The 57,671-nt window shown below is 58.1% G+C and carries 48 protein-coding genes (2 of these 48 cut by a window edge); 25 read left to right on the top strand and 23 right to left on the bottom strand.

Annotated elements, in window-relative coordinates; translation table 11 throughout:
• The 4 genes from GO988_RS04365 to GO988_RS04350 all read right to left on the bottom strand — a co-directional run.
• Positions 1-57 carry the 5' portion of a RagB/SusD family nutrient uptake outer membrane protein gene (locus tag GO988_RS04365; RefSeq protein ID WP_157562281.1) on the bottom strand. Its footprint begins 1,392 nt before the window's first position, so only the first 57 of its 1,449 coding nucleotides appear in the window; its start codon is at positions 55-57; its stop codon lies off the left edge, out of view.
• Between the two features lie 99 nt (positions 58-156).
• The gene (locus GO988_RS04360; RefSeq protein ID WP_157562280.1) at positions 157-3,306 is read right to left on the bottom strand and encodes a SusC/RagA family TonB-linked outer membrane protein; all 3,150 of its coding nucleotides are present in this window, start codon (positions 3,304-3,306) and stop codon (positions 157-159) included.
• An 840-nt stretch (positions 3,307-4,146) separates the two neighbouring features.
• Positions 4,147-4,752: a carboxypeptidase-like regulatory domain-containing protein gene (locus GO988_RS04355; protein WP_157562279.1), complete on the bottom strand. Its 606-nt coding sequence runs from the start codon at positions 4,750-4,752 to the stop codon at positions 4,147-4,149.
• A gap of 154 nt (positions 4,753-4,906) precedes the next feature.
• Entirely contained in the window at positions 4,907-5,332 is a 426-nt protein-coding gene (locus GO988_RS04350; protein ID WP_157562278.1) for a hypothetical protein, read from the bottom strand.
• Positions 5,333-5,507: 175 nt separating this feature from the next.
• On the opposite strand from GO988_RS04350, the gene GO988_RS04345 reads away from it, so the two are divergent.
• From GO988_RS04345 to GO988_RS04315, 7 genes are all read left to right on the top strand, one after another.
• On the top strand, positions 5,508-5,738 hold the full coding sequence (locus GO988_RS04345; RefSeq protein ID WP_157562277.1) for a hypothetical protein: 231 nt from the start codon (positions 5,508-5,510) through the stop codon (positions 5,736-5,738).
• A 151-nt stretch (positions 5,739-5,889) separates the two neighbouring features.
• Entirely contained in the window at positions 5,890-7,086 is a 1,197-nt protein-coding gene (locus tag GO988_RS04340; protein WP_157562276.1) for an efflux RND transporter periplasmic adaptor subunit, read from the top strand.
• 137 nt (positions 7,087-7,223) lie between these two features.
• Positions 7,224-10,454 (top strand): efflux RND transporter permease subunit, encoded by a 3,231-nt coding sequence (locus GO988_RS04335; protein WP_157562275.1) that lies wholly within the window; start codon positions 7,224-7,226, stop codon positions 10,452-10,454.
• Positions 10,455-10,521: 67 nt separating this feature from the next.
• Entirely contained in the window at positions 10,522-12,090 is a 1,569-nt protein-coding gene (locus tag GO988_RS04330; protein ID WP_157562274.1) for an efflux transporter outer membrane subunit, read from the top strand.
• A gap of 240 nt (positions 12,091-12,330) precedes the next feature.
• Positions 12,331-13,290, top strand: coding sequence for a quinone oxidoreductase family protein (locus GO988_RS04325; protein WP_232341360.1), 960 nt, complete (start codon positions 12,331-12,333; stop codon positions 13,288-13,290).
• Positions 13,291-13,332: 42 nt separating this feature from the next.
• Positions 13,333-13,716: a DoxX family protein gene (locus tag GO988_RS04320; RefSeq protein ID WP_157562273.1), complete on the top strand. Its 384-nt coding sequence runs from the start codon at positions 13,333-13,335 to the stop codon at positions 13,714-13,716.
• A gap of 52 nt (positions 13,717-13,768) precedes the next feature.
• Positions 13,769-14,326 carry a Crp/Fnr family transcriptional regulator gene (locus GO988_RS04315; RefSeq protein WP_157562272.1) on the top strand — a complete coding sequence of 186 codons (558 nt, stop codon included), beginning with the start codon at positions 13,769-13,771 and terminating at the stop codon, positions 14,324-14,326.
• Positions 14,327-14,399: 73 nt separating this feature from the next.
• Here the strand turns inward: GO988_RS04315 and GO988_RS04310 are convergent, their stop codons facing one another.
• The 3 genes from GO988_RS04310 to GO988_RS04300 form a co-directional block, all read right to left on the bottom strand.
• Positions 14,400-14,708 (bottom strand): SemiSWEET family sugar transporter, encoded by a 309-nt coding sequence (locus GO988_RS04310; RefSeq protein ID WP_157562271.1) that lies wholly within the window; start codon positions 14,706-14,708, stop codon positions 14,400-14,402.
• 55 nt (positions 14,709-14,763) lie between these two features.
• Positions 14,764-15,219, bottom strand: a complete 456-nt coding sequence (locus tag GO988_RS04305) for a peroxiredoxin (protein WP_157562270.1) — start codon at positions 15,217-15,219, stop codon at positions 14,764-14,766.
• A gap of 88 nt (positions 15,220-15,307) precedes the next feature.
• Positions 15,308-16,255 carry an alpha/beta hydrolase gene (locus GO988_RS04300; RefSeq protein ID WP_232341359.1) on the bottom strand — a complete coding sequence of 316 codons (948 nt, stop codon included), beginning with the start codon at positions 16,253-16,255 and terminating at the stop codon, positions 15,308-15,310.
• 153 nt (positions 16,256-16,408) lie between these two features.
• On the opposite strand from GO988_RS04300, the gene GO988_RS04295 reads away from it, so the two are divergent.
• A complete protein-coding gene (locus tag GO988_RS04295) occupies positions 16,409-18,277 on the top strand; it encodes a M2 family metallopeptidase (protein ID WP_232341358.1) in 1,869 nt (622 codons plus the stop codon).
• A 469-nt stretch (positions 18,278-18,746) separates the two neighbouring features.
• Positions 18,747-20,432, top strand: coding sequence for an SBBP repeat-containing protein (locus tag GO988_RS04290; RefSeq protein ID WP_198172496.1), 1,686 nt, complete (start codon positions 18,747-18,749; stop codon positions 20,430-20,432).
• 40 nt (positions 20,433-20,472) lie between these two features.
• On the opposite strand, the gene GO988_RS04285 is transcribed toward GO988_RS04290, so the two are convergent.
• The 3 genes from GO988_RS04285 to GO988_RS04275 form a co-directional block, all read right to left on the bottom strand.
• Positions 20,473-21,090 carry a porin family protein gene (locus tag GO988_RS04285; RefSeq protein WP_198172495.1) on the bottom strand — a complete coding sequence of 206 codons (618 nt, stop codon included), beginning with the start codon at positions 21,088-21,090 and terminating at the stop codon, positions 20,473-20,475.
• 302 nt (positions 21,091-21,392) lie between these two features.
• Positions 21,393-22,124: a GAF domain-containing protein gene (locus GO988_RS04280; RefSeq protein ID WP_157562266.1), complete on the bottom strand. Its 732-nt coding sequence runs from the start codon at positions 22,122-22,124 to the stop codon at positions 21,393-21,395.
• Complete coding sequence (locus GO988_RS04275; protein WP_157562265.1) at positions 22,124-22,846, bottom strand: pirin family protein; 723 nt, start codon at positions 22,844-22,846, stop codon at positions 22,124-22,126. Before GO988_RS04275 ends, GO988_RS04280 begins: the two co-directional genes overlap by 1 nt.
• A 293-nt stretch (positions 22,847-23,139) precedes the next feature.
• On the opposite strand from GO988_RS04275, the gene GO988_RS04270 reads away from it, so the two are divergent.
• Together GO988_RS04270 and aspA are read left to right on the top strand one after the other, a co-directional pair.
• Entirely contained in the window at positions 23,140-24,639 is a 1,500-nt protein-coding gene (locus GO988_RS04270; RefSeq protein ID WP_157562264.1) for an alpha-amylase, read from the top strand.
• 154 nt (positions 24,640-24,793) lie between these two features.
• Positions 24,794-26,203 carry an aspartate ammonia-lyase gene (gene aspA / locus GO988_RS04265; RefSeq protein WP_157562263.1) on the top strand — a complete coding sequence of 470 codons (1,410 nt, stop codon included), beginning with the start codon at positions 24,794-24,796 and terminating at the stop codon, positions 26,201-26,203.
• 86 nt (positions 26,204-26,289) lie between these two features.
• Here the strand turns inward: aspA and GO988_RS04260 are convergent, their stop codons facing one another.
• The gene (locus GO988_RS04260; RefSeq protein WP_157562262.1) at positions 26,290-26,865 is read right to left on the bottom strand and encodes a DUF3109 family protein; all 576 of its coding nucleotides are present in this window, start codon (positions 26,863-26,865) and stop codon (positions 26,290-26,292) included.
• Between the two features lie 150 nt (positions 26,866-27,015).
• Between GO988_RS04260 and GO988_RS04255 the strand changes: the two genes are divergently transcribed.
• From GO988_RS04255 to GO988_RS04240, 4 genes are all read left to right on the top strand, one after another.
• On the top strand, positions 27,016-29,262 hold the full coding sequence (locus tag GO988_RS04255) for an ATP-dependent helicase (RefSeq protein WP_157562261.1): 2,247 nt from the start codon (positions 27,016-27,018) through the stop codon (positions 29,260-29,262).
• A 120-nt stretch (positions 29,263-29,382) separates the two neighbouring features.
• Positions 29,383-30,144, top strand: coding sequence for a DUF4290 domain-containing protein (locus GO988_RS04250; RefSeq protein WP_157562260.1), 762 nt, complete (start codon positions 29,383-29,385; stop codon positions 30,142-30,144).
• 121 nt (positions 30,145-30,265) lie between these two features.
• Positions 30,266-31,573 (top strand): UDP-N-acetylglucosamine 1-carboxyvinyltransferase, encoded by a 1,308-nt coding sequence (gene murA / locus GO988_RS04245; protein WP_157562259.1) that lies wholly within the window; start codon positions 30,266-30,268, stop codon positions 31,571-31,573.
• 182 nt (positions 31,574-31,755) lie between these two features.
• The gene (locus GO988_RS04240) at positions 31,756-32,622 is read left to right on the top strand and encodes a DUF4349 domain-containing protein (RefSeq protein WP_157562258.1); all 867 of its coding nucleotides are present in this window, start codon (positions 31,756-31,758) and stop codon (positions 32,620-32,622) included.
• A 78-nt stretch (positions 32,623-32,700) separates the two neighbouring features.
• Here GO988_RS04240 and GO988_RS04235 read toward each other — a convergent pair whose 3' ends face one another.
• From GO988_RS04235 to GO988_RS04205, 7 genes are all read right to left on the bottom strand, one after another.
• Entirely contained in the window at positions 32,701-33,039 is a 339-nt protein-coding gene (locus tag GO988_RS04235; protein WP_157562257.1) for a phage holin family protein, read from the bottom strand.
• 24 nt (positions 33,040-33,063) lie between these two features.
• The gene (locus GO988_RS04230; protein ID WP_317164782.1) at positions 33,064-34,158 is read right to left on the bottom strand and encodes an agmatinase family protein; all 1,095 of its coding nucleotides are present in this window, start codon (positions 34,156-34,158) and stop codon (positions 33,064-33,066) included.
• Between the two features lie 122 nt (positions 34,159-34,280).
• Positions 34,281-34,919, bottom strand: coding sequence for a chemotaxis protein CheC (locus tag GO988_RS04225; RefSeq protein WP_232341357.1), 639 nt, complete (start codon positions 34,917-34,919; stop codon positions 34,281-34,283).
• 74 nt (positions 34,920-34,993) lie between these two features.
• Positions 34,994-36,649 carry a chemotaxis protein CheA gene (locus tag GO988_RS04220; RefSeq protein WP_157562256.1) on the bottom strand — a complete coding sequence of 552 codons (1,656 nt, stop codon included), beginning with the start codon at positions 36,647-36,649 and terminating at the stop codon, positions 34,994-34,996.
• Between the two features lie 164 nt (positions 36,650-36,813).
• The gene (locus GO988_RS04215; protein ID WP_157562255.1) at positions 36,814-37,194 is read right to left on the bottom strand and encodes a response regulator; all 381 of its coding nucleotides are present in this window, start codon (positions 37,192-37,194) and stop codon (positions 36,814-36,816) included.
• A 57-nt stretch (positions 37,195-37,251) separates the two neighbouring features.
• Positions 37,252-37,845 (bottom strand): chemotaxis protein CheW, encoded by a 594-nt coding sequence (locus GO988_RS04210; RefSeq protein WP_157562254.1) that lies wholly within the window; start codon positions 37,843-37,845, stop codon positions 37,252-37,254.
• Between the two features lie 78 nt (positions 37,846-37,923).
• Complete coding sequence (locus GO988_RS04205) at positions 37,924-41,721, bottom strand: HAMP domain-containing protein (protein ID WP_157562253.1); 3,798 nt, start codon at positions 41,719-41,721, stop codon at positions 37,924-37,926.
• 215 nt (positions 41,722-41,936) lie between these two features.
• Here GO988_RS04205 and topA point away from each other — a divergent pair, with 215 nt between their 5' ends.
• The 5 genes from topA to GO988_RS04180 all read left to right on the top strand — a co-directional run bounded on the left by topA (position 41,937) and on the right by GO988_RS04180 (position 47,973).
• A complete protein-coding gene (topA, locus tag GO988_RS04200) occupies positions 41,937-44,441 on the top strand; it encodes a type I DNA topoisomerase (RefSeq protein WP_157562252.1) in 2,505 nt (834 codons plus the stop codon).
• 54 nt (positions 44,442-44,495) lie between these two features.
• Positions 44,496-45,407 (top strand): DUF4846 domain-containing protein, encoded by a 912-nt coding sequence (locus GO988_RS04195; RefSeq protein ID WP_157562251.1) that lies wholly within the window; start codon positions 44,496-44,498, stop codon positions 45,405-45,407.
• A 59-nt stretch (positions 45,408-45,466) separates the two neighbouring features.
• Positions 45,467-46,480 carry a VWA domain-containing protein gene (locus GO988_RS04190; protein WP_157562250.1) on the top strand — a complete coding sequence of 338 codons (1,014 nt, stop codon included), beginning with the start codon at positions 45,467-45,469 and terminating at the stop codon, positions 46,478-46,480.
• Between the two features lie 97 nt (positions 46,481-46,577).
• A complete protein-coding gene (locus GO988_RS04185) occupies positions 46,578-47,246 on the top strand; it encodes a YggS family pyridoxal phosphate-dependent enzyme (RefSeq protein ID WP_317164781.1) in 669 nt (222 codons plus the stop codon).
• A gap of 61 nt (positions 47,247-47,307) precedes the next feature.
• On the top strand, positions 47,308-47,973 hold the full coding sequence (locus GO988_RS04180) for an alpha/beta hydrolase (RefSeq protein WP_157562248.1): 666 nt from the start codon (positions 47,308-47,310) through the stop codon (positions 47,971-47,973).
• 13 nt (positions 47,974-47,986) lie between these two features.
• Here the strand turns inward: GO988_RS04180 and GO988_RS04175 are convergent, their stop codons facing one another.
• The 4 genes from GO988_RS04175 to GO988_RS04160 all read right to left on the bottom strand — a co-directional run bounded on the left by GO988_RS04175 (position 47,987) and on the right by GO988_RS04160 (position 52,758).
• Positions 47,987-48,730: an SDR family NAD(P)-dependent oxidoreductase gene (locus GO988_RS04175; RefSeq protein ID WP_157562247.1), complete on the bottom strand. Its 744-nt coding sequence runs from the start codon at positions 48,728-48,730 to the stop codon at positions 47,987-47,989.
• An 84-nt stretch (positions 48,731-48,814) separates the two neighbouring features.
• On the bottom strand, positions 48,815-49,639 hold the full coding sequence (gene porT / locus GO988_RS04170) for a type IX secretion/gliding motility protein PorT/SprT (RefSeq protein ID WP_157562246.1): 825 nt from the start codon (positions 49,637-49,639) through the stop codon (positions 48,815-48,817).
• Positions 49,588-50,316, bottom strand: a complete 729-nt coding sequence (gene ubiE, locus GO988_RS04165) for a bifunctional demethylmenaquinone methyltransferase/2-methoxy-6-polyprenyl-1,4-benzoquinol methylase UbiE (RefSeq protein WP_157562245.1) — start codon at positions 50,314-50,316, stop codon at positions 49,588-49,590. The genes porT and ubiE overlap by 52 nt, the downstream gene beginning before the upstream one ends.
• A gap of 204 nt (positions 50,317-50,520) precedes the next feature.
• Positions 50,521-52,758 (bottom strand): OmpA family protein, encoded by a 2,238-nt coding sequence (locus GO988_RS04160; RefSeq protein ID WP_157562244.1) that lies wholly within the window; start codon positions 52,756-52,758, stop codon positions 50,521-50,523.
• Positions 52,759-53,154: 396 nt separating this feature from the next.
• Here GO988_RS04160 and yihA point away from each other — a divergent pair, with 396 nt between their 5' ends.
• From yihA to GO988_RS04145, 3 genes are all read left to right on the top strand, one after another.
• Positions 53,155-53,772 (top strand): ribosome biogenesis GTP-binding protein YihA/YsxC, encoded by a 618-nt coding sequence (gene yihA, locus GO988_RS04155; protein ID WP_157562243.1) that lies wholly within the window; start codon positions 53,155-53,157, stop codon positions 53,770-53,772.
• A 63-nt stretch (positions 53,773-53,835) separates the two neighbouring features.
• The gene (locus tag GO988_RS04150; protein ID WP_157562242.1) at positions 53,836-54,306 is read left to right on the top strand and encodes an energy transducer TonB; all 471 of its coding nucleotides are present in this window, start codon (positions 53,836-53,838) and stop codon (positions 54,304-54,306) included.
• A gap of 124 nt (positions 54,307-54,430) precedes the next feature.
• Positions 54,431-54,937 (top strand): DUF5606 family protein, encoded by a 507-nt coding sequence (locus tag GO988_RS04145; RefSeq protein WP_157562241.1) that lies wholly within the window; start codon positions 54,431-54,433, stop codon positions 54,935-54,937.
• A 96-nt stretch (positions 54,938-55,033) separates the two neighbouring features.
• Here GO988_RS04145 and fbp read toward each other — a convergent pair whose 3' ends face one another.
• Entirely contained in the window at positions 55,034-56,062 is a 1,029-nt protein-coding gene (fbp, locus tag GO988_RS04140) for a class 1 fructose-bisphosphatase (protein ID WP_157562240.1), read from the bottom strand.
• 86 nt (positions 56,063-56,148) lie between these two features.
• Between fbp and GO988_RS04135 the strand changes: the two genes are divergently transcribed.
• Positions 56,149-57,450 carry an aspartate kinase gene (locus tag GO988_RS04135; RefSeq protein ID WP_157562239.1) on the top strand — a complete coding sequence of 434 codons (1,302 nt, stop codon included), beginning with the start codon at positions 56,149-56,151 and terminating at the stop codon, positions 57,448-57,450.
• Positions 57,451-57,585: 135 nt separating this feature from the next.
• Positions 57,586-57,671, top strand: partial view of a peroxiredoxin gene (locus tag GO988_RS04130; RefSeq protein ID WP_157562238.1) — the start only. 493 nt of this gene lie beyond the right edge of the window; the window shows 86 of its 579 coding nt (coding positions 1-86); the start codon lies at positions 57,586-57,588; its stop codon lies off the right edge, out of view.

The following is a 57,671-nucleotide window of genomic DNA, read 5'->3' as shown; positions in this document are numbered from 1 at the left end:
GGCTAAGCCCAAGCTAGCCGCAAAGAGCAAACGGTTGGAAAATAAACGTGTGCGCATGTATAGTGTAGCGGTTAATGAAGACCTATTTACTATGGTGCAGTGGTACTGCCTCACGAAGACGCCGGGCTCCTCCCCTTGCGGAAGCCGCCCGCCGCCTTAAAAGCCCACGTTCACGCCCAGCGTGAAGGTGCGGCCTTGCGGAATGGAATTTTTATCGACCCCCGGCGTCGTATTGGTGTTGCCGTTCGAGGAAATGTCGGGGTCGGTACCGGTGTATTTCGTGATGAGGAAGGCATTGAACACCTGCGAGTACACGCGCACCGAGCTGATACCCGACTTGCCAAACATGCCCAGCGGCAGGCGGTAGCCAATGCCCGCCGACTGCAAGCGCAGAAAATCAGCCTTTTCGACGTTGGCCGAAATCGGGAACGACGAGCCGTTGGAGAGCAGGTCGCCATATACCACGCGCGGAATGTCCGTCACCTGGCCGGGAGTAGTCCAACGGTCAAGCACCTCGGTCGTGTTGTTCCAGAAGCGCTGGTCGCGCCAGGTAGCCTTGCTGCCGTTCATCACGTAGTTGCCGCCCGAGTACACGAAGTTCACCGTCAGGTCGAAATTGCCGTACTTCAGGGTGTTGTTGAAGCCGCCGTACCAGGTGGGTAAGGCATTGCCCAGCAGCTGGTAGTCCGACACGCTAATGGCCGCGGCCGTGCGGCCGTCGAGGTACGTCCAGCGGCTCTGGCCCGACGGCACGGCGTGGTTGTACTGCACCTGTTCGCCCTTGGCGTTGATGAAAATGCGCTGGCCATTGGCCGGATTCACGCCGTTGGTGCGGGCGCCGTAGAGGCTGCCCACCGAGTAGCCTACCCGGGTAATATTGGTGGTTTCGGAGCTGGTGCTAGTGGTGCCGACTATCTCGCTGCCCGCGCCGTACAGCTCCGTTACCATGTTTTTGTTGGTCGTGTAGTTCAGGTTGGATGTCCAGCTGAACTTGCCGCTGTTAACCAAGTTGGCCGTGATGCCCGCCTCAAACCCGCGGTTGTACATCGCGCCCACATTTTGCAGAATCGCGTTGTTGGGAATCCCCTTAGAAGGCGTCTGCGGCACGTTCAGAATCAGCTGGTCTACGTTGTTGCGGTAATAGGTCAGGTCGAGCTGCACGCGGTCGTTAAACAAGCCGATGTCGGCGCCCACGTTGGTTTGCTTGCTGGTTTCCCAGCCCAGGTCGGGGTTGCCACCCTGGGCAAACACCCAGGTAGCCACGCCGGCATACAAGGCTGAATTATACAGCGATAGCGAACCGTAGGGGTTGGGCAAGTTGCCGTTGCCCACCTTGCCCCAGCTGGCGCGCAGCTTTAAGTTGGTGACGACGTCGGCCAGCGCCGAGTTCTTGTAAAAGCTTTCCTGCGACAGCGCCCAGCCGCCCGATACGCCGCCAAACGTGCCGTACTTTTTGCCCGTGCCCAGTGCCGAATTGCCATCGCGCCGCACGTTCACGGTCAGGAAGTAGCGCTTGTCAAAATCATACGTAAAACGCGCAAACCCCGAGGCAAACGCCCGCTCGCTGAGCGCGCTGGTAACGGGCACAATGTTGGAATAGCTGCCCTCAAACGTGTCGAAAAATGAGTCCGACACCTGCGAGCGGGTAGCGCCCCACAGCGAGTTGTTGAACTTCTGCACGTCGTAGCCCACCAGCAGGCTCAGCGCGTGTTTAGTGCCGAGCGTGCGCTGGTACGTCAGCGTGTTCGTCACGTTCCAGTTATCGGCCAGCACGCTGCTATTAGTGGCATTGCCGCTGCCAAAGCCCGGCCCGTGCACGGCGCTCTGGAAGTTGGCGTTCTCAATCTTAAGGCGGTCGATGCCGTAGTTCAACCGGTATTCCAAGCCCTTAAAGGGCGTGACGCCCACCGAAAAAGTGGTGATAATCCGGTCGTTCTCCGAGGTGTACTTGTTCAAATCCAGCAGGGGCACCGGGTTGTAGAAGTTGCTGGCCACTGTGTTGTTGCCCATGCCCAGCGTGTTGGCAGTGCTTAGGTTGTAGCTGCCATCGGGGTTGATGGCGTACACGTTGGGAGCCGACAGCCAGGCGAGCCGCGCCGAACCTACCAGGCCAAACGCGTTGCCCTCCAGCGAGCCCGTATTGGGCGAGGCGTTCAGGCTGTTGTTGTAGTTGGCATTAGCTGACAAACTCAGCCAGGGCGTGAGCTGGTGGCTGAGGTTGAAGCGCACGCCTTTGCGGGTGAACTCGTTGGTTTTCAGAATGCCCTTCTGGTCGGAGTAGTTGGCCGAGAGGTAGTATTTCGTCGTTTCGGAGCCGCCCGACACGCTCAGGCTGTGGTTTTGCGACACGCCGGTTTGGTACACCTGGTCGTACCAATTGGTATCCACCAGCGAGCCATCGGCGTTGTAAGTCGGAAAAAAAGAAGCCGATGGCACGGTCGAGTTATTCTCGTTGCCCGACGAAATTTTGGCGTTCAGCACGGCCTCGTTCTTAATGAGCATAAACTGCTCGGCATTCAGCATTTTGGGCAGGCGCACGGCGTTGGTGATGCCCGTCCAGCCCTCGTAGGTCACGCGTGCCTTGCCATTTTTGCCATTTTTAGTGGTAATCAGGATAACACCGGCCGCCGCCCGCGAGCCGTAGATGGCCGTCGAAGCCGCGTCTTTCAGCACATCTATCGACTCAATATCGGCCGGATTGATGTCGCCCAGCGGGTTGTTGGCCACCGTGGTATTAGCCGACAAATTGCCCGTATTAATCGGAATGCCATCGACCACAATGAGGGGGTAGGAGCTGAGGGAGATGGAGTTAACTCCCCGAATACGGATAACTGGCGCGTTGTTAAGCACGCCGTTGGGCTGGCCAATGCTTACGCCGGTGGCCTTGCCGGCCAGGCCCTGGTCGAAGCTTTGCACCGGCAAATCCTTCACCACATCGCCCGATACCCGGGCCGCCGAACCGGTGAATTCGGCCTTAGTTTGGGTGCCGTAGCCTACTACCACCACATCGTCGAGCTGCTTGGCGTCGGTAGCCAGGGTCACGCTCAGGGTAGAGCGGCCACCTACCGCCACTTCCTGGGTAGCATAGCCCACAAACGAGAACACCAAGCGGCTATCGGGGGGGCAGGCAAGGCTGAAGGAACCATCGCCGCCGGTGGCTGTGCCCAGGGTGGTGCCTTTTACTAGCACCGTTACGCCGGGTATACCCATTTTACTATCATCCAACACTTTACCTTTAACTGTCGTTTGGGCCATGGCTTGCGCTAAAGCCAGCCATGCCACTAGAAGCAATAGTAGTTTTTTCATGTATGTGAACGGGGTTGATGGACGAGTAATGGCAGTTGGGGCAGGGCCGTACGGTGCCTGGCAGCCCCGAAAAGGGTAGCCTGAGCAAAGACTCAAGTCGAATTATTTCGTTATTTTTTAGGATTAAAACAACGACAAGTGCGCATAGCGGTGCCCCGGCCCTGCTAAAAGCAGGTGGCAAACATGTAGCTACGGGCCATACTGATGCTTCTAGAAGCATCGCCTAGCTAACAGCTAAGCGCGACCAACAGCAGTGCTAAAAACGGGCTGGCGGAGCGGAGCCTGGCTTGCGAAGCAGCCAGCCCAGGTCGCCCAGGGGTGAAGAGAGGGATGCGGCCGACAGCTGGGTGGGAACCAGGTCGGTAAGCAGCGGAGGAAGCAGCCGGGGTGGGACTCCGTCATTGGCTAGGCTGGTGAAAACCAGAGGGTAGCCAGATGGGCTGATTCAGTACGATGGGTTAGAACGGTAAACGTTACAAAGCCAATCCTTACTCAACTTAAAAAAACAAGTGAAAACTGCAAATAATACTGAGCAGCTTTCTATATCGTTTCCCAATCTTACGACTGCATCGGGAAGATTGCAAACTTTTCTCAAAAAAAGTTTAACAATTATTCATGTTGGGCTCACTTTCGCTTCATTGTCTAAGTAGTAGACGCTTAGTTTATGGCAGCATTTTACGGTCGTGCCTAGCAGCCCTACCCCCGCCGCGGCGGGTAGGTGCGCACTGCGGCCACCTACCACCGCTCATTAACATCAAACCCTTGGCGCTGATTACCTACTGTAATCAGCGCCAAGGGTTTGATGTTAATGAGCGGTGGTAGGTGCAGCTAGCTACGGGCCTAGCGGCGCTTTTTGCGCATCTTGTCTTTGCCGGGGGTAGGCAGCAGCGTCACGGTCAGGGGCTGGCCATCGTGGCACTTCACTACTTCGTCTTCGTAGCCGCCATACCCAAAAATGAACGTGTTTTCGCCCGAGGGCACTTCTAACGAGTAGCTGCCATTGGCGTCAGTGCTGGTGCCTTTAGTGCTGCCTTGCAACATAATGGTGGCACCCACCAGCGGTTGGCCGGCTTCGTCAAGTACTCGGCCAGCCTGAGTGCGGGTGGCAGGCGGCGCGAGCGCTACGGGCTGCGTGGCCGCCTGCGCCCGAACCAGCGGGGTAGCAGCGGGCGGGGCAACTACTTTTTTGGCCGGTGCAGGGGCCACACGCGGCGGCACCTTACTTGCTTTGGGCTTGCCGGTTTGCTTTAGGGATATTTTACGGGCTGGGATGGCCGCCGTAGTCAGCCCAGTGCCCGTGCTTGCTACCGGCGCGGCCGCGTGGCTACTGCTGGCTAGCCCGGCCGCTAGCAGTAGCCACGCGGCTAGTAGCACCCGCTGGCTACTTGTAGAGTAGCTGGCTACTGCCAGCGCGGCAGGCATACGCGAAGTAGAAAGAGGGTTCATAAAAGCAGAAAAGTCCGCGGCCGGGCAGTAGGCGCTGGGCGGGCGGGCGCAAATTACGCCGCTAACTGCATTCAGCCAAAAGCCCCTTGGGCGGCTTAGCTCGCGGGCTAAGCCGCCCAAGGGGCTTCTAGGGAATTAAGCGCAGGGAGGACTACTAATTACGCACTTCGGCGGGGCCATCGGCAGCGTCGGAGCCCAACTCTTGCTCGTGCATCCGGATGCCGGGGCCAAGCTCGTAGCTACCCTCCACGGCAAAGCCAGGGCCTTGGCCAGGGTCGCTATCGGAGTGGTTATTACCACCTTGGGGTTCGCCTTCGCCGCCGCCAATGTGCAGATTTTGCAGTTGGTCTTTCTGCTCGCTGTTTTGCGTGTAGCCGTTGGCGCCCATGTTGCGGTGCGCGCTGGCATCGTCGCTGTTTTTATTGTTGCTCTGGTCGCGCTGGTAGTCGCGCTGCTTTTCGAGCTCTTCATTGCCAGCGCCCACTTTGTTGGTGGGGTTCTGGTTGGCTGGCTCCTGCTTTTGGCCGGTGGCGTTGGCCTGGTCGGCGTCTTGGTCAAATAACTCGTCGCTGAGAATCATAATACAGAGGTGGGATGTTATACGGGACTACGGGGCCGGCCCACTAGTAGCAGCCGGCCTACACCAGCCTTTGCGCGGGCCAGCTACTCGTTGTACGCGCGTGCCGCCCCGAAGTTGAGCCGCGACGGGTGGTTCAGCTTTTTCTTTGTCTTTTATTTTCCCTTGCCCTACCCCCATGGATTTCGCCAAGCTCTACCGCCCTACCCGCTTCAATTCGTGGCAGTTCATTGCCTTCACGGGCTTGATAATGAGCGGCGGCGCCGAGTTGATTTTGCGCTTTTTGGTGGCGCGGCCGCTACCAGTGGGCTACGGCTGGCTGTATGTGTGCTGGGCCGCGCTGTTTGTGGTGGGGTCGCTCGTTAACCTATTTGGCAAGCCAGCCTCGGCCGGCCATCACCACCATTAAAGCGGCGAGAGGCGCGGCAATTGGCAGCAGGGATTGGGTATGATTTAACCATGAACCTGCCATCGGACGTATAGCGGCTTCTGCCGGGAAAGTTAGCTCCTCTGCATACCCAGTGCGAGCTAACCTGCCCCCGCCAAGCAGCTTTACTATTATGAGCAATTATTTGCCAAGCTTCGCCGCCGCGCTCCTGGCGCTAGTGAGCGTCGCCGCCTGCAATTCCAACAAGAAAGAGGGCGCCGCTGGCAAAGGCGGCGGGAAGGATAAGGACGACCCCAAGGTAGTGAAGGACTACCCCGTGCTGGTGGTGCGCCCCGACACCGTGACGCTCTACCAAGACTACCCGGCTACCATCCAAGGCCAGCAAAATGTCGAAATCCGGCCCAAGGTTGATGGCTACGTCGAGTCCATTTACGTGGATGAGGGCGCCAGCGTGAAGAAGGGCCAGCGGCTCTTTCACATCAGTGCGCCGCAGTACGAGCAAGATGTGCGCACGGCGCGCGCCGGCATCAAAACGGCCGAAGCCGACGTGAACACCGCCCGCATGGGCGTGGCCAAGGTAGAGCCGCTAGTGGCGCGCAACATCATCAGTAAGTACGAGTTGGAGGGCGCACGCTACACGCTGCAATCAAAGCTGGCTGCCTTGGCGCAGGCGCGCGCCACGCTCGCCAATGCCCTCACCAACCTGGGCTACACCGACCTTACAAGCCCGGTGAATGGCATTGTGGGTTCAATTCCGAATAAAATAGGTAGCCTAGTAAGCAGTACTTCCACCGACCCGCTTACCACGGTGTCGAGCACCGGCAATGTGTACGCTTATTTTTCGCTCAGCGAAAAGGCGTTGCTGGACTTCACGCGTCGCCGCCCCGGCAATACCCTGCAAGACAAGCTGGCCAAGGTGCCCGACGTGCGCCTCGTGCTAGCCGATGGCACGCTCTACTCCTCCCCCGGCCGCGTCGAAACCGCCATTGGCCAGGTGAATACCGAAACTGGCGCCAGCAGCTTCCGCGCCATTTTCCCCAATCCGCAGGGGCTGCTGCGCAGTGGGGGTAGTGGCTCGGTGCGCACGCTGCGCCCCATGGAAAACGCTTTGCTTATCCCGCAAAGTGCTACGTATGAGCTACAAGGCAAGCGCTTTGCCTACGTGGTGGGCCGCGACAGTGCCAACCAGCCGGCCGCCCACGCCGTCGATATTACCGTCACGCCTACCCCCGATGGTGGCTCGTTTGTGGTGCAAAAAGGCCTGAAAGCAGGCCAGCAAGTGGTGGTTGAAGGCATCAGCGGGCTGAAGGAGGGAACGAAAATCCGCCCGAAAGTGGTGAAGCAAGCCAAGACCGAGATGGCGGGGTAGCGCCTTCTGCCGGTACGAGCGCCGCGCGGCAATCGCATCAGCCCGTGATTGCTCGCGCTACACGCCCTGTTTACCTAGCTCGTTCTGGTGCGATTGCCGCGCGGCGCTCGTACTGACAAAATCCTCTTTATACCCTTATGCTAAAAGTATTCATCGAGCGCCCCGTGCTCTCCACCGTCATCTCCGTTATCCTGGTGCTGCTGGGGGTGCTGGGGCTGGTGTCGCTGCCCATTGCGCAGTACCCCGATATTTCGCCGCCCACGGTGCAGGTATCGGCCAGCTACGCGGGCGCCAACGCCGACGTAGTGCTCAAAAGCGTGCTGGTGCCGCTAGAAGAGCAGATAAACGGCGTGGAAGGCATGACCTACATGACCTCCACGGCTACCAACGACGGCGCGGGCACTATCCAGGTGTATTTTAACGTGGGCACCGACCCCGACCAAGCCGCCGTAGACGTGCAAAACCGGGTAGCCAGCGCCACTAGCCTGCTGCCGCAGGAGGTAACATTGGCCGGCGTAACGGTGCGTAAGCAGCAGAGCAGCAACCTGTTGATATTTGCACTCTACAGCGACAACCCCGCCTACGACCAAACATTTCTGCAGAATTACGCCCAGATTAACATCGTGCCCCAGATTAAGCGGGTAACGGGGGTAGGCAACTCCAACGCGTTTGGCTCGCGCGACTACGCCATGCGCATTTGGCTTAAGCCCGATGTGATGGCCATTTATGGCCTCACGCCCAGCGACATATCGGCTGCGCTGGCCGACCAAAACGTGGAGGCTGCGCCCGGCAAATTCGGCGAAAACTCCGACCAAAGCTTTCAATACGTCATCAAGTACACCGGCAAGCTGCTCTCTGAGCAGCAGTTCGGCGACATCGTGCTCAAGGGCACGGCCCAGGGCCAGCTTTTGCGCCTCAAAGACGTGGCCCGCATCGAACTGGGCGCGCAGGCTTACAACAGCAACAGCGCCACCTTCGGCAAGCCGTCGGTGGGCATTTCGGTCAACCAAACGCCGGGCTCCAACGCCCGCGACGTTATCGAGAAATCTATTGCGGTGCTAGCCGAGGCCGAGAAGTCTTTTCCGGCCGGCATTCACTACACCAACCTGGTGAACATCAACGACTTTCTGGACGCATCGATTGATAAAGTAATCCATACCCTGATAGAATGCTTTGCGCTGGTATTCTTGGTAATCTTTATTTTCCTCCAAGATTTTCGCTCCACCATCATCCACGGCGTGTCGGTGCCGGTGTCGATTATCGGCACGTTTTTCTTCCTTAAAGTTTTTGGCTTTAGCATCAACCTACTGACGCTCTTTGCATTGGTGCTGGCCATTGGGATTGTGGTCGATGATGCTATTGTGGTGGTCGAGGCCGTGCACGCCAAGCTCGAAGGCGGCTATACTTCGCCGCGCAAGGCCGCTATCGACGCCATGAGCGAGATAACCGGCGCTATTCTCAGCATCACGCTCGTGATGTCGGCGGTGTTCCTACCCGTCACCTTCCTCACGGGCTCGACGGGCGTGTTCTACCGGCAGTTCGGCATCACGCTGGCCATCGCCATCCTGATTTCCGCCGTGAACGCCCTCACGCTGTGCCCGGCCCTGGCCGCGCTGTTCCTGAAGCCACCGCACCACGAGGAAGACAAGAAAGCCGAGAAAAAGACCTTTATGCAGCGCTTCAGCGTGGGCTTTAATGCGGCTTACGATGCGCTGGTGGGCAAATACACGCGGGCGGTGCAGTTCTTAATGGCGCGCAAGTGGCTGGCTTTGATAGGGGTAGCGGGCTTCGGCGTGGGGCTGTACGTGCTCATGACGAGCACCCCGAGCAGCTTCGTGCCGAACGAGGACATGGGCACCATTTTCGTGAACGTGACCCTACCCCCCGCCTCCACCCTAGAGCGCACCACGGCCGTGAATACGGAAGTTGATAGCCTGGTGCGCACCATTCCGGCGGTGCGGGGCACGTTGCGCATCACGGGCCAGAACTTCCTGGCCGGCAGCGGCAGCGCCTACGGCATGGTGATTGTGCGCCTCAAGCCCTGGGACCAACGCAAGGATATGAACAACGAGCAGGTTATCACGAAGATAAACCAGCTCACGGCGCACATCCGGGCCGGCGATATTCGGTGCTTGTCGCAGCCTACCATCACGGGTTTTGGGCAAACGGGCGGCTTCACGTTTCAGCTGCAAGACCGCGGCGGGCACACGACGGCCGAGTTCTACAAGGTGGCGCAGGACTTCCTGGCCGCGCTCAGCCAGCGGCCCGAGATTCAGTACGCCACTACGGCCTTCAACCCCGGCTTTCCGCAGTACCAGCTGACGGTGAACGTGCCCAAGGTGAAAGAAGCTGGCCTGACTACGGCCAACATCTTGAATGCGATGCAGGTGTATTACGGCGGCTCGTACGCTTCCAACTTCAACGAGTTTGGCAAGCAGTACCGCGTAATGATTCAAGCCGATACCGCTTACCGGGCCAACCCCGAGGGCCTGAGCAAAATATTTGTGCGCACCACTACCGGCGCCATGGCGCCCATCACCGAGTTTGTGACCCTCAAGCGCATTTATGGGCCCGAAACGCTCTCGCGCTTCAACCTCTTCACCTCTATCTCGGTCAACGGCTCGCCCAACGCTACTACTAGCTCGGGCCAGGCGCTGGTGGCCGTGCAGGAGGTAGCGGCCCAGAAGCTACCAGCCGGCTACGGCTTCGAGTTTTCGGGCATCAGCCGCGAAGAGCAGAACAGCGGGCGGCAGTCGCTCTACGTGTTTGCCCTGTCGCTGATATTCGTGTACCTGCTGCTGAGTGCGCAGTACGAGAGCTACTTGTTGCCCTTTGCGGTGTTGTTTTCGATTCCGATTGGCCTGTGCGGCACGTACTTGTTTGCCAAGATTTTCGGCATCGACAACAACATCTACCTCCAGATTTCGGTGATTATGCTCATCGGCTTGCTGGCCAAAAACGCAATTCTGATTATCGAGTTTTCGCTGGCCCGGCGCCGCGACCACGGCCTCAGCATCGTAGACGCGGCCCTCGAAGGCGCCAAGGCCCGCCTGCGGCCGATTCTGATGACCTCGTTCGCTTTCATTTTTGGGCTGATGCCACTGCTGTTTGCCAGCGGCGCGGGCGGCAACGGCAACCGCAGCATCGGGGCGGGCGCTATTGGCGGCATGGTGTTTGGCACGCTCATCGGGGTGTTCTTTATTCCGGTGCTCTTCATGATTTTTGAAGGGTTGCAGGAACGCATAAGCGGCCCCCCTAAAACGCAGGAACAACTCGAAAAAGAAGAGGTGGAAGGGGGCCCACCCGCCCCGCCCGAGGGCGAGAAAAAGCCCGAAGACAAGCGCGAGCCCGAGCCCGCCGTGGCGTAGCAGCTCGGCCGGGGCCCTACCCCACCCCGCCGCTGCAAGGCCGCGTATACGCATCAAATTCAGCCTAATGACTACCCCCCGTTTTTTCCGGTTCCTTACGCCCTTGCTCCTGCTGGCAGCTGGCAGCTGCCAGTTGTTGCACCCGTATGGCCGGCCCGAAAGCACTACTACCGGCCTATACCGCGACGCAGCCACCACCGATACCACTACCCTGGCTGCGCGCCCCTGGCAGCAGTTGTTTACCGACCCGGCTCTGCAAAAGCTCATCACCGAAGGCTTGGCCAACAACCGCAACCTCCAGGTAGCCGATGCGCGCATTGCCCAGGCCCAGGCGCTGCTGGCCCAGAGCCGGGCGGCCTTTTTACCCAGCCTGACGGGGCGCGCTACCACTACCCTCTCGCGGGTGGGTGGGGCCTACGTGAGCACCGGCACGGGGGGTAGCACCACCACCACCGGCACCACCACGGGCGGCACGACTACCGGCGGGGGCACCACTACCGGGGGCGGCACCACCACGGGCGGGGGCACGACTACCGGGGGTGGCACGACTACGGGCGGCACGACTACCGGCACCGGCACGACCACAACCGACCAATCGTCCATCGTGACGGGGGGCGCCGCGCACCAGTACCTGTTGGGCCTGAGCAGCAGTTGGGAGGCCGATGTGTGGGGCAAGCTGCGCAGTACTAAGCGCTCGTACGTAGCAGGGCTCCTGCAAAGCGAAGCCTACCGGCGCGTGGTGCAAACCCAGCTCATCGCCGACATTGCGGATAATTATTACTCACTGCTGGCCCTGGATGCGCAGCTGGAAATAACCCGCCAGACGGTTCAGAACCGCATCAAGGACGTAGAAACGATGAAGCTGCTGCTCGAAGGCGACGTAGTAACGGGGGCGGCCGTAGTGCAAAGCGAGGCCAACCGCTACGCCGCTGAAGTCACCATCCCGGACTTGCAGCGCAGCATTCGCGAAACCGAAAACCTGATTGCCACGCTGCTGGGCCGGGCGCCCGGCCCCGTGGAGCGCGGCACGCTGGGGGGCCAGGAGCCGGCGCCGCCGCTGCTAACCGGGGTGCCCGGCCAACTGCTGCGCAACCGACCCGATGTGCAGCAGGCTGAGTTCACTTTCGAGGCAGCTTTCGAGCAAACCAACGCGGCGCGCACCTACTTCTACCCCTCCTTTACCATCACGGCTAACGGCGGCCTGACCAGCACTACCCTCGAAAACCTATTTTCGCCCACGGCCATCTTTGCTAGCCTCGTGGGCGGTTTGGCCCAGCCAGTTTTCAACCAAGGCCTCAACCGGCTGCGCCTGGCTCGCGCGCAGGCTTTGCAGCAAGAATACCTGTATACTTACCAGCAAACAATGTTTACGGCTGGCCAGGAGGTTTCTAACGCGCTGTTTTCCTACCAAAGCGCTACCGACAAGGCCCGCATTCGGGCGCAGCAGTTGGCGGCCCTCAACAAAGCCGTTGACTATACCCAAGAACTATTGCGTGCCGGCTTCGCCAACTACACCGAAGTGCTCACGGCTCAGCAAAGCTTGCTGCAAGCCCAGCTAAATGGGGTGAATGACCAGTTGCAGCAGCGCCAGGCCATCACGGACCTGTACCATGCGCTGGGCGGCGGCTGGCAGTAGGGCATTCCTTTTGGCAAAGCCTTGCCACGCTGCTTAGTCGATTAGTGCAGGGCACTTATAGGCATACTTACCAGACTCCGTATTGTTTGGTATACGCGAGGTCGTCCTCGGTGCCCGAAACGGCGTGGTTGGGCTTGGCGGAGGCTATTTAATAACAAATGTTGTCGTTTGATGCGGGGAGCACGGCTCAATTTTGCCCCATCAACCATCACCCCAACTTTTGGTATAAAAGCCGCCATTATGTATCCGCAAGGCGACGGGCCGCACTATGCGGAGGTTGTCGAACCCGTCGCGCAAGACGATGACCAACTGGTGCTTCGCGTTAGCGCCGCGGCGCTGAAACACTTTGATGGAGGCCGCGCAAAAGGCACCCACTATTCTAGCCAGCCTAACCACGCCCAGCCAGCCCAAGTCATCGGCGGCGATGCGGTGGGCACGCTCCCCGATGGAACGCGGGTCTTTGCCCTGGGCGTTGGGGGCACCTTGGCCGAGCGGGCGCTCATCGACCGCCGCCGGCTGGTAGCCCTACCCCCCCACCTCGACGATGCCACTGCCGCCGCGCTGCCCAATGCCGTTATTGGGGCAGGCATGGCCCTGCGGTTCCGGGCCGGCATTCAGCCCGGCGAAACGGTACTCATCAACGGGGCCACCGGCTTCACCGGTCGGGTAGCGGTGCAGCTGGCCAAGCACTACGGCGCGGGGCATGTTATTGCCACGGGCCGCAACCCGGCATCGCTGCAAGCCTTGCTGGCCTTGGGCGCCGACAAAGTACTCTCGGTGCAGCAAGCTGAGGAGGCTTTCGTGGCGCAGCTTCAGGCCCTCCACACCAGCTCCCCCATCGATGTGCTTATCGACTACCTATGGGGGCATTCGGCCGAGTTGCTGTTGCGGGCGTTGCAGGGCACCGGCTCCTTCACCCACCGAGTGCGCTTCGTGTCGGTAGGCACTATGCTGGGCGATAGCGTAGCACTCTCCGGGGCCACGCTGCGGAGCACCGATTTGCACCTCTCCGGGTCGGGGCTGGGCAGCTGGTCGCGCCAAGAAGTGAGCCACCTATTCGCGGAGATGCTACCAGAAGCCTTTCAGCTAGCCGCGGCTGGCCGGCTGCTGGTGGAAACGGTAACGGTACCCCTCGCCGACATCGCGCGCGTGTGGGAAATAGCAGTGCCAGCTGGCGCACGACTGGTAGTGCTCCCCTGATGCGGCCGCTTCTTTCACCAGTCTTTCTTGCTGCCGCACGCCATGAAAAAAACTACCGCGGCTTACTGGGTCGCTACCGGCCTAGTGGCCTTGCTGATGAGTAAGTCGGCCGTCGCCTACCTCACCCAAGACGCCGTGCGCCTAGAATGCCATCGCCTAGGCTTTCCCGATTATTTTCGGGTCGAGTTAGCGGTGGCCAAACTCCTGGGGGTATTGGCACTGCTGGCGCCAGTGGGCGTTCGGCTTAAGGAGTGGGCCTACGCTGGCTTCACCATTCTGCTAGTGTCGGCCCTTATTGCCCACCCAGCCTCGGGCGAGCCTCTTAAGGCCTCGGCTGGGCCGGCGGAGCTGCTGGTGGTGCTGGCCGTTTCCTATTGGCTCTACCGGCAGCGGCAGCCCTTGGCTTCTTTCTCCCAGCCAGGGTAGCTGGGGCAAACAACCGCTACCTGGTGTGGTTAGCAAGTCATTTCTTCTTGCCATGCTAGAATGGTTACGTACGCAGTTTTCGCTCAGTGCCGCGCACTGGCAGCGCTATGCTACCTGCTTTACGCGCCTGGAGGTGCCGGCCCGCACCTTGCTGCTACGCGAGCAGGAAATAGCTAAGCGGGCTTTTTTCATCGAAAAAGGCTGCCTGCGCGTGTGGTTTACCAGCCAGGGTAAAGACGTCACCTTCCAATTTTTCTTTGAGCAGCAAACTGTTTCGTCGCTGGAAAGCTTTCGCCAGCATACCCCCAGCCTATTTTCCATCGAAACGATAGAGCCATGCGTGGTGTGGTGGGTAGGGCGAGACGATGCCTACCGCCTGCTGGTAGAGCTAGCCGAGTTGCCCACCCAGCGGGAAAAGTTGGCGGGGATGCTCTTCGACCGCACCCGGCACTACATGGAACACTGCTTGTCTTTTATTCGGGACACGCCCAAGCAGCGGTACCAGCAGTTGCTGGCCCAGGCGCCACAAGTAGTGCAGCGCGTGCCGCAGCACTACATTGCGTCCTACCTCGGCATTAGCACCGTGCACCTAAGCCGTATCAAGAAATGAGTAGTTGGCCAGTTGCTAAAAACGCGGCAGCCGGCCACGTACTACCTCACTAGTTAGCGGTGAACGCGGGCCGCTAAGCCTTCGGCGCGGGCAGCGGCTTTTGGGGCTCGCCCAGCAAGCGGAAGTGGTGTTTGAAAAACACCAGTAGCAGCGTAAAAAGCAGGTTAACCGCATTGCCCAGCAAGATGGGCGTATTGTGCTCGCACACCCCGTACACAAGCCAGAGTATCATGCTACTAGCGCCCACCGCCAGCGTAGGTCCGCTCAGCCCATTGGCCGAGCGGGTTTGCCAGGTGTGCAGCACCTGCGGAAAAAACGTGAGCGCCGAAAGCGCGGCGGCCAGCAAGCCAAGGTTGCTGATAAGACTGGGGGAGAGAACCATAGCTACCTAACGCTACCTGATTAAACCTGGGGGTGGCACAGCCCCTACCCCCTTGCTACGCCGCCAGTTCGCGCAGCACCTCCTTGGTTTTGCGCACGTGGTCGGTGGCGCCGCTGAGGGAATTGAAGATGTAGGCAATTTTGCCGGCCGCATCAATCACAAACGTGACGCGGCCGGGCAGCAGACCCAGCAGGGCACGGGGCACCTCGTATTGCTTGCGCAGTTGCCCGCTGGTGTCGGCTAGCAGTGGAAACGGCAGCCGGTGCTTTTGGCTAAATTTCTGGTGCGACGCCTCGCTGTCGGAGCTTACCCCCACCACTACCGCGCCCAGGTCTAGGAAGTCGGCGTACTGGTCGCGGAAGGCGCAGGCCTCGGCCGTGCAGCCAGGTGTATCGTCTTTGGGGTAGAAATAAAGCACTACCGGCTTGCCAAGCTGGCCAGCCAAATGGAAGGTTTCGCCCTTGTCAGTGGGCAACGTAAAGTCAGGGGCTAGGTCGCCGAGCTGGAGCATAAGTAGAGTGGGCAGTGAGTAATAAATAGAGAACAATTAGTGAGGCTAGTGTTCTCCACTTGCCCTTATTGTTCTCCATTAACTCGTACTATTTGGTAAGCCAGCCATTGGCGTCCAGCCAGTTTTGCAGGCGCTCTATCCACTGGTCTTTGGTGGTTTTGTTGTTCATGCCGAAGCCGTGGCCGCCCTGGGGGTAGAGGTGCATCTCGGCGGGCACGTTGTGGCGGCGCAGCGCCTGGTAAAAAACGATGCTGTTTTGCACCGGCACCGTTTTGTCGTCTTCGGCGTGCACGAGGAAGGTAGGCGGCGTTTGGGCCGACACCTGAAGCTCATTGGAGTACAGCCGCACTTGGTCGGCGCTGGGCGTGCGGCCAAGCAGGTTCTCGCGCGAGCCAGCATGTTTCAGGCTGTCGCTGAAGCTAATAACTGGGTAGAGCAGCACCAAAAAGGCTGGCCGCACCGACGCCGAGCCGGGGTTGGTGCCCACCGGCTGGGCAAAGTGCGTGCCCGCCGTGGCGGCCAGGTGCCCACCCGCCGAAAAACCCATCAGGCCGATGCGCTCGGGGTTGAGGCCGTACTTACCGGCCTGCTCGCGCACAAGGCGCAGCGCCTGCTGGGCATCGAGCAGCGGCGCAATGCTTTTATCGGGTTGGCTCTGGTCGTTGGGCAGGCGGTATTTCAGCACGAAAGCCGCTACCCCCATCTCATTCAGGCGCCGGGCTACGTCGTAGCCTTCGTGGTCGATGGCCAGCCGGGCATAGCCACCGCCGGGGCAAATAATGACCGACGTACCGTTGGCCTTCTCCTTGGAGGGCATAAATACGGTGAGCGTGGGCTGAATAACATTGGAAATGCGCACCCCGGCGCCTTCTGTCACGCTGGTTTCCTGTACCCGGCTCGGCTTCGAGTCGGGGATGGAGCCGCTGTAGAGGGGTAGCACGGGGCGGGGCGTAGCATCGGTAGCCGCGGCCGGCGCGGTAGTTTGCGCCAGCAGCGACCCCGAAGCGCCGAGGCCTAAGGCGAGTAACAAAGCCATTTTTTTCATAAGCCGAGAAAGTGGTACCCGTAAGCGGTACCGGGGTAACTTTACGCGGCACGGCCGCCGCTGTTGCCAGGCCCTACCCCATCGGCAGCTAACTAGCTGTTAAACAACGTTATTTAGCTTCTCATCTCCTAATTCCCTTTGCTCTTGAAAGCAACCCACCTCCTACCCCTGGCGCTGCTGGCCGCCTGCGCGCCCACGGCCAACCAGCGCGCCACCTCAGCCAATACACCCCCGACCGTAACCCCGCCCGTGGCTACCAGCGCCGCCCCTACCCCCCCGGCGCCGGCCGACTACCGCGCCCAGGCCGAGGCCTTTTTGGCAGGCTATACGACGGAGTACGTGCGCCTCTACACGCAGTCGAGCGAGGCCGAGTGGCAGAGCAATACGCACATCGTGCCCGGCGATACTACCAACGCCGGCCGCACCAGCCGGGCCAACGAGCGCCAGGCAGCCTTCACCGGCAGCGCCGCGAATATCAAGCAGTTAAAGGAGCTGCTGGCCCACAAAGACCAGCTTACCCCCCTGCAAACCAAACAGCTCGAAACGGCGCTTTACAACGCGGCCAACTCGCCCCAGACCGTGGCCGACGTGGTGAAGCGCCGCATCAAGGCCGAAGCCGCCCAGACGGAAAAGCTCTACGGCTTCGACTACAAGTACGCAGGCAAAAGCGTGACCACCAACGGCCTCGACGAGCTGCTGCGCACCGAAACCAACCCGCAGAAGCGCCAGCAAATCTGGGAGGCCAGCAAGGCCATCGGCCCGACCCTCAAAGACGGCTTGCTGAACCTGCGCGACCTGCGCAACCAGACCGTGCAGGCGCTGGGCTACCCCGATTTTTTCACGTATCAAGCCAGCGACTACGGCCTGAGCCGGGAAGAAATGATGGCTTTAGTGCGCCAGCTCAACACCGAGCTGCGCCCGCTCTACCGCGAGCTGCATACCTACGCCCGCTACGAGCTGGCCAAGAAATACCACGTGAAGCAAGTGCCCGCCTACCTGCCCGCCGACTGGCTGCCCAACCGCTGGGGCCAGGACTGGGGCAGCATGGTGACGGTAAAAGGCCTCAACCTCGACGCCGTGCTGGCCAAAAAAGGCGCCGAGTGGAACGTGAAGCAGGCCGAGCGCTTCTACCAAAGCCTGGGCTTTCCGGCGCTGCCGGCTAGCTTTTATGAGAAAAGCAGCCTCTACCCCCTACCCCCCGGCACGGCTTATAAGAAGAACAACCACGCCTCGGCCTGGCACCTGGACCTCGACCACGACGTGCGCAGCCTGATGAGCGTGGAGCCTAATACGGAGTGGTATATGACGACCCACCACGAGCTAGGCCACATCTATTACTACCTCAGCTACACCAACCCCGAGGTGCCGCCCCTGCTGCGCCAGGGCGCCAACCGCGCCTACCACGAGGCCATCGGCAGCATGATGGGCTTGGCCGCCCAGCAAAAGCCCTTCCTGGTAGGCCTCGGATTGGTTGATGCTAAAACGCAGACTAACCAAACCCAGCAACTGCTCAAGGAAGCGCTGCAATACGTGCCCTTTATCCCGTTTGCCTCGGGCGTGATGAGCGAGTGGGAAAACGCCTTTTATGCCGAAAACCTGCCCGCCGACCAGCTCAACGCCAAGTGGTGGGCGCTCTGCAAACAGTACCAGGGCATGGTGCCCCCTACCCCCCGCGGCGAGGCTTACCTCGACCCCGCCACCAAAACCCACATCAACGACGACCCCGCGCAGTACTACGACTATGCGCTGAGCTACATCATTTTGTTTCAACTGCACGACCACATTGCCCGCAAGATTCTGCACCAAGACCCGCACGCCACCAATTACTACGGCAGCAAGGAAGTTGGCCAGTTTTTGCAAGATATTATGCGCCCCGGCAGCAGCCGCGACTGGCGCACAGTGCTTAAGGAGAAAACCGGCGAAGACCTGTCGGCCCGCGCCATGGTCGATTATTTTCAGCCGCTAATGGTGTATTTGAAAGCGCAGAATAAGGGACGGCAATACACGATGTAAATGGTCAAATAAGCACTATAAGGAAGGCCAGCATAAAGCACTAAGGCCGGACCCTGACAACCAAGCCCGGCTTGCTACTCGCATTGTAGCAAGCCGGGCTTAGTTGTATAATTATAAATTTTATCAGCAAACCAATAAGCTGAACTTTCCTTAGCATAAGCACTATCAGATAAGGATTTGCGACAGACTATATATTTGTTGCTTCACCATTATGATACCTGCATAATCTTCGTTCCATTATATGATTGCACACGTTACTTCCTCTTCATTTTTACGTAGCTGCAAAGACTATCGGGCGCCTTCAGCGCTAAAATGGGTGTCGGTTTTACTACTTAATCTGCTGCTGGCTGGGCCCGTGGCCCGGGCTCAAACCCCTTCTTGGGAATGGGCACAAGCATTGACGGGGCCAGGCGCTACTTCCGTTTTTGGGGGCAAAACGGCCGTTGACGCGGCCCACAACGTCTATGTTATGGGTCAATTCACGGGAACGCTTACTCTGGGCACGACTACGCTTACGAGCATGGGCGACTACGATGTATTTGTGGCACGCCTGAGCGCTACGGGCCAGTGGCAGTGGGCGCAGCGCGTGGGCAGCCCAAGCGCCGACACGGGCGAAGGTATCGCTGTGGATGCCGCTGGCAACGTGCTTATTAGCGGCAGCTGGGCCACTAGCCCATTCGTGGCCAAGTTTACGAGCGCCGGGGTACCCCAATGGGTGACGCAAGTAGCCGGCAAGGGGTATGCGTACCGGGTAGCACTCGCGGCAGATGGCACGGCATATGCGGCAGGAACAGTCCTAGGTACTGCTTCGTTTGGCGCCACGTCGGTCACCTCCGTAGGCTATGCTGGGGCATTTGTGGCCCGGCTCGACGCTAGCGGCCAGTGGCAGTGGGTGCGGGCGGTGGGTGGTAGTGGCGCCAGCAGCATCTTGGGGCTGGCGGTGGATAACCAGGACCGGCTACTAGTGGGTGGTAACTTTGAAACGCAGGCAGTTTTCGGCTCCCAAACACTTACTACAGCCACCGGCGTAAGGGCAGCCTTCGTGGCCCAGCTCACCTCCCAAGGCCAATGGCAGTGGGTGCGGCAATCAGAAGGAAATGGCTACGCCGAAGCACAAGGGCTCACCGTCGATTCCCAAGCCAACGTCTGGATTACGGGCCCCTTCTTCGGCGGCAATGTGGCGTTTGGACCAACAGAATTAACTCACGTTGGCACAGGGGCCAATGCCTACGTAGCCAAGCTAGATAGCGATGGGCAATGGCAATGGGCCCGCGCAGCTACGGGAGCCGGCGGCGGCGACGTGGGCTGGGCCGTTGCTACCGACCCCAATGGCAACGGCTACGTTACGGGCGTCTTCAACAGTTCGTCGCTGGCGCTGGAAGGCCTACCGGCTTTGGCGCACAGCAGCCAGCCAGCCGAGGACCTGTTCGTGAGCCAGCTAGATGCCAATGGCACCTGGCAATGGGCACTCGCCGCGGGCGACGGAACCACTGGCACCGTTGGCTACGGCATTGCCGTAGATGCCCAGCGCAACCTCACGGTACTGGGCCACTTCCGGGGCGCAGCCCTGGACCTGGGCGGGCTGCGGGTTAGTGCCGGCAATGCTGGCACAGGCTCGGTAGGCTACGTAGCCCGCCTAGCGGCCAGCGCCTGGACCAACTTGCCAACCCTACGGGCGCACCCGCAGGCCGACGGCTCGACCTTGCTGACATCTAGTGCGCCGAGCGGCAATCAGTTTTACCGCAATCAGCAGCCGCTGGCTGGGGCCACGGGCACTAGCTACCGGGTGGCGAGCGGCGCGAGCGGGGCCTATACGGTGCAAACTACGGCGGCGGGCTTTCGCCCCACCGCCTCGGCGCCGGTGCAAGTGGGCGCAGTCGTTACCAAAGCAGTTGAGCCGCACGCCACTGCCGGCTGGAGCGTCTATCCAAATCCTGGCGCGGGCGGCCAAGTCACTGTGCAGCTTGCAGGCCAGCAAAGCTCCGGGCAAATTCAACTGCTAAACGTAATGGGGCAGCTGCTTTATACGTGCCCTTTGCGCACGCGCCCCGACGGCCGCCAAACGCTCGAACTCGGAAAATTCGGAGCTGGCAGCTACCTGCTGCGCCTAGTCACCGGCCAGCAAACATCTACGCAGCGTGTACACTGGCAATAAAGTTGCCGCAGCCAGGCCTGGTTCACGCCCATGCCAGCTGTTATAGCCGAAACTCGGCGGCTAGCTGCACCGCCTGCAGCTTCAGCTCCTGCGCCGCCGGGCGCTGCCCAATGCCCATGTGGTTTAGCCCTTGTAAGTAGCGCGCGCCCAGGCTCAGGTGGCGCCAGAGCTGCACCTCCAGCCCGGCGGTGGCGCCGAGGCCACGCTCCTCCGTTTCGTGCGTGATGTCGGTGGTTTGGCCGTTTTGAGATTGTTGGGCTTGTATAAGCAGGTCGAACTGCGGCCCGGCTACCAGGGTAAGCCGGGGCACTACCTGGTACTTGAGCAGCAGCGGCAGCGACAGGTACCGGAATGTGTAGTGCGGGCCACCGCTAGCGATTTCACCGCTGAGCTGCGAAAACAAGTATTCCTGCTGCACCGCCAAGTGCTTGTTCAGCGACAGCTGCACCAAAAAACCAGCCGCAAAGCCGGGTTGCCAGGTTGTCTCAACGGGCACGACAGGCCGGGGTACGCCTTGGTTGAAGTTGGTATTGGCATAGTTCAGCCCCAGCCGCAAGCCGAATTTTACTACCCGGGGCGACGGGCCCAATTGGCTAGGCAGCAGGCTCGAATCGGCCGGAGGGGGTAGGGCACCCACCGCAGCCGGCTGCTGTGCCAATACTAGTTGGGGCCAGCCACTGCATAGGCCCGTAAGCAAGAGTAAATAAACCTTCATTGTAGCGGCAGCCCTGGCGAAGCTTTCTCAGGGGTGCCCAATATAGCTACGCGCCTTGCGCGGGGCCCTGGGCGGCGTGCCTCCAACTAGCCGGGCAAGTACATAACCGTCACTACTTCAGCATGAAACCTTGCTGTAAACGGAGGAAGTTATCGGCTTAACACAAGTAAGGGGGGTAGGGCCGCGTTGCTGCGCAGCCCTACCCCCCTATTTATCGCTTGCTTACTCGGCGGCTTACGCCAGGCTTAGTCAATAACGGAGCTGGCGGTCAGGCTTTGGCCCAGGCGCCGGCTCAGCACCTTGGCTACGCCTTCGAGGCGGCGCAGGATGGGCTGGGCTACTTCGATGTCGGCCAGGTCGATGCGCTGGTTGCGGCTGATGAGGTAGCGGGCCAGCGCCGAATTTTCGTCCAGGGCCAGCGTCAGTTCCCGCTGGGCATCTTCCCACTCGCCCGGCTGCTCGGCCAAAATATAGCGGTAGCGCAGCTCAATAGTTTGACTTACCAACTCGGCCAGGCGCGTGAGCACCGTGGCCTCGGCCGCCGAAAAATCGCGGGCATTTTTATCGATAACAGCCAGCATCCCCAGGCGCGCATCATCGGACGCCACCAGGGCAGCCCCGGCGTAAAAATTAAGCCCAATAGACTGCGCTACATCAGGTTTGATGAGGTTGCAGCTTTCGGGTTTATAGTCGGATATTACTACTTGCTCGGTGGCCAGGATGGCAGCCGAGCACATGCTTTCGTTGCGCACCAGCCCCGGAATACCCGTAGCCCCCGCCACCGCCTTAAACCAAACGTACTCCGCATCAACCAACGAAATAAGGGCAATGGGCGTGTTAAAAAGCTGCGCCGCCCAGGCCACGTAGTCGTCGAATATTTGTTCGGGGGTAGTATTAACGATTTTGAACTGGTGCAGCGTGCGCAGGCGAGCCGCGTCGTGGCCAGGTATTAAAGAATCAGGAAACGTGGTGTTCATTAATAGTTGGCTTCGCTGCCGGGCAAATCTATCAGGATAAATTGAGCGTCTTGGGTAGCCTTGATTTCGAGCACATTCTCGCTATCGATGCGGGCCTGGTCGCTGGGGCCCAGCTCAACGCCATTGACGTAGATACTGCCCTGTTTAAGATAGATAAAGGTAAGCCGAATGGGAAAAGTTTTAAATGTCAGCGTTTTGCCGGCATCCAGGTTGCTCCAATAAATGGTGCTGTTAGAGTTTATATATACTACATCCTCCAGCACGCGCTGGCCGGTTACCAACGGTATCAGCACGTTTTTTTTGCCATTGAGAAAGCCTAGGTCCTTCTGCTCGTAGCTGGGGGCCAGGCCTTTCTGGCTCGGCATAAACCAGAGCTGGTACAAGTGCAGCGCCTTGTCCTGGCGGTTCATTTCGCTATGGGCCAGGCCAGTACCAGCTGTCATGCGCTGCACTTCGCCCGCCGTGATGGTGGTGCGGTTGCCCATCGTATCCTCGTGGCTCACCTCGCCTTCGAGCACCAATGTCACGATTTCCATTTCGGAGTGCGGGTGCTGCGGAAAGCCGTTTTGCGGCGCCACCGTGTCGTCGTTGAATACCCGCAGTGGCCCAAACTGCTGGTTATTTCGGTCGAAATAATCAGCGAATGAAAACAGAAAATACGAACTAAGCCAGGCAGTAGGAGCGGCGTGATGGCGCTGAGCGGCAGAAACGTAAGCAAGCATAGGGCAAGGTGAAGAGGAGCCCGCCGCGCAAGGCACGCCGGGCACGTGAAAGGAGTCGTAGGCTTACAAACTGTGAATTGCCGTTTCGGGTTGCTCCTAGCGGCTACCGCGCCGGCGGCTTCCACGCTAGGCAGGGCCCCTACCCCCACCAGTTACGCAGAACAGTAGCTCACACAAGTAGCAGAAATACAAGAAGAAGCATCCCCAATCGTTTGCGGCGCCTGCCCAAAATTCAGCGCTAGTAGTGCGGCGTATGCCCTAACATTGCAGCACACTCATTCCCACCTCCCCCTATGTTACCAACCCTACGCGGGACCGCGCGGCTTACTGCCGCGGCGGCCTTGTTGCTCGCGGGCTGCGCCAAAGACGCAACCGCCCCTACCGCCCCCGTGCCAGCCAGCCTGAGCACTGCCAGCGACGCCACCGCCGTGAACGGCGTAATGATGCAGGCCTTTTACTGGGACGTGCCCCAAACTACCAGCGGCCAAACCTGGTGGCAAGTGCTTGGCGGCAAGGCCACCGAGCTGAGCGCCGCCGGCATCACGGCCCTGTGGCTACCCCCCGCTTACAAGGGCAGCGGCGTCAACGACGTGGGCTACGGCGTGTACGACCGCTACGACCTGGGCGAGTTCAACCAGAAGGGCACCGTGGCCACGCACTACGGCACGCTGGGCCAACTGCAAAGCTGCATTACGGCGCTGCACGGCAAAGGCATCCAGGTGTACGAAGACATGGTCATGAACCACTTAACCTCGGCCGACGCGCAAGAGCAGTTCAATGTGGGCGGCACCAACTACAACGTATACACCAGCTTCACGTACCCGGCGCGGGCCAACAAGTACAGCAATTACCAGTGGCACTATTACAATTTCAACGGCACGCAGCAAGCCCCCAACAACGGCTGGTACCAGTGGAACGCCTGGGACTTTCAGCCCTACGCCAACGGCGATGCCTACGACAATCTGCTGGGCTCCGAAATTCGGTATGCCGATGTGAACCAGGTAAATGAAACCATCAAATGGGGCAACTGGATGACTACCACGCTCGGCCTCGACGGCTACCGCCTCGACGCGACCAAGCACATGCTTACCTCATTTGTGAACTCGTGGCTCGATAACGTGAAGGGCACTTCGGGCCGCTTTGCGGTGAGCGAAGCGTGGTTTCGCAACCTGAGCGACCTCAACAACTACGCCTCGGCCACGGGCGGGCGCACGAGCTTGTTTGATGTGCCGCTGCACTACACCTTCCAGAGCATGAGCAGCGGCAACGGCGCCTGGGATATGCGCGGGCTGCAATTTGCGGGCTTCACCGAGGCCAACGGACCGCTGTCGGTGTCGTTTGTCGATAACCACGACACCGACCAAACGGGCGGCGCGCTGTACTCGCCGGTGGTCAATTTCAAGCAGCTGGCCTACGCCTACATCCTGACCCGCGAAAAAGGCTACCCCTGCGTTTTTTACAAAGACTACTACAACTACGGCCTCGGCGCGCAGCTTAAAACGCTCATCAGCATTCGCAAAGCCAACGCTTACGGTGCGGCCTACGAGTACACCAGCGTCGACGACGCCGACTACTACGCCTACTCACGGGCCGGCGATAGCTCACATAAAGGTCTGATGCTCATTCTCAACGATGGCAGCGGCACGCGCACTAAGGGCATTACCTCGCCTTTCAAAAACGCCACCCTCACCGACAAAACCGGCAACTACAGCGGCAGCATCACCACCGATGCCAACGGCTACGGCAACTTCCCGGTGCAGGCCCGCAGCTGGTCGGTTTGGGTGCCAAACTAAGGCCAGCCCAAACGAGCTAGGAACTGTACAAGAACGTCCTGCTGCGCTTGTCGAAGCAGGACGTTCTTTTTGACTCAGCTATTCCTTTAACGAGCCCGCTTACGTTATACCACTCACTCTATTCAAAACTTCCCGCCTACCCCCTACTTTTCTTATGACCACCTCCCCCCGCGTTGAACACGATTTTTTGGGCGAACTGCCTATTCCCGAAGACGTTTATTACGGCATCCAGACGCTGCGGGCGCTGGAAAATTTCTACATTACGGGCATTCCAGTAAAGACCGAGCCGCTGTTTGTGCAGGCGCTGGCCTTCGTAAAAAAGGGGGCGGCACTGGCCAACAAAGAGCTGGGTGTGCTCGACCCGACCATTGCCGACTACATCGCCCAGGCTTGCGACTTAGTGGCCAGCGGCCAGTTCGACAATCAGTTTCTGACCGACATGATTCAGGGCGGGGCCGGTACGTCGGTGAATATGAACGCCAATGAGGTGATTGCCAACGTGGCCTTGGAGCTGATGGGCCACCGCAAGGGCGACTACCAATACTGCCACCCCAATAACCACGTCAATTGCTCGCAGAGCACCAACGACGCCTACCCCACTGCTTTTCGCATAGCCCTGAACAACAAGCTGGTGGGCTACCGCGAAACGCTGGGCCAGCTGGCCGACGCTTTTTTCCAGAAAGGCGAAGAGTTTCACAACGTGCTCAAAATGGGCCGTACCCAGCTCCAGGATGCCGTGCCCATGAGCATGGGCGACGAATTCAACGCTTTCGCTACCAACCTGCGCGAGGAGCTGCTGCGCATTGATGATTCGCGCCGCCTCATTTCCGAAATCAACATGGGCGCCACGGCCATCGGCACTGGCGTAAACACACCGCCCGGCTACGCGGGCCTCGTAACCAAGCACTTGCGCCAAATAACCGGCCTCGACCTGAGCCTGGCCGGCGACCTCATCGAAGCTACCTACGACACCGGCGCCTACGTGCAGCTGTCGGGCGTGCTCAAGCGCACCGCCGTGAAGCTGAGCAAGATATGCAACGACCTGCGCCTGCTCGCTTCGGGCCCCCGCGCCGGCCTGTTTGAAATAAACCTACCCCCCTTGCAGCCGGGCAGCAGCATTATGCCCGGCAAAGTGAACCCCGTGGTGCCCGAAGTGGTGAACCAAACGGCGTTCTACGTCATCGGCGCCGACCTTACCGTGACGATGGCCGCCGAAGCCGGCCAGCTCCAACTAAATGTAATGGAGCCGGTTATCTCGTTCGCGCTCTTCACCAGCATCTCGTACATGACCAACGCCTGCCGCACCCTGCGCGAGAAGTGCGTGCTCGGCATCACGGCCAACGCTACCCACGCCGCCAACCTCGTTTACAACAGCATTGGCATCGTGACGCAGCTAAACCCCGTACTGGGCTACGAAACCAGCGCCAGCATCGCCAAAGAGGCGCTGGCTACCGGCAAGTCGGTCCACGACATCGCCGTAACCGAGCGCGGGCTGCTAACCCAAGCCAAATGGGACGAGATTTTCACGTTTGAAAACCTCATCCGGCCGGTGTTTATCAAGTAGCCAGGCTGTATAATTCGCTAAAAAAGAACGTCATGCTTCACTAGTGTGCAGCATGACGTTCTTTTAAAAGTCTCGCGACCCTACACTTACGACTGGGGGGTAGGAAACTCAATTTCCCGTGTCAGTTCGGCGTACCACTCGGCGCCGTATTTGCGCTCCAGCGGCTCCTTCAGAAACTTGTACACGGGCACGCCCAGCTTGGCTCCAAACGAGCAAGCCGGCGAGCAAATATCCCAGCGGTCGTAGTTAAGCGCCTCAAAGCCTTCGTATTTCGTAACCCGGATGGGATATAAGTGGCAGCTAATGGGTTTCTTAAAATCGGTAGCGCCCGCTAAGTAAGCTTGCTCAATGCCGCACTTCAAGATGCCGCGCTCGTCGTAGAGCGCGTAGGCGCACTCCCGGTCGTTGATGGTAGTCGTGCTATAGTCGCCCTCCCAGTCCTCAATGTAAAGCCCTTGAGCCGCAATGGCTTGCTTACCGGCCTCGGTCAGGAACGGCTCAATCTTGGGGTATTCATTTTTGAGGATTTCCAACTCTTCTAGCTCCAGCGGAGCGCCGAGGTCGCCTTCCACGCAGCAGGCGCCCTTGCAGGCGTCGAGGTTGCAGACGAAAAAGTTTTCGGCCACATCGTCGGAGATAACGGTATTTTGAATAACAATCATAAAGCGGAGCGAATTTATCGACGATAGAAACCGGTTAGTAAAGAGTGGCCGGGCGGCCAGCTTGCCTAAAAACGGTAGCACAAAGATACCGCCCTACCCCCCTCCCAACTTATCTTTGTCAGCTAGCCGCCTTCGGGGCGGTCTCTTCGTATGGCTTTAGATTATCACGCTCTTTTAAACCCCTCGCAGGCCGCTGCTGTGCTCCAAACGGAAGGCCCCTGCATGATTATTGCCGGCGCCGGCTCGGGCAAAACGCGGGTGCTTACCTACCGCATTGCCCACTTGCTCGAGCAAGGGGTAGACCCCTTCAATATCCTGGCCCTCACCTTCACCAACAAGGCCGCCAAAGAAATGCGCGCCCGTATTGAGAAGGTGGTTGGCCCAGCGGCCAAAAACCTGTGGATGGGCACTTTCCACTCCGTATTTGCTAAGATTTTGCGCTCGGAGGCTGATAAAATCGGCTATCCCCGTTCATTTACCATTTACGATACGCAGGACAGTAAAACTCTCATTGGCCAGATTGTAAAGGAGTTGGAGCTCGACGACAAGCTCTATAAAGCCAGCACGGTACTCGGCCGCATCTCGGCCGCCAAAAACAAGCTCGTATCGGTGCAGCAGTACCTCAACGACCCTGTTATCCGGCAGGACGATGAGGCGGCCATGCGCCCCAAAATTGGCGTGCTTTACCAGCAGTACGCGGCGCGCTGCTTTAAGGCCGGCGCCATGGACTTCGACGATTTGCTGTTTCAAACCAACGTCCTTTTTCGCGACCACGCCGATATTCTGAATAAGTACCAGAATAAATTCCGGTTTGTGATGGTAGACGAGTACCAGGATACCAACTATTCGCAGTATTTAATAACGCGCAAACTGGCGGCCAAGGAGCGTAATATTTGCGTGGTGGGCGACGATGCGCAGAGTATTTATGCTTTCCGCGGCGCCGATATTAGCAATATTCTCAACTTCGAGAAAGACTATCCCGAACTGAATGTATTTAAGTTGGAACAGAATTATCGCTCTACCAAAAACATTGTGTGGGCGGCTAATTCGGTTATTAAAAACAACCAGGCGCAATTACGCAAAGACGTTTTTTCGGACAACGAAGACGGTAATTTAATTGAGTTAATTAAGGCTGCTTCTGACAACGAAGAAGGCAAATTAATTGCCCAATCTATCTACGAGGATAAGATGAACCAGCATCTATCCTACGATAATTTTGCCATCCTTTATCGCACCAATGCCCAGAGCCGGGCGATGGAAGAAGCGCTGCGCAAATTAAACATTCGGTACAAGATTGTGGGCGGCCTGAGCTTTTATCAGCGCAAGGAAATCAAGGACTTAGTTGCCTATTTGCGCCTCACAGTTAACCCGAACGACGAGCAGGCGCTGCGCCGGGTCATTAATTATCCGAAGCGCGGCATCGGCGATACCACGATTAGCAAATTAATTAATTCGGCCGAAGAAGCGAACCACACGATTTGGGAAGTGGTGAGCAATGCCGAGCAGTTTTTGCCGGCGCGCGTGTCGAACCCGGTCGTGGGTTTTGCCGAAAAAATAAAGAGCTACACCGCCGTGGCGGCGAAGGAAGACGCCTTTGAAGCGGCCAAATTCATTGCCAAAAATTCGGGCATGATTGAGGAATTGTACGCCGACAAAAGCATCGAAGGTTTGTCGCGCTACGAGAACATTCAGGAGTTGCTCAACGGTATTAAGGAGTACGTAGACGACCACGAGCGCGAGGACAAGTCGCTCGGCGCGTTTCTGCAGGATATTGCTCTCGTCACCGATTCCGATTTGAAAGACGCCGCGCAAGAGGGCGAGGCCGTGACGATGATGACCATTCACTCGGCTAAGGGCCTGGAATTCCGCAATGTCTACATCGTGGGCATGGAGGAAAACCTCTTTCCGAGCCAGATGATGATAACCTCGCGGGCCGACCTAGAGGAGGAGCGCCGGCTATTTTACGTGGCCATCACGCGGGCCGAAAAGAAGCTCACGCTCAGCTACGCTACCTCGCGCTACCAGTGGGGCAACCTGCGCAGCTGCGAGAAAAGCCGTTTCTTGGATGAGATTGACCCACAATATATTAACGCCAAATTTGCGCCCGGCCCGGCGGTAGGTGAGTCGCCGTTCCAGCACGTATTTGAGCGGCGCTCGAACCTGGTGGCTACCCCCCCTCGTAAGACGGTAGCCACTAACTACGTGGCCCCGGCCGACTTCCAACCCTCGGATACGAGTAACTTGCAAGCTGGCCAGCGCGTTGAGCATCCTAAGTTTGGCTTTGGCAAGGTGACGACGCTGGAAAAGCAGCAAGGCACCGTGAAGGCGATTATTCAGTTTGAAGAAGTGGGCGAGAAAACCCTGCTGCTGAGTTTTGCCAAGCTGCGGGTGCTGTAAAACTTTCGCCCCAAGTTCACCACGAATACAAGGGAGTTTAATAGCGCATGAAGGCTACTACTTGACGCTCCATTTCAACTCGTAGCCAAACCTAGGGCGAAATAATCCTATAAGAATTAAATGACTGAAACTTCCCCCCTGCCCTTCCACCTGCAGCTGCTGGTGCGCGAATACGGGCAAAGCACTTACCAACTTATTCAGGGCTTGGCCCAGATTGAGGATGTGGCCGAGCGCACGCGCCGCGCCGCGGGCATAGTGCAGTTGATGCTGCGCCTGCGCCCTACCCTGCGCGACCAGCCCGACGTGCAAACCCGCCTCTGGAACCACTTGCATGCCCTGGCCGGCACCGATGTGGCGCTCGACGCGCCCGTGCCGCTCTCGCCCCCGCGCCTGCACATGGAGCGCCCCAAACGCGTGGAGTACCCACGCTCGGCGCCCAAGCTCAAGGCCTACGGCCGCGGCGTGGAAGCTCTGATTGCGAAGGCCCTTACCCTGCCCGACGCTACCGAGCGCGAGCAAGCTGCTGTGCAAATCGGGCGCACCATGAAGTTCTTGTACCGTCAGCACAACAAGGAAAACGCCAAGGATGTGACCATTATTCGGCACCTGGCGGAGCTATCGGGCGGGCAGTTGAAGCTCGATGCCCAAGTGGTAGCTGACCAAGATTTGTTTGAATTGGCGGCCCCAACCACGGCGGCATCTACGCAGCCAGCTCGTACCCCTACCCCCCAGGCGGGCGCTAACCGCTTCGAGGGCAACCGCGAGAACCGGGAGCGCCGCCCCGACCGCCCCGAGGGCGGCAATAATTTTGGCAACGGCAAGAAGCGTGACAAAAAACGCGGCAAGAAATTCCGCTCCGAGCCGCAACAGCCGCCCCAGTAGCTTTCCCAGGCTTTTAGCTGATAGCTGCTGGCTGTTAGCTTTTTGAAGGAAAGCACCCACGTAAACTATTTCTTTCTCAGAGCTAATAGCCAGCAGCTATCGGCTAAAAGCTAACCATAAAATGGCTGCATTTGAAGTGCGCGGCGGACAGAAGCTGCACGGGGAAATTATTCCCCAAGGCGCAAAAAACGAGGCGCTCCAGATTCTGTGTGCGGTGCTGCTGAGCTCCGAGCCCATCACCATCAGCAACGTGCCCAATATTCGGGACGTGAACAAGCTCATTGAGCTGCTGCGCGACCTGGGCGTGAAGGTAGGCCAACTCGCCCCCGACACCTACATGTTTCAGGCCGAGGATGTCCACATCGAGTACCTCGACACGCCCCAGTTTGTGGCCCAGGCCCGCGAGCTGCGTGGCTCGGTGATGATACTGGGCCCGCTGCTGGCCCGCTACGGCCGCGCCCAACTACCTAAGCCGGGCGGCGATAAAATCGGCCGGCGGCCCCTCGATACGCACTTTGTGGGCCTCGAAAAGCTGGGGGGCGTACTCACACTCGAAGGTCCCGATTTTTACCGCTTGAACTCGTCCAGCGGTAAGCTGCACGGCGCTTCTATGCTGCTCGACGAAGCCAGCGTGACTGGCACGGCCAACATCGTGATGGCCGCCGTGCTGGCCGAGGGCATCACTACTATTTACAACGCGGCCTGCGAACCCTACCTCCAGCAGTTGTGCCGGATGCTGGTGCGCATGGGCGCTAACATTCAAGGTATTGGCTCTAACCTGCTCACCATTGAGGGGGTAGAGCGCCTGGGCGGCACCGAGCACCGCATGCTGCCCGATATGATTGAAATCGGTTCTTTCATCGGCCTGGCGGCCATGACGGGTTCCGAAATCACCATCAAAGACTGCCAGATTCCAGAATTGGGCATCATCCCCGACACGTTCCGCAAGCTGGGTATTCAGCTGGAATTTCGCGGGGACGACATTCACATTCCGGCGCAGGACCACTACCAGATTGGCACCTACCTCGACGGCTCCATCCTCACCGTGTCAGACCATACGTGGCCGGGCTTCACGCCCGATTTGCTGAGCATTATTCTTGTGGTGGCTACCCAAGCCCAGGGCACAGTCCTGATTCACCAGAAAATGTTCGAGTCGCGGCTGTTCTTCGTGGACAAGCTGATTGACATGGGCGCGCAAATTATTCTCTGCGACCCGCACCGCGCCACTGTTATCGGCCTCGACAAGCGCTCGTCGCTGCGCGGCATCACCATGTCGTCGCCCGATATCCGGGCGGGCGTAGCGCTGCTTATCGCCGCGCTGAGCGCCGAAGGCAAGAGCACCATCCTCAACGTGGAACAGATTGACCGCGGCTACCAGAACATCGACGAGCGTCTGAATGCACTCGGCGCCGATATTCGGCGGGTGTAATTCCCGGTAAGTTACTACTTGATTATCAGTAATCCTAAGCTATTATATTTTCCTTCTTAAAAAAGCCCGGCCTGCCAAGGTCGGGCTTTTTTAGGGGGGTAGGCGGGTTACCCGCCAGGGGAAGCTGGATAAAGAGGCAGCTGCGCAGCTGTTTCTCTTTTCAGCTTTCCCTTTTTCTTCCGATGAAATACCTGATTTTTCCGGCCCTCTTTGGGCTCGGCCTGGTAGGGTGCAGCCAAAAACAAACGGCCGTGGAGGTAGTCCCCAGTCAGACTACAATGCCGGCGCGGCCTACCTCCGCCGCCGTTGCCAGTCTCCCGCCTACCGTGGCCCCTACCCCTGTGGCCACCCCTGAGCGTAGCAGCGAACCGGCGACGGTGCAGCCCGCTCGCAACATCATCTACCAAGGAAATTTGGAGTTGGCGGTGGATGATTTTGACCAGGCATCGGCGAACCTCGACCGCTTGTTGGCGCAGTACCACTCGTATGCGGGCACCGCCCACGAAACCCGCGCCGACGGCCAGCGGCGCCAGGAAATGACGCTTAAAGTGCCGCCTGCTGATTTTTTGCCGCTTGTGGCAGCCCTCAGCAAGCTCGGGCGCATCGAGGCCAAAGACGTAGCTTCGGCCGACGTAACGGCCGATGTGCTGCAAGCCTTGGCTAGTTTAAACGCCAAACAAAGCACTGCGGCTAAGTACCGCCAGCTACTCGCCCAAACTACCAACCCGGCCGAAATACACCGGCTTGAAGAACAAACTCGCCAGCTCCGCCTCGACGAAGCCGCCGACCAAGCGCGCCTCGAGCAGTTTGGCGCGCGCAGTGCGTGGGCTACGCTTAGCTTACACTATTACCAGTTGCTCTCGACTGCGGAGCCAGACTCGCCATTGCCTGCTTTTGCGCCACGCTTTCTGGCGGCTTTCAGCCGGAGCGGGGCTTTTATGCTAGAAATAGCCGTTGCGCTCACCTACTTATGGCCCTTGGCCTTACTAGGTGCGGCCGGTATTTGGGGCGTGCGGCGCTGGCGCCTGCGCCATCCGGTGCAAGAGTAATACCCTACCCCCTCTAATTAAGAAGAGGCCGGCTAGGAAAGCTGGCCTCTTCTTAATTAGAGGGGGTAACGCCCGAAATTAATCGATTACCATATCCACTACGCTGGTTACCAGCGAGAGCGCAAAGCTGAAAATAAGGGCACTTAGGAAACCCGTCACCGAGAAGCTGCTCATCAGAAAATCGGCCAGCTTTACGATGATGACATTGATAACCAGCAGGAAAATACCCAGCGTCAGCACCGTGATTGGGAAGCCAAGCAGTTTCAGCACTGGTTTAACGGTGGCGTTGAGCAGGCCCATTACGATGACCAGAATGGCCGCGCTGCCTACGCCGTCGAGGTGCACATTGGGCAGCACCTGGGCTAGGCCGTAGGTGAGCACCGCCGTTAGAATGAATTTGATAAGGATTTTACCCATCGCTGAAAGAGAAGTTTTGGTGAATTAGTCAGCGCTTTCAATGCCTTTGGCAGTGAGGCGCCCCTGCGATACGGCCATCCAGTTACAAAGTTGGTAGAGCAGGCGCGCGCCTACTATGCCGTTCCAATCGGAGTCGCCGGGTGCCACCTCGTTCAGATCGAGGCCGATGATAGTGCGGCCCGAGCGCACTATCTGGCGCAGCAGGTAGGTCGCCTCTTCGTACTCCAAGCCGCCGGGTACGGGCGTGCCGGTGCCTGGGCACAGCTTGGGGTCGAGGCCATCGATGTCGAAGCTGATGTAAACTTTCTGCGGCAGTTGAGCAATTATTTTACCGCACACTTTCTTCCAGGATTTTTTGACGAATTTTTCTTCGCTCATAAATCGCTGGCCAAACAGGGCTACCCTACCCACTGAATGCTCGATGAGGTCGGCTTCCTGCTGGCACATATCGCGAATACCAACCTGCACCAGTTTCTTCACCTGCGGCAGCTGCAAGGCATTGTACATGATGCTGGCGTGTGAGTACTGGAAACCCTCGTAGGCGGGGCGCAGGTCGCAGTGCGCATCTATTTGCAGAATGCCAAACTCGCTGTGACGCTCGGCCAGCGCGTATAAAAACCCTAGTGGCGTGCTGTGGTCGCCGCCGAGCACCGCCACGGCTTTCCCCGCATCGAGTAGGGCACCCGTCTTTTGCTTAAGCCATTGCAGCAGTTTATCACCCTCGGCCGTGATGCGGGCAGGCACTGCGCCATGCTGCGCAGCTCCGGTGGCCGGCTGGCCTGCCTCTAGCCACCCAATATAGTCGGCGGCCAGGGGGCGAAGCTCCCGGCTGGTTTGGGCCACGGTTTCGTCTTCTTCCTCCATGGCTAGGCCCAGCTTCCAGGCATCGGGCAGGTCGGGGTCGTAGAGGTCTACTTGCAGCGAAGCATCCCGGATAGCAGCCGGGCCCTGGGCGGTGCCCGCACGGTAGCTTACGGTAACTTCCCACGGCACGGGGACTACTACTAGCTGGGCTTCTTCAGGAGTGAAAGGGAGCCCAAACAGGCCACCCGTTGTTGAATCGCCAGGGGCATTAGGGTCGAAATTGGCAATTTTTTGCGCGAGTGAAGTTGTTGGCACGGGTTAAAAAAATAACACCAAGCGCAGGGCGCTTGGTGGCGGTTAAAAACGTAAATTACTACTGATGTAGTAGTTATTAAAAATTTCTGCTAGTCATACAGCAATATGCGCTATCTGCGCTACTAAGCGGCCGACTGCGTTTTGCCTAAGAAATCATACGTCCGGATAATCTCCAAGATTTTCTCGAAAGTAGCGCGGTCAAAAAATAGCATCAGTGGCAATTCCACCGAATTATCCTTATCTGAAAATTGCGTGATAACCGAAAATATCAGTGGCTGCAACGTATCGGGCTCGGGCATCAGGCTTTGCAAGGAAAGAGCCAAATCGCCGGTGGGTGCCAGCGGCGGGGCACCGTATATGTTGGCTTTCAAGATATTAGCCAATTGAGTAACCAAGGCACCCGTAATAATATTGCTTATTTCTAATAATAGCGATTGCTGCAACTCGTCCAGTACCAATGACTCGGATACCTGCATACGCAAACACACCCGCGACAGGCGCTGAATGTGCTGCCCTGAAAAAAACATAAACGTCGAGCCATTAAAGTCCCCGCGGATGTCGCTCTGAATGGCTACGTAGCGCGACTGGTAGTCGCGCACCCGGCTAATGATATCAGTGCTAGGCAGCAAGTCGAGGTTAGGCACTTCCAGCATTACCCGCTCCTGGGCAATAACGGCAAAGCTATCGGCGGCTCGGGCGAGGCCGATATTTAGAATCTCACGAATGATATCGCGCTCTAACTCGTTCATGGTTAAATTCATAGCAACTTGTGGCGTAGTAGCGGTAGCAGCCAAGACTGGCGAGTAATACGGAAGGAGGCGTGAAGCAGCTAACGTTAGGGGCGTTTGGCTAAAAACAGACGAGTTAGCGCGGGCACATCGAGCACCAGGCAAAGCTGCCCACTACCCAGCAGCGTCACGCCACCAAAAAGGTCAATTGTATCGAGTGGTTTGCTCAGCGATTTCACCACAATATTCTGCTGCCGCAAAAAACGGTCAACCAGCAGGCCTAGTCGGCGATTGTTGTAGCTCACTATCAGCACTTGGTGCAAAGTCATTGCAGGGTCGAGGTCGGCGCGGGTTGCACGCGGTAGGGGCTCGTCGCCCTCAGCATACAACAGCTGCCGCAGCGGTACCAAAGGCACATTTTCGTCCTGCACACGCGTCATGAGCAAGCCACCTACGGCAAAAATCTGGTCGTTGGGCAACGCCAGTACGGTGTCGGTGTGCAGCAGGGGTACGGCGTAGGCCCGCTCGTCCAGCTCGATGAGCAGGGCGCCCTTCACGGCAATTGAGGTGGGTAGGACCAGGGTGAAAGCGGTGCCTTTACCTAGTTCGGAAGCCACGCGCAGGCGGCCACCGAGCGAGTCAATGGCCAGTTTCACCACATCAAGGCCCACGCCCCGGCCTGAAATATCGGTAATCTTTTCGGCCATCGAAAAGCCCGGCTCAAACAGCAGAGCCCAAACACCCTCTTCATCGAGGGTAGCGGCTACTTCGGCTGTTACTACCCCCTTGCGAATCGCTTTCTGACGCACGGCTTCGGTGTCGATGCCGCGGCCATCGTCCTGCACTTGCAGCAGTACATCGTCGCGCTCAGTAAGAGCCGAAATCCGCAGCTTGCCAATGGCCGGCTTGCCCGCCGCTTGCCGGGTAGCAGCATCTTCCAAGCCGTGGCTGACACCGTTGCGCACTAGGTGCAGCAAAGCATCGGTGATGAGCTGCAATACGTTGCGGTCAATCTGCACATCCTGCCCAGTCAGCACTAGCTCTACTTGCTTGTTTTCGGCGGCGGCCACGTCGCGTACTACCCGCGGAAACTTGTTCAGCAGCACGCCTACGCCTACCAAGCGTACATCCATCACGGAATACTGTAGGTCGTCGGAGATGCGAAACAGGTGGCGGGCGGTGGCTTCCAAGGCCGGGTGGCCGAGTTCGGCGGCCAAAGTCAATATTCGGTCGCGGTCAATCACCAGCTCGCCTACCAGGTTGAGCAGATTATCCAGTTTTTTAACTGGAATATAAACCAGGTCCGATAACTCCAGCTTGCGACTGGCGTCGGCATCGGCTTCTTCTTCTGTTTGGGTGGCGCGGGCTTCTACTAGTTCTTCCCCTTTAATGAGGCGGTCGAGGTTTTCGAGTAACGGCTTGGCATCGGCCGTGTCTTGCCCAGCGCCCACCGCCCGAATCATGTTGCCCAGTACGTCAACCGACTGGAAGGTGAGCGTTACCAGCAAGCCGGTAAACGTGCGCTCCTGCCCCCGAATCTGCCCAAAGAGGGTTTCCATCTTGTGGGCTACTTCTCCCATATCCACAAACCCCATGGCCCGCGCATTCGCCTTGAGGTTGTGCATCAGCCGGAACAGCTCGTTGAGGGCAGCGCCATCCTGCGGGTTGCGCTCCAACTCGCTCAGATGGCGCGACATGGCGTCGTAGTATTCCAACGCCTCGGCCATGAACAACTCCCGGTATTCCTGCTCGCGTGATTTCATAGTTGACTAAAGGTTAAACAACTAATATCACACCAAGGGCCTACCCCCCACCCATGCCACAACTGTACCAGCCGGCCACTAGCAGGCCGACCAGCCAAGAGGGGAACAAACGTAGAAGAAAGCGGAGCAGACACGGGCAGTAAAACTAAACGGCAACCTGGGTATTAGGCGGGGGTACCGTCTCCTTGCAGGGCGCTGCCCACAATTTCGAGCACGCGCTCTTCCGAAAAAGGCTTCACGATGTAAGCCAGGGCACCATTTTCAATGGCTTCGTTCACAATGGTTTCTTGGCCTACGGCCGAGCACATCACCACTTTGGCATCGGGTTGCTGCTGGCGAATACCTTTGAGCACGTCGAGCCCTGTGTTGTCGGGCAAAATAACGTCGAGGGTAATCAAGTCGGGGTTGGTTGCTACGGCCATTTCCAAGGCTTGCTGGCCATTGGCGGCTTCGCCTACTACATCGTAGCCGGCATCGGTGAGCATATTCTTGAGCATCGTCCGCATATAGAACGAGTCGTCGACGATGAGAATGCGCTTATTCATGGAAAAGTAAAGCTAAAAGGAAGATGAAATACAAAAGCTGATTGGCCCTTGGGCCCTTTACGGCTTTTGCGAAGCGGCGGCTGTATCGGGCGCTGCTTTAGTGGATTTGCTAGCCGCTTCGTCGGCACGGCCAGGCAGGCGCATTATTTCGGCAGGGGTAAGCAGTTTTGGCATATCGAGCACGATGATAACGCCACCGTCGGGTAGCTTGGCAATGCCCTCCAAGTACTTATCGCGCTGGCCGCTGTCTTGCACAAACTCCGGGGCCGGCTCGATGAGACTAACCGGCAGCGTCACGGGGCGCGGCACTTCGCGCACCATTAGCCCCAGGGTATAGTCGGGGGCTTCGACGGCCAAGGTGTAGGAGAAATCGGGTACTGGCCGGCCCGCGGGGCGCAGTTGAAACCGCTCTTCCAGGTCCACAATGGCGATAATATCGCCGCGCAGGTTGGCAATACCCTTGATAAAAGGGGGTGTTTTGGGCATCCGCACCACTTCGGGTGTGATGGTAACTTCCTTCACCTGCTCGATGCGAATGCCATAGTCTTCGTCACCGAGGCGGAAGACAATAAGCTGGACAACTGCCTCGGGAGCCGCCGGCGCAGCCCGTCCCGACGGAGCAGCCGGGCGGGCCGCTGAAGAATCAGCCATGAGTACTTGAGTAATAAGAATATTGCGCCCTAGCAACTAGCTTATTACTAGCTGCCAGGACTTTATATAAGGAGTGACTTAGCTAGCCTTTTTTGTCCGCGACCGGGTGGGCGCTGCTTTTTCGTCCGCCTCGGGCTTGGTAGCGGGGGTAGGCTTAGCCCGGCGAGTACTGGGCTTCTCAGCTGCGGGAGCGGGGGTTTCGGCAACTTTAGCGGCGTGAGGACGCGCCACCCGGCGGGCTTGGCCATTGCTACTCTCGGGGGGGGTAGGGCTAGCGGGGGCTACTACAGCGGCCACACGCGACCGCCGGTTGGCTATCCCGTTGCTGGCCGGCGCCGGAACGCTGGGCACTGGGGCGGGGCTAGGGGCTGGTGCCGGGCGGCGCAGCATTCCCAGGCGGCGCGGGGCTGGTACGGGTTCTGGCTCTGGCTCGGGCTCGTAGTAATCGAAGAGCTGGAAGGTTTCGAGGCCGCCTTGGAGGTCGTCGGCAATGTCGGAGAGACGCTGCGACGAGCTAGTTAGCTCCTGCATCGACGACGACAGCTGGCGGGCCGTGCCGGCCACCTGCTGGGTGCCCGTAGCCGTCTGCTCGGCAATGGCCACCACTTCCTCTACGTACTTCACCACGTCGCTAATCGAGTTTTGCTGCACGGCCGTGGCCGTGAGAATATCGCGCGAGGTTCGTAGCGTTTCGCCGCTACTGGTGGCAATGTTCTTAAAGGCCGTGCTGGCCTCAAACGTAGCATTTTTTCCCTTGAGCACCCGGCTTTCCATGGCGCTGATGGCCGTGGCGGCACTGGTTGTATCCTTACGCACATCCTCCACCAGGGTCGCAATCTCGTTGGCCGACTTACGCGAACCTTCAGCCAGTTTACGAATCTCCTCGGCTACTACCGCAAAGCCCCTACCCGCCTCACCAGCCCGCGCTGCTTCAATGGCCGCGTTGAGCGCCAGCAGGTTGGTCTGCGAAGCAATGTCGGTAATTACGCCCAGCGATTTGCTGATTTCCTGCGAGCGGGTTGAGAGCACTTCAATAGTGCGCGAAGTCTGGGTAGCGGCGCTGGAAATTTCTTCCATGTTTTTTACCACTTCTGCCACCGTTTTCAGGCCCTGCTGCGAGCTCTGTTCCCCCATAATGGCCGACTTGTTCACCACATCGGCCTTGTTGGCCGTTTCCTTGGTGGCAGTCATGATTTCCTCAATCAGCTTGAAGGCCTGGTCGGTCTTGAGGGCTTGGTTTTGGGCACCTTCGGCCATCTGCTGCATGGCCAAGGCCACGTCGACAGTTACCCGGCTCATTTCCTGGCCTTTGTCCACCATTTCTTCTGATGATGTGCCTACTACCTGAGCTGAGTCGTTGATTTCACCGAGCAGCGCGTTGAGGTTTTCTACGGCCAAGTTCAGCGAACTAGACATGGCCGAGATGTCGCCGGTCGTTTGTACTTCTACCATCTGCGTCAGGTCGCCTTCCGAAATGGCGCGCACCACGCGGCTCACTTCGAGCACCGGGATGGCGATGCTCTCAATCAGCGCGTTGAGGGTATCCACCAGTTCTTTCCACGAGCCTGATACGCCGCCTACCGTGGCACGCTCGGTGAGCTTGCCCTCGGCACCGGCCACACGGGCCACGCGGCTAACCTCGGAGGCGAGGCGGTTCAGGTCATCCACCATCCGGTTGATAGTCTGAGCCAGGTCGGCTACTTCGCCGGCCGCTTCCAGCATCAGCTTCTGGGTCAGGTCGCCCTGCGACACAGCCGTTACTACTTTCACGATGCCCCGTACCTGCGTGGTGAGGTTGGTAGCCATCGTATTCACGTTGTCGGTCAAGTCTTTCCATACGCCGCTCACGTCTGGCACTTCGGCCTGGCCACCCAGCCTACCCTTGGTGCCTACCTCCACGGCTACGCGGCTTACCTCGCCGGCGAAAATGTTGAGCGAGTCCACCATCTGGTTGATGTTGTCCTTTAGGTCAAGCAATTCGCCGTTTACATCTACCGATACCTTCTGGCTGAGGTCGCCGCGGGCCACGGCGGTAGTCACGTTGGCAATGTCGCGCACCTGACTGGTGAGCGAGGCCGCCATCGTATTTACGTTGTCGGTCAAGTCTTTCCAAGTGCCCTTTACACCGGGTACGTTGGCCTGGCCGCCGAGCTTGCCTTCTGTACCTACTTCGCGGGCCACGCGGGTTACTTCGTCGCCAAACACGTTGAGCGAGTCCACCATCTGGTTCAGGTTTTCCTTGAGCTGCAATAGCTCGCCGCGCACGTTTACTGTGATTTTTTGGCTCAGGTCGCCGCGGGCTACGGCCGTAGCCACGTTGGCAATGTCGCGCATCTGGCTCGTAAGGTTCGAGGCCATCGTGTTCACGTTGTCGGTCAACTCTTTCCAGGTGCCGCTCACGCGAGGTACATTGGCTTGGCCGCCCAAGATGCCCTCGGTACCCACTTCGCGCGCCACACGGGTTACCTCACCAGCGAAGATGTTGAGCGAGTCCACCATCTGGTTCAGGATGTTTTTCAGGTCGAGAATCTCGCCCTGCACATCCACCGTCATCTTTTGGCTGAGGTCGCCACGCGCTACGGCGGTAGCCACGTTGGCGATGTCGCGCACTTGGCTGGTGAGCTTCGAAGCCATGGTGTTTACGTTGTCCGTCAGCTCTTTCCAAGTGCCGCCTACCCTAGGCACATTGGCCTGACCGCCGAGCTTGCCTTCGGTGCCTACTTCGCGGGCCACGCGGGTTACTTCGTCGCCAAACACGTTGAGCGAGTCCACCATCTGGTTCAGAATATTCTTCAGCTCCAGAATCTCGCCCTTCACGTTCACCGTCATCTTCTGGCTGAGGTCGCCGCGAGCCACGGCCGTGGCCACGTTGGCAATGTCGCGCACCTGCGAAGTCAGGTTGGCGGCCATGTTATTTACGTTGTCCGTCAGGTCTTTCCATACCCCGCTCACGGCGGGCACGCTGGCCTGGCCGCCCAGTTTACCCTCGGTGCCTACGTCGAGGGCCACACGGGTTACCTCGCCGGCAAATAGGTTGAGCGAGTCCACCATCTGGTTGAGGTTCTGCTTGAGTTGCAGCAGTTCGCCCTTCACATCCACCGTCATCTTCTGGCTGAGGTCACCGCGAGCTACGGCCGTAGTCACGTTGGCAATGTCGCGCACCTGGCTGGTGAGCGAGGCCGCCATCGTATTTACGTTGTCCGTCAGCTCCTTCCACACACCGCCCACGTTCGGCACCACGGCCTGGCCACCCAGCCGGCCTTCGGTGCCTACTTCCTGCGCCACGCGGCTTACCTCGCCGGCGAAAACGTTGAGGTTGTCGATGGTACGGTTAATGGTTTCGGCCATTACCTTAAAATCGCCCGACACCGGAATCTGGAAACTCTCATCCAAGTTGCCCCGGCTGATATTTTTCAGCACCTTGCCCACTTCCAGCACCGGCACGGCAATGCTATCCACGAGGCCGTTGATGTTGTTAATCATATCGCGCCAGAAGCCGGCGGCCCCGTCGGCCGAGGCGCGGGCTTTCAGGTTGCCCTCTACCCCTGCCACTTTCGAAATGCGCGATACCTCGCCGCCTACCCCCCCAATCATCTCCACCATCGAGTTGTACGCCTCGGCGATTTCCGAGAAGATGTCGTCGTTGGATTTGGTTAGGCGCACGCTCACGTCCCCTTTTTTAAAGGCATCGAGGGCAAAAAGCACCCGGTTAAGCTGCTCGTTAACGTAGTCGGTATCGGTTAGGCTGGGGTCAACGCGGCGGGTGCCGCGCTTGCGGGTGAGGTCGGCGCGGCCATTAACAGGCGTTGGCGCGTCGGCTTCAACCAAGCTGGCAGACTCCTGGCTAGGGTCAACTATTTTTTTGGCGGAGGCCATAAATAAGGAGGACGAAAATAGTGGGACGAAGCGGGCTTCGCAGTGGGGACTAGCAAAAGTAGGCGTTCTAAGCGGTCCGGCAAATGCAGCCGCAACCCCCTTTCCTAAATAAGTAACCAATAGCCGTGCATCTTTGTCCCCGTTTTTAACTTTTCGGGCGGGGCCTGCGTTCTCAGCATCCTGACAAAACCCTTACCCGCCCCTACTGCCGCCGCATGGTCAAGAATTTAGTTATCGTCGAGTCGCCCGCCAAGGCCAAAACTATTGAGGGCTACCTGGGTCAGGACTTCATCGTACGGTCCAGCTATGGGCACGTCCGCGACCTGCCCAAGGACAACAATGCCGTCGATGTGGCCAATGGCTTCAAGCCCACCTATGTGGTCGACGCCGATAAGCGCGAATTGATTTCGCAGCTGAAAAAATTGGCCAAAGAAGCCGAAACCGTGTGGCTAGCGAGTGACGATGACCGCGAGGGCGAAGCCATTTCCTGGCACCTGTCCGAAACGCTTAACCTGAAGGCTGACAAGACTAAGCGCATCGTATTTCGCGAGATTACGAAGGCAGCCATTCTAAATGCCATTCAACACCCGCGCGAGATTAACCTCGACTTGGTAAATGCCCAGCAGGCCCGGCGCGTGCTCGACCGCTTGGTGGGCTTCGAGCTCAGCCCAGTGCTTTGGCGCAAGGTAAAAGCTGGCCTGTCGGCGGGTCGCGTCCAGAGCGTGGCCGTGCGCTTGGTGGTGGACCGCGAGCGCGAAATCAACAAACACACGTCGGCCAGCGCCTACCGCGTAGTGGCCCGTTTCGACGCTGGCCAGGGCACCACGCTAGAGGCTGAACTCCCTACCCGCTACAAAACCCGCGAGGAGGCCGAGGCCTTTTTGCAGCGCTGCATCGGGGCCACTTACAGTATTAATAGCCTCGATAAAAAACCGGGCAAGCGCAGCCCCGCGCCTCCCTTTACTACCTCTACCCTACAACAGGAGGCTTCGCGCAAACTAGGCTTTTCGGTAGCGCAGACCATGACGGTGGCCCAGAAGCTCTACGAAGCCGGCCGCATCAGCTACATGCGTACCGACTCGGTAAACCTGTCGGCCGAGGCCCGGCAGGGCGCGCAGGCGGCCATTACGGCGGCTTACGGCGCCGAGTATGCGCTCGAACGGCAGTTCAAAACCAAGTCGGCTTCGGCCCAGGAGGCGCACGAAGCCATTCGCCCCACCGATTTTACGCAGGTGAAAGCTGGCGCCGATGCCTCGGAGCAGCGCCTCTACGACCTCATCCGCAAGCGGGCTATGGGCTCGCAAATGGCCGATGCGCAGATTGAGCGCACCACGGCCATTATTGGTATCAGCACGCAGCCGGGCGTCACGTTTTCGGCTACTGGTGAGGTCATTACTTTTGAAGGTTTCCTGAAAGCCTACGCCGAAAGCAAGGACGACGACGAAGCGCCGGCCGATGGCGAAAGCTCATTTTCGCGGGGCCTACCCCCCCTGCGCGTTGGCCAAGACCTACCGCTGCAAACCCTGACGGCTACCGAGCGCTTTTCGTCGCCCCCGGCCCGCTACACGGAAGCGTCGCTGGTAAAAAAATTAGAAGAAATGGGCATTGGCCGCCCCAGCACCTACGCGCCTACCATCAGCGTGGTGCAGAAGCGCGGTTACGTCGAAAAGGACTCGCGCGAGGGCAAGGAGCGCAAGTTTTACGCCCTGGCCTTGGTCGATGGCGAAGTAAAAACCGAGCAGCGCACCGAAACCTACGGCGCCGATAAAGCCAAGCTATTTCCTACCGATACTGCGCTGGTAGTCAATGACTTTTTGGTAGAACACTTTCCGGCCATCGTCGATTTTCAGTTCACGGCCAAGGTTGAGGATGAGTTTGACCAGATTGCCAACGGCCGCGAGGATTGGGGCACCATGCTGGCGGGCTTCTACGAGCCTTTCCATGCCAGCGTAGAGCGCGGCCAGGACATTGAGCGCAGTACGCTTAGCAGCACCCGCGAGATTGGCCTGCACCCCGAAACCGGCGAAAAAATCACCGCCCGCCTCGGCAAATACGGCCCCTACGTGGCGCTGGGTGATACCGAAGGCGAAACCAAACCCGCCTACGCCAACCTGCGCAAAGGCATGTTTATCGAAACCATCACGCTTGAAGAGGCGCTCGATTTGTTTAAGCTGCCGCGCGTCATTGGTGAATTTGAGGGCAAGGATATGACGGCTGCACTCGGTCGCTTCGGCCCCTACATTCGCCACGACAGCAAGTTTTACTCGCTCACCAAAGAGCAGGACCCGCACACCATTACCAACGAGGAAGGTGTGCAACTTATTGAGAATAAGCGCAAGACGGATGCCGAGCGGCTTATCAAGGAATTTCCTGAAAACCCGGATATTCAGGTGCTGAACGGTCGTTTTGGCCCCTACATTGTGGCGGGCAAAAAGAACGTGAAGATTCCGAAGGGCGAGGAGCCCACTGAGTTGACCTTGGAGCGCTGCCTAGAGCTAGCTGCTGCTACCCCCGACAAACCCGCCAAGGGTGGCCGCTTCGGCAAAAAAGCCGCCGCCGAGAAGCCAGCCAAGGAAAAAGAAGTGGATGCCCCAGCTAAAAAAGCTGCTAAAGCGCCGGCTACCAAGGCCGCCGCGAAGAAAAAAGCGCCGGCCAAAAAAGCTGCCGCCAAATCAGCTGCTACTAAGCCAGCCACCAAGAAAGCAGTGGCTAAAAGCTAGCCTCTCTATCCCCGCCTGCCTTAAAAAGCTCCGCCCACCAGCGGGGCTTTTTATATGGAAAATACCACTTCAGCGTTTAGCCTGGGCATGACTTATTTCTTTCGCTGTGCCGCTAGTGTGGCAGCTTTGTTTATGAGCGCCGGGCCGCCAGCGGCTAAAAGTGCTAATGCGACGCCAACGCCAGCGGGGCTGGTTTATCCGTGGCTCCCTACCCCTCCTGATTCGCGCCAGGGTTTGGCCACGCGCATCGCAGTGCCAGTTGGCTGCCGGCGGGTACCCGTGGCGCCGGGCTCTTGGGGCGCGTGGCTGCGCGGGCTGCCGCTGCGGCCAGTGGGCACACCGGCCCGCCTCTACAACGGCCAACTTAAAGACAACCAAAGCGTGGTAGCGGCCGTGGTTGATATCGACCCTGGCACTAAAGACTTGCAGCAGTGCGCCGATGCCGTTATTCGGTTGCGGGCTGAGTATTTATTTAGTCAAAATCCGAACAAAATACATTTTCACCTTACCACCGGCTTTGACGCCTGGTTTTCGGATTTTGTGGCGGGCCGCACATTTCGGGTGCAGGGCGAGCAGGTTTTACCCGCATCTAAGCCCGCTGAAGCCCCGACCCACGCGGCGCTCGGCCGCTACCTGTTGCCGGTATTTGGCTACGCTGGCACGCTGTCGCTGAGCCGTGAAGTGCACCCCATACCGTTGAGCAATGCCCAGCCGGGCGATGTACTGGTGCATGGGGGCCGGCCCGGCCACGCCGTGCTGGTAGTAGATGTGGCCGAGAACCCACAGAATAGCCAGCGCTATCTATTACTAGCGCAGAGCTACATGCCGGCTCAAAATATTCATATTTTGCGCAACGTGGCGCAACGCAGCTTAGGTGCGTGGTTTGCCGTACCCGACCCAGCCGAGCTTGAGGTTGAAACGCCGGAGTGGACGTTTGCCCGCACCGAACTGGGCCGATTCGATTAGCGCCGCCTACGCCCACCAACCCGGCCGAGCGCCGTAATTTGCGGGCTCTCCGCTTTTGCATGAATCTGTTTTCTTACGCTACCTTGGCCGGCTACGAGTGGCAGCACCCGCGCTTGCTGCTGCTGCTGGCGTTGGTGCCGCTGCTACCGCTGCTGCGGTGGCTACTGGCCCGGCGGCGGCGGCAAGTGCTGGTAGCTTTTGGGCCGGGTGGGCTGCGCCCCGATTGGCGCGCCCTGCTGCGTTTTCTTCCTGATATTGTGCTGAGCCTCAGCTTGGCATTATTAATAGTGGCGGTAGCGCGCCCTCAGCGGGCCGATGAGCACCTAACGCAAACGGGCCAAGGCATCGATATCATGCTGGCTCTCGACGTGTCGGGCAGTATGGAAATCGAAGACCTGAAGCCTACCCGCCTCGCCGCCGCTAAGCGCTTGGCGCGCAGCTTTGTGCAAAGCCGTGTGGGCGACCGCCTCGGGCTCATTGCCTTCGCTGGCCAGGCCTACTCGCTGGTGCCCCTTACCACCGATTACGATTTACTGCTTGATAACTTGAGCAGCCTGCGCCCTGGCCTGATTGCGGACGATGGCACGGCTATTGGCACAGCTATCGGTGTGGCTATCAATCGCCTGCGCGAGTCCAAGGCCAAGTCGCGGGTTTGTTTACTGCTCTCGGATGGCGAGAATACGGCTGGTAGCCTCGACCCGCTGCTAGCTGCACAGCTCGCGCACGCTTATGGCATCCGCTTGTACACCATTGGCTTAGGCCAGGATGGGTTTGTGCCCTACGGCCGCGATTCGCTCAGTGGCAAACCGCGCTACGTGCAAACGCGCCTCGATGAAACGACGATGCGCCAACTGGCCCAGGCCACGGCAGGTCGTTTTTTTCGGGCTACTGATAATGCAGCACTGAGTAACGTATTTACCGCCATCGATCGGCTTGAAAAGTCGGACATCCAAACCCAGCGTTACCGCAGTGTGCAGGACTACTACCGGCCTTACCTCAGCTTTGGCCTGCTGCTGTGGCTGCTGTGGCTAAGTTTAAAAGCAACATTTTTGAACAATGTGCTCGAAGACTGAAATAACAAGTTAATTATCAACAGCAACGGGCTGGTGTCCAAAACTATTTGCTTACTAATAGTTGGTAATTACCTGCTCATCCTTAACAACTTACTACGTGTCTATTGCTTCAACTATTGCGGCGCTCGAAGCCGAGCTGGCAGGTACGGCGGCCAAGCTGGTAGTCGTTACCAAAACGCATCCCGTCGAGCGCTTGCGCGAAGCCTACGCGGCCGGCGCGCGCCGCTTTGGCGAAAACCGAGTACAGGAAATGGCGGCTAAGCAGCCCGAACTGCCGGCCGATGTGGAATGGCACCAAATCGGCCAGTTGCAAACTAACAAGGTGAAGTACTTAGCGGCCTTCGTGCACACGGTGCAAAGTATTGATAGCCTGAGGCTACTGCTTGAACTAGAGAAACACGCTGCCCGGCACCAGCGCACCATTTACGGGCTGCTGCAATTTCATATTGCCCAGGAAGAAACTAAAACGGGGCTTTCCTTGGCCGAAGCCGAGGCAATTTTGCAATCGGCCGAGTACCAGAGCTTACGCCACGTGCGCCTGACGGGCGTAATGGGTATTGCTACCCACTCGCCGGATGCAGAGGCCGTACGGGCAGAATTTCGGCAGCTCCGACAACATTTTGAGTTTTTAAAGGCCACATATTTTGCTCAGGAAGAAAGCTTCCGCGAAATATCAATGGGGATGAGTGCCGACTACGCCTTGGCTATTGCTGAAGGCAGCACGCTTATCCGGGTGGGTAGCGCCATATTCGGCAGCCGCGCCTAGCCCAACCTTTGGCTGCGCTGGTGGTATTTGGGCAATAATTTCACCCTACCCCCTAGTATTAGTGGAACATCATATTTCGGTGGCGCGCACGGCGCGCTACCAGCAATTGGGTGAAATTTCGGCTGCTACCCGGCAGCTTTGGCTGGTAGTGCACGGCTATGGGCAGTTGGCCGAGTATTTTATCCGGCATTTCACGCCCCTACATGCTGCCGACCCGTTGGGCACGGTTATCGTAGCGCCCGAAGCACTTTCGCGCTTCTACCTTACCGGCACTGCCGGCCGCGTAGGTGCTTCGTGGATGACGCGCGCCGACCGCTTAGCTGAAATTGAGGACCAAGACACCTACCTTACCCACTTGCTAGCTAATGCGTTAGCTGGGTGCCCAGCTTCTACCCGCGTTACCGTGTTGGCTTTCTCGCAGGGCACGGCCACGGTAAGCCGCTGGTTGGCACGCCACGCCAACCGCTGGCGGCCTCAGCAGCTTGTGCTGTGGGCTGGCGACTTTCCGGCTGATATTGAAGCGGAAAAAGCCCGGCAGCTTTTGCAGCAGTTGTCCGTGGCGCTGGTCAGCGGCGACCAAGATGCGTACGTGAGTGCAGCTACATTGCAGCAGCAAGCCGCTTTGGTAGGCCAGCACGGCGCAACGGTTACGACTCTTAGCTTTTCGGGTGGGCACACGCTAAACGCTAGCCTCTTACAACAGCTGCATACACAGGCAATGGGCTAGCAGCATCGGCTCCCTACCCCTGCCGCCGCACCGTAGCTGCCGCGGCTTGCGCAGCCGGAAATATTACCACTTCCGCAATTTGCACGTGCGGCGGGCGCGTCACCATGAATTGAATAAGGTCGGCAATATCTTCAGCTTGCAGGGCTTGTACGCCTTGGTACACGCTGGCCGCGCGGGCTTCGTCACCCTTGAAGCGCACTTCCGAAAACTTCGTTTCGACCATGCCAGGCGCTACTTCAGCCACTCGAATACCCCGCGGTAGCAGGTCAAGGCGCATCGTGCGCGTGAGCATCGCTACGGCCGCCTTGGAGGCGCAGTATACATTGCCATTGGCATAGGCCTCGTAGCCGGCAATCGAGCCTATGTTGACGATAAACCCGCCCTCACCCATGCACGGCAGCACCGCTCGGCTCACGTAAAGCAATCCCTTTACGTTGCCATCGAGCATAGCGTCCCAATCGGCTGGGTCACCGTCCTGAATCGGGGCTAGGCCGTGGGCATTGCCCGCGTTGTTGATGAGCACATCGACATGCTGAAAAGCCGCAGGGACTTCGGCCACAGCTGTCTCGACGGCTGCCCGGTCGCGCACGTCGAAGGTAAGTATATGCACTGGCACCGGCGCAAGCTGCTGGGCTAGCTCGTCTAGCGGCTCGCGCCGCCGACCGGCTACTACTAATTGGTAGCCAGCTGCCGCCAACGCCACTGCCGTGGCTCTTCCAATACCAGAGGATGCCCCCGTAATAAATGCAGTCTTCATACCCATATTATTATTTGGCTACTAGCCATTTAGCGACAGCAACTTCAAGTACTATCATGCTGAGCCAACGTATCAAAACAGCTACTACTCGATGTTCAGATACAGCGTAACTGTGTTCGTACGCAAGCTTTGCAAGCTATTGCTGTAGCGATTGTCGCGGGGCTGTAAAATATTGGTTAGGCCATGCGAGAACCGCACTTCGGGTCCGAATTTGAAGTACGGATAAAACAAGTCTAACCCTACCCCATACTCCAGCATCAAGTCATTGCGGGCCACAGTCAGCTGGTTGATGGCCGGCGTATTCTGGCGCTGCGTCACGGCAATACTAGGCTTGATGCCGCCTACCATGTAGAAGCGCGTATTGCGCCGGCGGTTGGACTGGTACTTGAGCAGCAGCGGCAGTTCTAGCTGGGTAGTGCCTACCTCCTGGGTGCGAATGGTATCAGCCCCGCCCGCACCTTGGGCCGTAAATTCCACACGGCGCGTTAGAAAGTTCAGGCCAGGTGCAAAGCGCAAGTGAAATGGTGTACTGGGGTTGCCCAACCGAATATCGCCAATAAAGCCAACTGCAAAGCCAGGACTAATAATAGCATTGGCCGCGATGCCCTGCCCATAGCGCGCTGCTTGAATGTAAGCAGCAGACTGCTCAATAAAGAAACGGGAGAAGTTGGGCGCCACGTAGATACCCGGCCGAAAAAACTTTTGGTTGTAATTCGACAAGTTCTCGACCGTAATGCCTTTAATATGGCCTTTACGGGTGCGGTCGATGGCATCGCTGCGCTTGCGCTGGGCCAAGGCCGGGCCCGCCAGCAGCAGAGCTAGTAGTAGCAAAAAGCCACGCTGCCAGTTGCTACCCCCTATTTGCGGGCCGTGTAAATGGAGCTGATACCGAACGTGAGGGGTTGCCATGCGGGATTGGTAAAGCCGACGCGGCCTAATATGGCTACGAATTCGGCGCCGTCGGGAAAAGCCTGCACCGATTCAGGCAAGTAGGTATATGCGCTCTGGTCTTTGGAAATGACTTTACCAAAGACCGGCAACACCCGACTAAAATAAAAATTATAGGCTTGCTTAAGCGGAAACGCCGTGGGCTTGCTGAACTCCAAGATAACAAGCTGGCCACCAGGGCGTAGCACGCGCAGCATTTCGGACAGGCCCCGTTCTAGGTGCGCAAAGTTGCGCACGCCAAACGAAGCAGTCACGGCATCAAAGGTATCGTTAGCAAACGGCAGGTTTTCCGAATCGGCCAGCTCTAGCTTGATGCGGTGACTGAGCTTTTTTTCTACCAGCTTCTGGCGGCCTACTTCGAGCATACCGGCCGAAATATCCACGCCCGTCACTTGGGCGTTGGGCGCGGCGGCGCGGAGCGTCTCAATGGCAAAATCGGCCGTGCCGGTGGCAATATCCAAAATGCGAGCCGGACGCAAGGCTTTAAGCTCGTTTACGGCTTTACGCCGCCAATAGATATCGGTACCTGCGCTCAGGAAGTGATTCAGAAAATCGTACTTCCCAGCAATATTATCGAACATCTTTGCCACCTGCGATTTTTTATCGGCGGCATCTTCTTTATAGGGTACTACGGCCATAGGGAGGAATGCAAAGAACGGCAGTAGTAGCAGAAAATTGCGTAAAAAGCGAAAGCTTTCCCTACGCCATGCCTGCATCCAGCCGCAGCTCATAAGAATGCGAAACAGCAGCAACGTGCCACTGCCCATACATACGTAAGCAGGACAAAAAAACGGCCGGACTGTTCGTCCGGCCGTCTTCTTTTTCAGCAAAGTTGCCGCTGCTTACTCAGCTTTGGTTTTTACCTTAGCTTTTTCACCCGAAGCGTCCTTGGCTTTGGAGTCGAGTTCGCCGTCTTTCGAAATCGTTTTCGACTTTTCGCCGGCCGCGCCTTTGGTTTTTACTTTTACTTTATCGCTGTCCTCGTCCACTTTGGTTTTCACCTTCGTGCCGTCGGCCATTTTCACCTTGCTCTTGCCGGGCAGCGGTGCGGTTGGGGTCGGGGCTACAACTGTAGTTGTGGTAGGGGCAACAGGCTGGATAACCGGCATCGTTTCTCCTTCTTTCAGCACTACCCGGAATTCGTCGCGGCGGTTAAGCTGCATGTTCTCAGGCGAATCGTTTGGAGCAGCCGGGCGGCGCTCGCCGTAGCTTACCGTGGTAAGGCGGGTGCTGGCGATACCTTGTTTAATGAGGTAGTTCTTAGCAACATCGGCGCGGTTCTGGCCGAGTACCATGTTGTACTCATCCGTGTTACGCGAGTCGCAGTGGCCTTCAATCGAGATGTTGACACCCGCGTTAGCCTTCAAGATAACTGCTGTATTCCACAAAGTTTTAACCGATTCCGGACGCAGTTTGTATTTGTCGGTATCGAAGTAAATCTTCGCAAACTGGCTGTTCAGGTTCTGCGTCGTGTCGATGTAGTTAACGTAGAAGTTTTTGGTGATAGTCGTCGAATCGTTCGTCGAAATTGGCACCGCAAACTCTTGCGTTTCAATGTTCTTACCGTCTTTGTTGACGGCTACTTGATAAGTACGGCCCGAAAGCAGGCTTACTTGGTAGTCGCCACCGGGCGTCTTGGTTACATCACGGAAGCTAATGGCCGTTTTATCGGCCTGCGTACCGCTGAACACCAACTCAACACCGGGGATGGCCTGGGTGCTGTCACGCTTCGAGAACACGGTGCCTTTAATGGTCGCGTTCTTGATGTAGTTGATGGTGTAGATATCTTTCTCGCCGTAGCCACCAATGCGGTACGAGCTGAGGTAAGCGTACGAACCATCGGGAGCCAAACGGTAGTACGAGTCAGCATCCGGCGTGTTGATGGGGTAGCCCATGTTCTCGGGCCGGCCCCACTTGTGGCCAATGCTGTCGTACTGCGACTTAAACACATCGTAGTCACCCATCGTGTTGTGGCCACGCGAGCTGAAATACAACGTCTTGCCATCGCGGCTCAGATAGGGGCTATCCTCGTCGAACTTGGTATTGATGGTGCTGCCCATCGACTTAGCAGGGCCCCAATCGCTGGTGGTAGAAGTCCGGGTGCTGGTGTAGAGGTCCAAGTTGCCATCTTCCGAATCCCGATTGGTCGAGAAGTACAGCGTCAAGCCGTTCGGGGTGATGTAGGCGTCGCTTTCGAAGCGCTTGGTGTTGATGTTGCTGTTCAGCTTGTCAGGAGCGCCCCAGTCGCCGCCCGATTGCTTCGTGGCTACGAACAGGTCGCCATCCTCATCGCTGCGGTACATGAGCAGCTTAGTGTCGTTGTCGAACAGCTGGATGGAAGCGTCGTGGCCTTTGCTGTTGAGCGTAGCCGACAGCGAGCGCGGCTTGTCCCAGTTTTCGGCATCGAGGCGCTTGGTTTCTACAATACCCTCATAGTACTCACCGTCGGCGGCAATGGCTTTTTTGCCAGTAGCGCGCTGCAGGCCCGGAATATCAGCCGGGTTCGTACGAGTGGTGAAAATCAGGGTCTTGTCGTCCGACGAAATAACCGGGCTGTGCTCCGAATACTGCGTATTTACAGTCGGCCCAAGGTTCTTTACAAAGATATCCTTAGGCGAGTTGAACAGGATTTTAGCGTTTTTGCTGTGCTGAATGAGCTGCGCTACTTCTTCGCGGCGCGTGTCATTCTTCTTCTTTAGCGTAGCGTTATAAGCCTGATAGTGAGTAATAGCCTCGTCGAAGTTATAATTGAGGTGGTCGACCCGGCCCAGCCAGTATTCCACATCTTTCGAAACTTTCGGCTTCAGCTTCTGCGCCTTATAGATATAATCGCTCGCCTTTTCCTTGTCAAAAGCCAGGTAAGCTACGCCAGCCCGGAACAATGCGGTAGCGTTGTTAGGGTCTTTTGCCAGCACCCGCTCGTAGTAAGGGATGGAGGCGCGATAGTTTTCCTGGTTGAACAGCTTGTTGCCGGTCTGCAGGTCCTTGCGGGTGCTCTGGGCCTGTGCCGAGGTCGTCACGGCTGTGGTCAGGGCCAGCGCGCAAGAAGCTTGCAGCAGCCTTTTGGATAGGTTGTCCATTGAAAAAGGGTGTTTGGAGAATTTAAAAGAGAGGGCGGAAGTTGAAAGTAACCGGCAGCTGACGAAGGAGTGAGCTACTTTGGCCGCGCTTTTTGGCGACTTATACTATTTTTTTGCGGCAGGGTTGGCACTTTATCGGAATAGCCTCTCCATTGAAACTGGACTAAGGATAGGTTAATAACAGGAGCAAATATACCGGTTTAACTGCTTTATCGAATTTTCACTGGCTCAAACAGGCCGCCAGAAATCGCGCAAATATAGGGCCAGCTATTATAATACAAGGATTTACAAAAAAATAAGCTCGGGCGCAATGGCCGCTGAATGGCACCTATTGCCAGCTACCGGCCGCAAGCCTACGCATCTTTGTACCCGCATTGTCCATTAGGTAACCCAACTATGCTAATTCGTGAAGCAAGTTTTTTAAGCAGCAATACCCAGGTGGCTCTCTGCCCGCCGCCTAACCGGCCCGAGTACGCTTTTATCGGGCGCTCTAACGTGGGCAAGTCGTCGTTGATTAATATGCTGACGGGCCGCCTGGCGCTGGCCAAAACCTCGGGCACCCCGGGCAAAACCCAGCTAATAAACCATTTCAATATCAACGATGAGTGGTATCTGGTTGACTTGCCGGGCTATGGCTACGCCAGGGTGAGCAAAACCTCGCGGGCCGATTGGAGCAAGATGATAAACTCTTACCTGACAAAGCGCGAAAACCTCACGTGCGTGTGCGTGCTGCTCGACTCGCGCCACCCGCCCCAGGCCGCCGACCTCGAGTTTATGGAAAAGCTGGGGGCAGGCGGCGTGCCGTTCGTCATGATTTTTACGAAGACCGATAAGCAGTCGGCCAGCCGCACCTACGAGCTCATTAATGCTTACCTCACTAAGATGCGCGAAACTTGGGACGAGCTGCCCCGCCACTTCGTGACGTCGGCCGAGACGGGGGTAGGACGCGAGGACGTACTCGATTTTATTGAGGAGGTAAACCGGCAGGTAGCGGCCGATGCGGCGGGCGCTTAGTTACTTTTGGCCCGTCAATTGCCCAGTGGGCGGGCTTCCTTTTCTTAGCCCTATTTATTTTCAATGAAGACCAAGTTGTCTACCTCTTTGGCGCTGAGCCTCCTGCTGGCCACCGGCACTACCCACGCGGCTCTGGCCCAAACGGCCAAGCCAAACACTACCCCCCCCTCGCAGACGCCGGCTCCCACGCAGCAGGGCGCGGGCCTCAACCACGTAGGCACCGATATTCCGGTGGCTGCTTATTACGAAGGTGGCCAAGAAGCCATGTACGCTTTCATCGCACAGGAGCTGAAATACCCGCTGATGGCCAAGCGCAACCGCATGCAGGGCCGCTGCATCGTAAGCTTTACGCTGACTCCTGATGGCACGCTGCAAAACGTGAAACTGGTAAAGCAAGTGGGCGGTGGCACCGGCGAAGAAGCGCTGCGTGTCGTGCGCCTGCTCAAATTCAAAAAGCCTGAATACCCCATTTTGACCAGCCTACCCATCGACTTTAAACTGGGCGTAACGGGCTCGAATGCTTTACAGAACTGAGTAGCCTCCTGCATTAGAGGCGGGGGATTGTGACGATGTACTGAGGAAGTATCTTGGTATTTGCTCAACTTCCCTCCACTTCCCTAACTCATAATTGCTAATTTTTACCCAATTACCTTCAAGAATGCCTTACAATTTGCAAGAACTGGCCTCCATTAGTGGCCAAAGTGGTTTGTACCGGTTGGTACGCCCGGCCCGGCACGGGGTGCTAGTAGAGTCGCTGGATGCCAAGGCTACGCGGTCGCTGGCGCCGGCCAGCAATAAAGTGTCGTTGCTGAGTGAAATCGGTATCTACACCCAGGATTCGGATGAGACGGTGCCGCTGACGGAGGTGTTTGAGAATATCTACCAGAAGTACGGCACTAGCCTGCCCGTGTCGAACAAGTCGTCGGAGACGGAGCTAACCAGCTTTTTGGCCGAAGTACTGCCCGAGTACGACCGCCAGCGCGTGTATTTGTCTGACATCAAGAAGCTTGCTACCTGGTATAGCATTGTGAGCCAGTACGTTCCTTACTCCGAAGCTACTACCGACGAGCCCGCCACGGAAGAGCCCCTAAGCACGGGGGGCGTAATCGGCGAAGCCGACCAAGCCCCTACCCCCACCGGCAACCCGGAGGTGACAAAAGCTTAATTCTAACAAGCTACTAGCCAAAAAAGCGGCTCTCGATACCGGGAGCCGCTTTTTTGGCTAGTAGCCTACCCCTTAGCTTTGGGGTAAGCGGCAAGGTTAGGCTACTTCTTCTACTGGAGCGGTGGCAGCCTCCTGGGCAATGAAGGCCTCGGCCTGCTCTACCAGCTCTTTGCTGCCGATGAAGACCGGGCAGCGCTCGTGGCACTGGGTAGGCTCAATTTCGAGGGTGCGGCGGTAGCCGTCGGAGCTGCGGCCGCCGGCCTGTTCCACGATGAAAGCCAGCGGGTTGCACTCGTACATGAGGCGCAGCTTACCCTGCTTGTTTTTGGCTGTGGCGGGGTAGATATAAATGCCCCCCTTGAGCAGGTTGCGGTGAAAATCGGCCACGAGCGAGCCGATGTAGCGGGCCGAGAAGCTCGAGTCTTTGCAATGCTTCACGAATGCCGCTACGCCGGGCGAAAACGACTCGGAAGCGCCTTCGTTGATGGAGTAGATGGCGCCGGTGGCAGGCGTCTGAATGTCGGGATGTGAGAGGAAGAATTCACCCAAACTGGGCTCGTAAGTGAAGCCGTTGACGCCGTTGCCGGTCGTGTACACGAGCATCGTGCTAGAGCCGTAGATGACGTAGCCAGCAGCCACCTGGTGGGTGCCGGGCTGCAGGCAGTCGGCGCTGGTGCCCTCGCGGCCGGTGGGCGACACGCGCCGGTAGATGCTGAAAATAGTGCCGATACTGACGTTGACGTCGATGTTGCTCGACCCGTCGAGCGGGTCGATGGCCACCACGTATTTGCCCTGGTTGTTGCCGGTCTGAATCATGTCATCGTCCTCCTCCGAGATGATGGTGCAGACTTCGCCGCCGTTGCGCAGGGCCCGGATGAAGCGGATGTTGGCAATCACATCGAGCTTTTGCTGGTCTTCGCCCTGCACGTTCTGGCTGCCGTAGGCTCCGGCAATGTCGATGAGACCCGAACGGTTGATTTCGCGGTTCACGATTTTGGCCGCCAGCGCGATGTCGCGCAGCAATTGCGAAAGCTCCCCGGTGGCGTAGGGAAAATCTTCCTGCTTGCGCATAATGAAGCGGTCGAGGGTAGTGCCGACGGGTAGGGCGAGTTTATTATGGTCCATAAAATAAGAGGAGGCGAGAGCTTGCGCAAAGCTACCAAATTTGGGCCATGCTACCTACCTGCGCCCTACTGCCTAGTTTTGGGCTTATGGCAAACGAACGAACGGACCTGCAAGTCTACAAATTTGGCGGCGCCTCGGTGAAGGACGCGGCGGCGATTCTCAACCTCAAGCACATTGTGGAAACTACGGTTCAGGGCCGGCCACTCCTTATTGTGGTATCGGCCATGGGCAAGACGACCAACGCGCTGGAAGAAATATATGGCTTGGCGTACGCGGGCGAGGATTACGATAATCAGGTCAAGCACTTAAAGGATTTTCATTGGTTGGCCGCCGCAGGTTTGAGCCAGGAATATGCTACTACCAGGGCGGGAGACACCGAAAATTTATACGACGACTTAGAAGAGCATTTTGAGGAACTAGACCAAGCACTGGTGGACATAAGCCCGCGCCACGATTACGACCAGCAGTATGACCAGATAGTGAGTTTTGGGGAGCTACTAGCCTCGCGCTTAGTCGCTTTTGCGCTGAACCTCTACCACAAAACAACGTGGCTCGACTGCCGCCCGCTTATTCGCACCGACCGTAATTGGCGGGAGGGCCGCGTGAATTGGTCGGTGACCGAAGCCGCGCTTACCAAAGCCGTGCCGCCCTTGCTAAAAGCCGGCCCGGTAGTGACGCAGGGATTCCTGGGCGGCACAGTGCGCAAGGCCACCACCACGCTCGGCCGCGAGGGCTCCGACTACTCGGCCGCCATCTTTGCCTACTGCCTGCGGGCCGAATCGGTGACTATTTGGAAGGACGTAGCTGGCTTGCTCAATGCTGACCCTAAGCTGTTTGCCGACACCGTGCGCTACCCCGAAATCAGCTACCAAGAAACTATCGAGATGGCGTACTACGGGGCCAGCGTCATTCACCCCAAAACGCTGAAGCCGCTCGCCGACCGCCATATTCCGCTGCGGGTGAAGTCGTTTTTGGACCCCGCGGCCGCCGGCACGCTCATTCACGACTGCCAGCACCCGCCGCTGGTACCCGCGTTTATCCGCAAGGGCGGGCAGTGCCTGCTGTCGTTTGAAAGCAAGGACTTCGCCTTTATTTCGGAGGAAAACTTGGAGGTAATTTTTGGGGCCCTGGCCCAGGCGCGGCTCAAAATCAACCTGATGCAGAACTCGGCCATCAGCTTTTCAGTGTGCGTCGATTATGCGGAGGCGCGGGTGCAGCGGCTCTTAGTGCTGCTGCAAGGGCAGTTTCGCACTCATTATAACGCCGACTTGACGCTGTTTACCATCAAGAACTACGACCAAGCCAGCATCGAGCAGCTCACGAGCGGGCGGGTCTTGCTGCTGGAGCAGCGCACGCGCAGCACGTTTCAGTTTTTGGTGCGCGAATAACCGTGGGGTAGGATTTGGAGTAAGGGAGGCACCTGGGGTGTTGTCACCGCAGCAAACGCCGCGGTTTTGCAGCAGACCGCAGGAGCCCGCGCCTCGACCCATAACTTTTCAACTTCTTACTTCCTATTTACTCCCATGGCCGTTCTCGTTGGCAAGCGCGCCCCCGCTTTTAAAGCATCCGCCGTTATCGGCACTCAGGTGGAAGCCGAATTTTCGCTCGA

The sequence above is a fragment of the Hymenobacter ginkgonis genome, from assembly GCF_009755225.1.
GTDB lineage: Bacteria > Bacteroidota > Bacteroidia > Cytophagales > Hymenobacteraceae > Hymenobacter > Hymenobacter ginkgonis.
This window is presented reverse-complemented; position numbering and strand designations above follow the sequence as displayed.

Coding starts and splice junctions, on each gene's coding strand:
- GO988_RS04270 (WP_157562264.1), top strand. CDS start 23,140: ATGTTACCAACCCTACGCGGGACCGCGCGGCTTACTGCCGCGGCGGCC.
- GO988_RS04250 (WP_157562260.1), top strand. CDS start 29,383: ATGACTGAAACTTCCCCCCTGCCCTTCCACCTGCAGCTGCTGGTGCGC.
- GO988_RS04235 (WP_157562257.1), bottom strand. CDS start 33,039: ATGGGTAAAATCCTTATCAAATTCATTCTAACGGCGGTGCTCACCTAC.
- GO988_RS04255 (WP_157562261.1), top strand. CDS start 27,016: ATGGCTTTAGATTATCACGCTCTTTTAAACCCCTCGCAGGCCGCTGCT.
- GO988_RS04350 (WP_157562278.1), bottom strand. CDS start 5,332: ATGATTCTCAGCGACGAGTTATTTGACCAAGACGCCGACCAGGCCAAC.
- GO988_RS04220 (WP_157562256.1), bottom strand. CDS start 36,649: ATGAAATCACGCGAGCAGGAATACCGGGAGTTGTTCATGGCCGAGGCG.
- GO988_RS04225 (WP_232341357.1), bottom strand. CDS start 34,919: ATGAATTTAACCATGAACGAGTTAGAGCGCGATATCATTCGTGAGATT.
- GO988_RS04275 (WP_157562265.1), bottom strand. CDS start 22,846: ATGCTTGCTTACGTTTCTGCCGCTCAGCGCCATCACGCCGCTCCTACT.
- GO988_RS04210 (WP_157562254.1), bottom strand. CDS start 37,845: ATGGCTGATTCTTCAGCGGCCCGCCCGGCTGCTCCGTCGGGACGGGCT.
- GO988_RS04340 (WP_157562276.1), top strand. CDS start 5,890: ATGAGCAATTATTTGCCAAGCTTCGCCGCCGCGCTCCTGGCGCTAGTG.
- GO988_RS04195 (WP_157562251.1), top strand. CDS start 44,496: ATGGAAAATACCACTTCAGCGTTTAGCCTGGGCATGACTTATTTCTTT.
- GO988_RS04330 (WP_157562274.1), top strand. CDS start 10,522: ATGACTACCCCCCGTTTTTTCCGGTTCCTTACGCCCTTGCTCCTGCTG.
- GO988_RS04300 (WP_232341359.1), bottom strand. CDS start 16,255: ATGGCTTTGTTACTCGCCTTAGGCCTCGGCGCTTCGGGGTCGCTGCTG.
- GO988_RS04315 (WP_157562272.1), top strand. CDS start 13,769: ATGCTAGAATGGTTACGTACGCAGTTTTCGCTCAGTGCCGCGCACTGG.
- yihA (WP_157562243.1), top strand. CDS start 53,155: ATGCTAATTCGTGAAGCAAGTTTTTTAAGCAGCAATACCCAGGTGGCT.
- GO988_RS04160 (WP_157562244.1), bottom strand. CDS start 52,758: ATGGACAACCTATCCAAAAGGCTGCTGCAAGCTTCTTGCGCGCTGGCC.
- GO988_RS04335 (WP_157562275.1), top strand. CDS start 7,224: ATGCTAAAAGTATTCATCGAGCGCCCCGTGCTCTCCACCGTCATCTCC.
- GO988_RS04305 (WP_157562270.1), bottom strand. CDS start 15,219: ATGCTCCAGCTCGGCGACCTAGCCCCTGACTTTACGTTGCCCACTGAC.
- GO988_RS04190 (WP_157562250.1), top strand. CDS start 45,467: ATGAATCTGTTTTCTTACGCTACCTTGGCCGGCTACGAGTGGCAGCAC.
- GO988_RS04355 (WP_157562279.1), bottom strand. CDS start 4,752: ATGAACCCTCTTTCTACTTCGCGTATGCCTGCCGCGCTGGCAGTAGCC.
- aspA (WP_157562263.1), top strand. CDS start 24,794: ATGACCACCTCCCCCCGCGTTGAACACGATTTTTTGGGCGAACTGCCT.
- GO988_RS04145 (WP_157562241.1), top strand. CDS start 54,431: ATGCCTTACAATTTGCAAGAACTGGCCTCCATTAGTGGCCAAAGTGGT.
- ubiE (WP_157562245.1), bottom strand. CDS start 50,316: ATGGCCGTAGTACCCTATAAAGAAGATGCCGCCGATAAAAAATCGCAG.
- GO988_RS04320 (WP_157562273.1), top strand. CDS start 13,333: ATGAAAAAAACTACCGCGGCTTACTGGGTCGCTACCGGCCTAGTGGCC.
- GO988_RS04135 (WP_157562239.1), top strand. CDS start 56,149: ATGGCAAACGAACGAACGGACCTGCAAGTCTACAAATTTGGCGGCGCC.
- GO988_RS04345 (WP_157562277.1), top strand. CDS start 5,508: ATGGATTTCGCCAAGCTCTACCGCCCTACCCGCTTCAATTCGTGGCAG.
- GO988_RS04215 (WP_157562255.1), bottom strand. CDS start 37,194: ATGAATAAGCGCATTCTCATCGTCGACGACTCGTTCTATATGCGGACG.
- topA (WP_157562252.1), top strand. CDS start 41,937: ATGGTCAAGAATTTAGTTATCGTCGAGTCGCCCGCCAAGGCCAAAACT.
- GO988_RS04150 (WP_157562242.1), top strand. CDS start 53,836: ATGAAGACCAAGTTGTCTACCTCTTTGGCGCTGAGCCTCCTGCTGGCC.
- GO988_RS04325 (WP_232341360.1), top strand. CDS start 12,331: ATGTATCCGCAAGGCGACGGGCCGCACTATGCGGAGGTTGTCGAACCC.
- GO988_RS04290 (WP_198172496.1), top strand. CDS start 18,747: ATGGGTCAATTCACGGGAACGCTTACTCTGGGCACGACTACGCTTACG.
- GO988_RS04310 (WP_157562271.1), bottom strand. CDS start 14,708: ATGGTTCTCTCCCCCAGTCTTATCAGCAACCTTGGCTTGCTGGCCGCC.
- GO988_RS04360 (WP_157562280.1), bottom strand. CDS start 3,306: ATGAAAAAACTACTATTGCTTCTAGTGGCATGGCTGGCTTTAGCGCAA.
- GO988_RS04205 (WP_157562253.1), bottom strand. CDS start 41,721: ATGGCCTCCGCCAAAAAAATAGTTGACCCTAGCCAGGAGTCTGCCAGC.
- fbp (WP_157562240.1), bottom strand. CDS start 56,062: ATGGACCATAATAAACTCGCCCTACCCGTCGGCACTACCCTCGACCGC.
- murA (WP_157562259.1), top strand. CDS start 30,266: ATGGCTGCATTTGAAGTGCGCGGCGGACAGAAGCTGCACGGGGAAATT.
- porT (WP_157562246.1), bottom strand. CDS start 49,639: ATGGCAACCCCTCACGTTCGGTATCAGCTCCATTTACACGGCCCGCAA.
- GO988_RS04260 (WP_157562262.1), bottom strand. CDS start 26,865: ATGATTGTTATTCAAAATACCGTTATCTCCGACGATGTGGCCGAAAAC.
- GO988_RS04240 (WP_157562258.1), top strand. CDS start 31,756: ATGAAATACCTGATTTTTCCGGCCCTCTTTGGGCTCGGCCTGGTAGGG.
- GO988_RS04175 (WP_157562247.1), bottom strand. CDS start 48,730: ATGAAGACTGCATTTATTACGGGGGCATCCTCTGGTATTGGAAGAGCC.
- GO988_RS04280 (WP_157562266.1), bottom strand. CDS start 22,124: ATGAACACCACGTTTCCTGATTCTTTAATACCTGGCCACGACGCGGCT.